50 protein-coding genes (2 of these 50 cut by a window edge) are annotated in these 57,671 nt (G+C 51.3%); 25 read left to right on the top strand and 25 right to left on the bottom strand.

Annotated features, from left to right (window positions below):
* The 6 genes from AB4876_RS12250 to AB4876_RS12275 form a co-directional block, all read right to left on the bottom strand.
* Nucleotides 1-633, bottom strand: partial view of a PhnE/PtxC family ABC transporter permease gene (locus AB4876_RS12250; protein WP_368381967.1) — the 5' portion only. The gene continues 858 nt to the left of window position 1, outside the view; only the first 633 of its 1,491 coding nucleotides appear in the window; the start codon lies at nt 631-633; the stop codon falls past the left edge of the window.
* Complete coding sequence (locus AB4876_RS12255) at nt 633-1,307, bottom strand: ATP-binding cassette domain-containing protein (protein WP_368381968.1); 675 nt, start codon at nt 1,305-1,307, stop codon at nt 633-635. The genes AB4876_RS12250 and AB4876_RS12255 overlap by 1 nt, the downstream gene beginning before the upstream one ends.
* On the bottom strand, nt 1,297-2,163 hold the full coding sequence (locus AB4876_RS12260) for a putative selenate ABC transporter substrate-binding protein (RefSeq protein WP_368381969.1): 867 nt from the start codon (nt 2,161-2,163) through the stop codon (nt 1,297-1,299). The genes AB4876_RS12255 and AB4876_RS12260 overlap by 11 nt, the downstream gene beginning before the upstream one ends.
* Before the next feature lie 33 nt (nt 2,164-2,196).
* Nucleotides 2,197-3,318: a tRNA 2-selenouridine(34) synthase MnmH gene (gene mnmH / locus AB4876_RS12265; RefSeq protein ID WP_368381970.1), complete on the bottom strand. Its 1,122-nt coding sequence runs from the start codon at nt 3,316-3,318 to the stop codon at nt 2,197-2,199.
* 124 nt (nt 3,319-3,442) lie between these two features.
* Nucleotides 3,443-3,634 (bottom strand): DUF3185 family protein, encoded by a 192-nt coding sequence (locus AB4876_RS12270; RefSeq protein WP_368381971.1) that lies wholly within the window; start codon nt 3,632-3,634, stop codon nt 3,443-3,445.
* A 177-nt stretch (nt 3,635-3,811) separates the two neighbouring features.
* Nucleotides 3,812-4,909 carry an NADH:flavin oxidoreductase gene (locus AB4876_RS12275; protein WP_368381972.1) on the bottom strand — a complete coding sequence of 366 codons (1,098 nt, stop codon included), beginning with the start codon at nt 4,907-4,909 and terminating at the stop codon, nt 3,812-3,814.
* 116 nt (nt 4,910-5,025) lie between these two features.
* Between AB4876_RS12275 and AB4876_RS12280 the strand changes: the two genes are divergently transcribed.
* The 3 genes from AB4876_RS12280 (at nt 5,026) to AB4876_RS12290 (ending at nt 8,769) form a co-directional block, all read left to right on the top strand.
* Nucleotides 5,026-5,922, top strand: a complete 897-nt coding sequence (locus tag AB4876_RS12280; protein WP_368381973.1) for a LysR family transcriptional regulator — start codon at nt 5,026-5,028, stop codon at nt 5,920-5,922.
* A gap of 261 nt (nt 5,923-6,183) precedes the next feature.
* On the top strand, nt 6,184-6,996 hold the full coding sequence (locus AB4876_RS12285) for a formate/nitrite transporter family protein (RefSeq protein WP_368381975.1): 813 nt from the start codon (nt 6,184-6,186) through the stop codon (nt 6,994-6,996).
* 54 nt (nt 6,997-7,050) lie between these two features.
* Nucleotides 7,051-8,769, top strand: coding sequence for a bifunctional protein-serine/threonine kinase/phosphatase (locus AB4876_RS12290; RefSeq protein ID WP_368381976.1), 1,719 nt, complete (start codon nt 7,051-7,053; stop codon nt 8,767-8,769).
* 71 nt (nt 8,770-8,840) lie between these two features.
* On the opposite strand, the gene cynS is transcribed toward AB4876_RS12290, so the two are convergent.
* From cynS to AB4876_RS12315, 5 genes are all read right to left on the bottom strand, one after another.
* Nucleotides 8,841-9,281: a cyanase gene (gene cynS, locus AB4876_RS12295; RefSeq protein WP_368381977.1), complete on the bottom strand. Its 441-nt coding sequence runs from the start codon at nt 9,279-9,281 to the stop codon at nt 8,841-8,843.
* 159 nt (nt 9,282-9,440) lie between these two features.
* Complete coding sequence (locus AB4876_RS12300; RefSeq protein ID WP_368381978.1) at nt 9,441-10,187, bottom strand: hypothetical protein; 747 nt, start codon at nt 10,185-10,187, stop codon at nt 9,441-9,443.
* Between the two features lie 39 nt (nt 10,188-10,226).
* Nucleotides 10,227-10,535: a hypothetical protein gene (locus AB4876_RS12305; RefSeq protein ID WP_368381979.1), complete on the bottom strand. Its 309-nt coding sequence runs from the start codon at nt 10,533-10,535 to the stop codon at nt 10,227-10,229.
* 353 nt (nt 10,536-10,888) lie between these two features.
* The gene (locus AB4876_RS12310) at nt 10,889-11,656 is read right to left on the bottom strand and encodes an amidohydrolase (protein ID WP_368381980.1); all 768 of its coding nucleotides are present in this window, start codon (nt 11,654-11,656) and stop codon (nt 10,889-10,891) included.
* Between the two features lie 28 nt (nt 11,657-11,684).
* Complete coding sequence (locus tag AB4876_RS12315; RefSeq protein WP_368381981.1) at nt 11,685-12,821, bottom strand: methionine aminotransferase; 1,137 nt, start codon at nt 12,819-12,821, stop codon at nt 11,685-11,687.
* A 361-nt stretch (nt 12,822-13,182) separates the two neighbouring features.
* Between AB4876_RS12315 and AB4876_RS12320 the strand changes: the two genes are divergently transcribed.
* The 3 genes from AB4876_RS12320 to AB4876_RS12330 all read left to right on the top strand — a co-directional run bounded on the left by AB4876_RS12320 (nt 13,183) and on the right by AB4876_RS12330 (nt 15,956).
* On the top strand, nt 13,183-15,528 hold the full coding sequence (locus tag AB4876_RS12320; RefSeq protein WP_368381982.1) for an alpha/beta hydrolase: 2,346 nt from the start codon (nt 13,183-13,185) through the stop codon (nt 15,526-15,528).
* 22 nt (nt 15,529-15,550) lie between these two features.
* On the top strand, nt 15,551-15,736 hold the full coding sequence (locus AB4876_RS12325; protein ID WP_368381984.1) for a hypothetical protein: 186 nt from the start codon (nt 15,551-15,553) through the stop codon (nt 15,734-15,736).
* 82 nt (nt 15,737-15,818) lie between these two features.
* Nucleotides 15,819-15,956, top strand: coding sequence for a DUF2986 domain-containing protein (locus AB4876_RS12330; protein WP_368381985.1), 138 nt, complete (start codon nt 15,819-15,821; stop codon nt 15,954-15,956).
* Nucleotides 15,957-16,059: 103 nt separating this feature from the next.
* Here the strand turns inward: AB4876_RS12330 and AB4876_RS12335 are convergent, their stop codons facing one another.
* From AB4876_RS12335 to doeB2, 4 genes are read right to left on the bottom strand one after another with little or no spacing between them, the layout of a single operon-like run.
* Nucleotides 16,060-17,421 (bottom strand): NAD-dependent succinate-semialdehyde dehydrogenase, encoded by a 1,362-nt coding sequence (locus tag AB4876_RS12335; RefSeq protein WP_368381986.1) that lies wholly within the window; start codon nt 17,419-17,421, stop codon nt 16,060-16,062.
* A gap of 10 nt (nt 17,422-17,431) precedes the next feature.
* Nucleotides 17,432-18,694 carry an ectoine hydrolase gene (gene doeA / locus AB4876_RS12340; RefSeq protein ID WP_368381987.1) on the bottom strand — a complete coding sequence of 421 codons (1,263 nt, stop codon included), beginning with the start codon at nt 18,692-18,694 and terminating at the stop codon, nt 17,432-17,434.
* Complete coding sequence (locus AB4876_RS12345) at nt 18,691-19,929, bottom strand: aspartate aminotransferase family protein (protein WP_368381988.1); 1,239 nt, start codon at nt 19,927-19,929, stop codon at nt 18,691-18,693. The genes doeA and AB4876_RS12345 overlap by 4 nt, the downstream gene beginning before the upstream one ends.
* Nucleotides 19,930-19,981: 52 nt before the next feature.
* On the bottom strand, nt 19,982-21,184 hold the full coding sequence (gene doeB2 / locus AB4876_RS12350) for a N(2)-acetyl-L-2,4-diaminobutanoate deacetylase DoeB2 (RefSeq protein WP_368381989.1): 1,203 nt from the start codon (nt 21,182-21,184) through the stop codon (nt 19,982-19,984).
* A gap of 439 nt (nt 21,185-21,623) precedes the next feature.
* Here doeB2 and ggpS point away from each other — a divergent pair, with 439 nt between their 5' ends.
* From ggpS to AB4876_RS12380, 6 genes are all read left to right on the top strand, one after another.
* The gene (ggpS, locus tag AB4876_RS12355) at nt 21,624-23,897 is read left to right on the top strand and encodes a glucosylglycerol-phosphate synthase (protein ID WP_368381991.1); all 2,274 of its coding nucleotides are present in this window, start codon (nt 21,624-21,626) and stop codon (nt 23,895-23,897) included.
* A gap of 46 nt (nt 23,898-23,943) precedes the next feature.
* The gene (gene gtfA / locus AB4876_RS12360; RefSeq protein ID WP_301027989.1) at nt 23,944-25,386 is read left to right on the top strand and encodes a sucrose phosphorylase; all 1,443 of its coding nucleotides are present in this window, start codon (nt 23,944-23,946) and stop codon (nt 25,384-25,386) included.
* Nucleotides 25,387-25,709: 323 nt separating this feature from the next.
* Nucleotides 25,710-25,916, top strand: coding sequence for a cold-shock protein (locus AB4876_RS12365; RefSeq protein ID WP_008251819.1), 207 nt, complete (start codon nt 25,710-25,712; stop codon nt 25,914-25,916).
* 173 nt (nt 25,917-26,089) lie between these two features.
* Nucleotides 26,090-27,481 carry an ATP-dependent RNA helicase DbpA gene (gene dbpA / locus AB4876_RS12370; protein WP_301028150.1) on the top strand — a complete coding sequence of 464 codons (1,392 nt, stop codon included), beginning with the start codon at nt 26,090-26,092 and terminating at the stop codon, nt 27,479-27,481.
* A 90-nt stretch (nt 27,482-27,571) separates the two neighbouring features.
* Nucleotides 27,572-28,678 carry a PepSY-associated TM helix domain-containing protein gene (locus AB4876_RS12375; RefSeq protein WP_368381993.1) on the top strand — a complete coding sequence of 369 codons (1,107 nt, stop codon included), beginning with the start codon at nt 27,572-27,574 and terminating at the stop codon, nt 28,676-28,678.
* Nucleotides 28,679-28,851: 173 nt separating this feature from the next.
* Complete coding sequence (locus tag AB4876_RS12380; RefSeq protein WP_368381994.1) at nt 28,852-29,196, top strand: hypothetical protein; 345 nt, start codon at nt 28,852-28,854, stop codon at nt 29,194-29,196.
* Nucleotides 29,197-29,263: 67 nt separating this feature from the next.
* Here the strand turns inward: AB4876_RS12380 and AB4876_RS12385 are convergent, their stop codons facing one another.
* Nucleotides 29,264-29,761, bottom strand: coding sequence for a TIGR00645 family protein (locus AB4876_RS12385; protein WP_368381995.1), 498 nt, complete (start codon nt 29,759-29,761; stop codon nt 29,264-29,266).
* 271 nt (nt 29,762-30,032) lie between these two features.
* On the opposite strand from AB4876_RS12385, the gene AB4876_RS12390 reads away from it, so the two are divergent.
* On the top strand, nt 30,033-30,962 hold the full coding sequence (locus tag AB4876_RS12390) for a putative metalloprotease CJM1_0395 family protein (protein WP_368381996.1): 930 nt from the start codon (nt 30,033-30,035) through the stop codon (nt 30,960-30,962).
* Between the two features lie 155 nt (nt 30,963-31,117).
* On the opposite strand, the gene AB4876_RS12395 is transcribed toward AB4876_RS12390, so the two are convergent.
* Nucleotides 31,118-32,416, bottom strand: a complete 1,299-nt coding sequence (locus AB4876_RS12395) for a DEAD/DEAH box helicase (RefSeq protein WP_368381997.1) — start codon at nt 32,414-32,416, stop codon at nt 31,118-31,120.
* 309 nt (nt 32,417-32,725) lie between these two features.
* Between AB4876_RS12395 and AB4876_RS12400 the strand changes: the two genes are divergently transcribed.
* Entirely contained in the window at nt 32,726-34,312 is a 1,587-nt protein-coding gene (locus AB4876_RS12400) for a peptide chain release factor 3 (RefSeq protein ID WP_368381999.1), read from the top strand.
* Between the two features lie 164 nt (nt 34,313-34,476).
* Nucleotides 34,477-34,974, top strand: coding sequence for a hypothetical protein (locus tag AB4876_RS12405; protein ID WP_368382001.1), 498 nt, complete (start codon nt 34,477-34,479; stop codon nt 34,972-34,974).
* A 199-nt stretch (nt 34,975-35,173) separates the two neighbouring features.
* On the opposite strand, the gene AB4876_RS12410 is transcribed toward AB4876_RS12405, so the two are convergent.
* Both AB4876_RS12410 and AB4876_RS12415 read right to left on the bottom strand, forming a co-directional pair.
* On the bottom strand, nt 35,174-35,656 hold the full coding sequence (locus tag AB4876_RS12410; RefSeq protein WP_368382002.1) for a hypothetical protein: 483 nt from the start codon (nt 35,654-35,656) through the stop codon (nt 35,174-35,176).
* A gap of 302 nt (nt 35,657-35,958) precedes the next feature.
* Entirely contained in the window at nt 35,959-36,474 is a 516-nt protein-coding gene (locus tag AB4876_RS12415; RefSeq protein WP_368382004.1) for a DUF3369 domain-containing protein, read from the bottom strand.
* 400 nt (nt 36,475-36,874) lie between these two features.
* Between AB4876_RS12415 and AB4876_RS12420 the strand changes: the two genes are divergently transcribed.
* Both AB4876_RS12420 and AB4876_RS12425 read left to right on the top strand, forming a co-directional pair.
* Nucleotides 36,875-37,594: a pseudouridine synthase gene (locus tag AB4876_RS12420; RefSeq protein WP_368382005.1), complete on the top strand. Its 720-nt coding sequence runs from the start codon at nt 36,875-36,877 to the stop codon at nt 37,592-37,594.
* A 47-nt stretch (nt 37,595-37,641) separates the two neighbouring features.
* Entirely contained in the window at nt 37,642-38,703 is a 1,062-nt protein-coding gene (locus AB4876_RS12425; RefSeq protein WP_368382007.1) for a class I SAM-dependent methyltransferase, read from the top strand.
* 20 nt (nt 38,704-38,723) lie between these two features.
* Here AB4876_RS12425 and AB4876_RS12430 read toward each other — a convergent pair whose 3' ends face one another.
* Nucleotides 38,724-41,396 (bottom strand): AsmA family protein, encoded by a 2,673-nt coding sequence (locus AB4876_RS12430; protein ID WP_368382008.1) that lies wholly within the window; start codon nt 41,394-41,396, stop codon nt 38,724-38,726.
* 134 nt (nt 41,397-41,530) lie between these two features.
* On the opposite strand from AB4876_RS12430, the gene sfsA reads away from it, so the two are divergent.
* On the top strand, nt 41,531-42,238 hold the full coding sequence (sfsA, locus tag AB4876_RS12435; protein WP_368382010.1) for a DNA/RNA nuclease SfsA: 708 nt from the start codon (nt 41,531-41,533) through the stop codon (nt 42,236-42,238).
* A gap of 5 nt (nt 42,239-42,243) precedes the next feature.
* Here sfsA and AB4876_RS12440 read toward each other — a convergent pair whose 3' ends face one another.
* Both AB4876_RS12440 and AB4876_RS12445 read right to left on the bottom strand, forming a co-directional pair.
* Nucleotides 42,244-42,573 carry a Rieske (2Fe-2S) protein gene (locus AB4876_RS12440; protein WP_368382012.1) on the bottom strand — a complete coding sequence of 110 codons (330 nt, stop codon included), beginning with the start codon at nt 42,571-42,573 and terminating at the stop codon, nt 42,244-42,246.
* A gap of 77 nt (nt 42,574-42,650) precedes the next feature.
* Nucleotides 42,651-43,694, bottom strand: a complete 1,044-nt coding sequence (locus tag AB4876_RS12445; RefSeq protein ID WP_368382013.1) for a patatin-like phospholipase family protein — start codon at nt 43,692-43,694, stop codon at nt 42,651-42,653.
* 94 nt (nt 43,695-43,788) lie between these two features.
* Between AB4876_RS12445 and AB4876_RS12450 the strand changes: the two genes are divergently transcribed.
* From AB4876_RS12450 to AB4876_RS12460, 3 genes are all read left to right on the top strand, one after another.
* Nucleotides 43,789-44,529, top strand: coding sequence for a M15 family metallopeptidase (locus tag AB4876_RS12450; RefSeq protein WP_368382015.1), 741 nt, complete (start codon nt 43,789-43,791; stop codon nt 44,527-44,529).
* Complete coding sequence (gene cysE, locus AB4876_RS12455) at nt 44,526-45,317, top strand: serine O-acetyltransferase (protein WP_368382016.1); 792 nt, start codon at nt 44,526-44,528, stop codon at nt 45,315-45,317. The genes AB4876_RS12450 and cysE overlap by 4 nt, the downstream gene beginning before the upstream one ends.
* An 89-nt stretch (nt 45,318-45,406) precedes the next feature.
* Entirely contained in the window at nt 45,407-45,883 is a 477-nt protein-coding gene (locus AB4876_RS12460; protein WP_368382017.1) for a hypothetical protein, read from the top strand.
* A 233-nt stretch (nt 45,884-46,116) separates the two neighbouring features.
* On the opposite strand, the gene ppa is transcribed toward AB4876_RS12460, so the two are convergent.
* From ppa to nirB, 3 genes are all read right to left on the bottom strand, one after another.
* Complete coding sequence (ppa, locus tag AB4876_RS12465; protein ID WP_008251782.1) at nt 46,117-46,644, bottom strand: inorganic diphosphatase; 528 nt, start codon at nt 46,642-46,644, stop codon at nt 46,117-46,119.
* Nucleotides 46,645-46,803: 159 nt separating this feature from the next.
* Nucleotides 46,804-47,127 (bottom strand): nitrite reductase small subunit NirD, encoded by a 324-nt coding sequence (gene nirD, locus AB4876_RS12470; RefSeq protein ID WP_368382018.1) that lies wholly within the window; start codon nt 47,125-47,127, stop codon nt 46,804-46,806.
* Between the two features lie 66 nt (nt 47,128-47,193).
* Nucleotides 47,194-49,743, bottom strand: coding sequence for a nitrite reductase large subunit NirB (nirB, locus tag AB4876_RS12475; protein ID WP_368382019.1), 2,550 nt, complete (start codon nt 49,741-49,743; stop codon nt 47,194-47,196).
* Between the two features lie 418 nt (nt 49,744-50,161).
* Here nirB and AB4876_RS12480 point away from each other — a divergent pair, with 418 nt between their 5' ends.
* The 4 genes from AB4876_RS12480 to AB4876_RS12495 form a co-directional block, all read left to right on the top strand.
* Nucleotides 50,162-51,634 carry a NarK family nitrate/nitrite MFS transporter gene (locus AB4876_RS12480; protein ID WP_368382021.1) on the top strand — a complete coding sequence of 491 codons (1,473 nt, stop codon included), beginning with the start codon at nt 50,162-50,164 and terminating at the stop codon, nt 51,632-51,634.
* A 52-nt stretch (nt 51,635-51,686) separates the two neighbouring features.
* Nucleotides 51,687-53,411, top strand: a complete 1,725-nt coding sequence (locus AB4876_RS12485) for a bifunctional protein-serine/threonine kinase/phosphatase (RefSeq protein WP_368382022.1) — start codon at nt 51,687-51,689, stop codon at nt 53,409-53,411.
* A 341-nt stretch (nt 53,412-53,752) separates the two neighbouring features.
* Entirely contained in the window at nt 53,753-55,624 is a 1,872-nt protein-coding gene (locus tag AB4876_RS12490; RefSeq protein ID WP_368382024.1) for a hypothetical protein, read from the top strand.
* Nucleotides 55,621-57,671, top strand: partial view of a tetratricopeptide repeat protein gene (locus tag AB4876_RS12495; RefSeq protein WP_368382025.1) — the 5' portion only. 841 nt of this gene lie beyond the right edge of the window; the window shows 2,051 of its 2,892 coding nt (coding positions 1-2,051); it begins with the start codon at nt 55,621-55,623; its stop codon lies off the right edge, out of view. Before AB4876_RS12490 ends, AB4876_RS12495 begins: the two co-directional genes overlap by 4 nt.

A 57,671-nucleotide genomic window follows, 5' to 3' on the forward strand; every position in this document is an offset into this window, starting at 1 on the left:
CAGTGCAGTTTCTAAATGGTAGCCGAGGGTGGGCAGGCCAACAAAACCTAAAACAATACTCGAGCGAATGGCGCACTCAAAGCGGTAGCTGGTGTATTGCAGCAGTGGCCGCCACGCTAGTGGCAAGGTGGTGTAGAAAAAGGCGCTGAGCCCTGCGCTCTGTAATAGGTTGTTGCGCGGTGCGGCCTCAGTCTCTTCAAATAATTCACCGTAAATTTTTGCTAGGGTGCCGGCATAGGGAATGGCAATGGCGAGCAAACCCGTGAGCGGCGATAGCCCAAATAATTGAATAAAAATCAGCGCCCAAAACAATTCATGAATCGCGCGTATAAAAGCGCAAAAGCCGCGCACCAAGGGATGGCGATACAGCAGCGCCAGTACAAACCCCGCGGCGCTGGCCAGCGCCATACCCTGCAGGGCAAAGGCGAGGGTGTTAAAGGCGCTGCTGGCAATTTCGCGAAAAGACCAAAAATTGGGCGCCATTAGGCCCTGGCCCATGCGCAGTAATTCTTGGCCGGGGCTGGCGCGGTGAATGTCGATGTCGGCAAACAGCAGGGCGATAAAGCCGGTCAGGGCCAGCCATAAACTTAATTTAAGTCGGGTATTGTTGTGGGGGCGAGTCTTAACGTTCATTACGCTTGATACAGCGCAGCTAGTTGCTCGGATGTTACCTGCGCACTCGGCAAGTCAAAGGCAATGGCGCCGTCTTTTAAGCCGATAATCCGCTGGCAAACGCGCAGTGCTTGTTGAGTATCGTGTAGGGCGAGCACAATTGTTTGATGGCGCTGGCTGATCAGGCTGAGCATTTTGTCTGCCTGTATGGCGTCGACTGCCGATACTGGTTCGTCGCCAATAAAAATGGTCTGCTGCTGATACAGGGCGCGGCCAATGGCCACGCGTTGCTGCTGGCCGCCAGAGAGTTCGTCTACTCGGCTGTACAGTTCGGCGTCCAGCGCTAGGCTTTGCGCCAAAGCCTGCAATTCGGCCTTTGGCCCAGCGAGGGGGCGCAGCAAATTAGCGAGATTATAGAGCGCGGAGTGGCGGCCGAGACCGCCCATATACATATTGTGATAGGCGCTGAGCATGGGCACCAGCCCCGCATGTTGCGGGCACCAAGCGACCTTGGCCGCTTGCAGGCTGCGCAAATGTTTAAGCAGAGTAGACTTGCCCGCCCCGGAGGGGCCGACCAATGCCACGCTTTCGCCTTGGCGAATAGTCAGCGAGGCGTCTTTGAGTACCGTCTGCTCCCGGTACTTTAAGCTTATTTTGTGAAGTTCGAACATGGCTGGTTTGGCCTTATTCGGCATCCATCAAACCAATAGCAATGGCGGTGTCTTTGATCGGCTGATAGTCGTCGTTAGTGGCTTCTACAAAAGATTGGCGGGGGAACGCAGCCAGAATCTCGGCGTCGCTAATATTCAATAAGGTCTGTTTAACTTTGGCCTTAAAGCCCGCGCCCCAGCGCGCGTCCACGTCACCGCGAATACTCCACTGATAATCTGGGTAGCTGGGGGTTTGCCAAATAACGCTTACCTGACTGGGGTCGATAATGCCCGCGGTGAGTTCGTCTTCCCACACTTTGTAATTGACCGCGCCAAGTTCATAGGCGCCAGACTGTACTAGCGCAATGGTGCGGCTGTGGTCGTCTGAAAAACCCACCCGTGTAAATACTTGCTCTGGGGATTTTTTGAAATGCTCGCGAATATAAAACTCTGGCATTAGGCGGCCGGAGGTAGAACCCTTGGCGCCGAAGGTGAATGTCTTGTTAGCGATGCCCGCAGGAAATTTGTCTGACTTGCTCAGGCCGCTGCGCTTATTGGCAATAAGATAAGTAACAAAAAATTGATCTTCATAGCCTTGAGCAATCGCTTCACTGCCCGCCACGAGTTCCCGCGCCTGTACCCCAGACAAGCCGCCAAACCAAGCGAGCTGTACTTGGTTGTTGCGAAACGCGGTTACCGCTGCGGCGTAGCTTTTGACCGGCACGTATTTTACTTTTACGCCCAGTTCTTTCTCTAAATACGCCGCAACCTTGCCAAAGCGTTCCTGCAGACGCGACTCGTCTTGATCTGGAATAGCCGTAAAACTAAAGGTCTCAGCAAGGGCGCTAAGACTAATCGAACTTGAGACGAGCAGCGCTGTTAAAACAGTCAATAACCGCACGGGATTCTCCTGTAGAGAGTGAGTAACGGGGAATTATGTCGGTGTGTAACTCCGCGTCCAGGCCACGATCTCATCTTTGTTGCCGCGAAAAATCTCGCGGCCATCGCGACGGCTTTGTTGGTAGTCGTACATGGGGTCGTAGTAATTGCTTAGTAATACTTCTATGCCGGGGCGAAAGCTATCGGCATTGCCGGTGTTTTCAAACTCGCTGAGCGCGGCGCTGAATATAGCCGTTAGCGATTTGTGGCGGTCACCGCCGAGACGTTTGCGAATACGGTTGAGGTTGCCAAGAATTTGCTCGCGGAATTTCTCGCTGCCCAGCTCTTCGCCATAGGCTTGGATGTATTCAGGCCGCGCGCTAAGCACGTATTCCTCAAGAGCGATGTCGATTCGCTCCTCTAGCGGGGTTTCCAATACGGCCAGCGGCGCCTGTTGCATGGTGGCCTGCAGCTCAAGTGGCAGGGTCACCGAGCCAATCATATGGCCCTCGTCTTCGGTGAACAGTGGCGACTGGGGGTGGGCGTCGCGCAGCTTTAAAACCGCAATACTCAAGGTGTTTTCAAAATCGATCTGGGCGGGCTGAGGTTTAAGCTGACGGCCAAAGGCTGAGCCGCGATGATTGGCGAAGCCCTCTAAATCAAAACTGCGGGCAATGCGCTGAATAAGCCGCGTTTTGCCGCTGCCGGTGCGGCCTGCAATCAACACCAGCGGTGACTCGGGCTGACGCAGCGCCAGGCTGTTTGCGTCTAGCTCATCAATTAAAAAGCGGCGCATGGCTTTGTAGCCACCGGTGATTAAGGGGTAATCAATACCCGCTTCGGCAATGAGCTTTTTACTGAGATTGGAGCGTAAACCACCGCGAAAACAATATAAGTAGCCCTCGGGGTATTGCTGAACATAGTGGGTCCAGTCGGCAATACGCTGGGCTTGAATGGCGGGGGTGGCAAGCTGCCAACCCAGCGCAATGGCGGCATCTTGGCCCTGCTCTTTATAGCGGGTGCCAATAACATGCCGCTGCTCATCGTCGAGCAGTGGAATATTAGTGGCGCAGGGAAAGGCACCTTTATTGAATTCCACCGGCGCACGTACATCTAACAAGGGGATGTCCTTGAGAAAGAGGGTGCGGAAATCCTCGCTATTATCGCGCTTGGTCATAGGCTTGGGTTTTATTGCCACAAGTTCGTGTTTTATTAGGAGGCCAGCAGTCTACGCTGAATAGCCGGCAGAGAGAAGTTGTGAAACTTTGCGCTGGAGAACAGTTAGGCGTCTAGGCTATGGCTTATTTCAGTTTGGTGATACCCACTAACACACTGATCACGCCGCCAACCATACCGGCCCAAGCCTCTATAGGCGTGTCGCCATTTAATGCGCGGCCTATTTGCGCGCTCGCAGAATCATAGATGTTATAACCCCACAACGCCAAAGCAACACCGCCAACCACGAGCACAATACCAATAATTTTATTATTCATGTTCACACCACTTTGGGTAGGGTCTAGCTGAATTAAGCTGTTGCTTACCTAAACACATAATAAACATTAAAAATACATATAAAGGGGCGGGTTTGAACAGTGATGAGTTTGCTAGCGAGATCGCCGAGTGGCTTATAGGATCAGCCCCGCCCGCTAGCGTGCGGGGCTTGGTACTGGCTAGCTTAGCTGGCCGACGTTTTGGATGGTGAAGGGCTTGATCTGATCGATTTGCGCATTTTGGATCTTGTTTACCCAGTCGGCGTTGGCGAGTAAAGCGCGGCCAATCGCAATTAGGTCAAATTCATTGCGGTCCATTTTTTCGAGCAAATTATCGATATTGGCAACACCTGCGCCTTCGCCGCGAAAGGCCGACGTAAACTCTTGGTCTAGGCCCACACTGCCAACACTAATGGTGGGTTTGCCGGTAATTTTTTTAGTCCAGCCTGCTAAATTCAACTCAGAGCCTTCAAACTCTGGCTCCCAGAATCGGCGTTGGCTGCAGTGAAAAATATCCACGCCAGCATCGCTTAAAGGTTTTAAAAACTCGGCGAGCTGTTCTGGGGTATTTGTTAAACGGGCCGTGTAGTCTTGCTGTTTCCACTGCGACCAGCGGAACAAAATCGGAAAGCCTTCCCCTACTTTTTCACGTATGGCTTTGACGATCTCAACGGCAAATTGGCCGCGTGCCGCTAAGCTGCCACCGTATTTGTCGGTGCGCACATTGGTGTCTGCCCAGAAAAACTGATCAATCAAATAGCCGTGGGCAGCGTGGATTTCAACACCATCAAAACCGATTTGCTTGGCGTCAAATGCCGCTTGTGCATACGCCGCTACCAAATCTTCAATTTCTGCAACTGTGAGCGCTTCAAACACTTTTTTGCCTTTAGCGACCAAACCAGAGGGTGACGCACTTGGCGCGCTGGGTACTGGGCCGGTGCCCGCGCCGCGCGTAGAGCCTACATGCCATATTTGCGGCACAATTTTACCGCCAACGGAGTGAACGGCATCAACCACTTTTTTCCAGCCGGCCAGCGCCTCTTCGCCAAAAAAGGACGGATGGCTGGTATTGTCGGTGGCGGCGGGATGATTAATTAGCGTGCCTTCGGTGATGATTAAGCCCACACCGCCTTCGGCACGTTTGCGGTAGTACTCCGCGACGTCATCGGTGGGTACGCCATTGGGCGAAAAACCGCGGGTCATTGGCGCCATCACTGTGCGGTTGGCGAGTTTAAGCTGGCCGAGTTCGAATGGCGTGAATAAAGCTCTGGTGTCCATATGGCTACCTCAAAGAAGTCGATTAACACGTTGTATCACAAGGTGCCTAGTATACTTTCCCAAAAACTGAAGATAATCAGCTAATATTACGAAATACTTTTGCTGGAATCACAATAATGGACAAGCTAAAAGCCATGCACCACCTCTGCTGTATAGCCGAAGTGGGCAGTTTTAGTGCTGCGGCCAAACTTGCCAATGTGCCGGTCTCCACGGTGTCGCGCAGCATACAAGCGTTGGAGTCTGAGCTGGGTGCAGCGCTGCTCAAGCGCAGTACCCGCCATGTTGGACTTACTGAAATTGGCAAAATTTATCTCAATGAGTCCAAAGACATACTGGCGGCTATCGACCGCGCAGAGGGCCGGGTAGGCAATTATCAAAACGCGCCGTCTGGGGTACTGCGTATCAGCGCGCTCCCCTATTATGGCGAAGTTCGACTGCTGCCCTTACTGGAAGCGTTTCAATCGCGTTACCCGCAAATAGTAATTGATCTCGAGCTGTCTAATCACACCGCCGATCTTCAGCGCGACGGCATCGATATTGCCATTCGCGGCGGCAGCGAACCCGATGGTCGGATCATTGCCCATCGCCTAGTGGATAATACTCACCGCCTGTGCGCCTCGCGGTCTTATGTGAATAAATACGGTATGCCGCAAACCATTGCCGAGTTGAGTCATCACCGCGCGCTGCTGTATCGCAGCCCCGCGCAAATTTGGCACTGGCATGTGGAGCAGCGGGGCGCATGGCAGCGGCTAGATATTACTACCGCGCAAGTCAGCAATAGCATTCGTGTTATTCGCCAAGCGCTGTTAAGCGACCAGGGCTTGGCGATGTTGCCGAGCTGGAGTGTTGAAGAAGAAATCGCCAGTGGTCGATTAGTGTGGGTGCCGCTGCTAGAAACAGTGTCGACCAACGCCCAACACCCAGCCGGTAGCATTTATATGCTCTATCAACAGCCCCAATACACGGTTCCTAAGATTAAGGTCGCGGTGGACTATTTTAAGGAGCAGCTCTAATTGCTAGCGGTGAATATTGGCAGCGACGTGCTGCCCTCTAAGGCTTCACTGGGCATTGTTGGTGCACTTAAATTGTGCGCGCTATTGTGGTTCATGTTTTTTTGGCGAGAGTAGTGGCGCGCTATTTTGGTGCTTATAACTTTGGGCGCGTATTTTGTTTCAAATTTCCCGTTTTAAAACAATCTATTAGTGATTTGTGTAGGAGTTGGTTTGTTATTTGCTAGGTCACCTTTAACAAAAACTTGCGCGAGGAAGTACTCAGTGGCTTATATCGAACCTAATGAATTTGCGACAAAGATGGTTGACGCTGGCGAATCTAAAATTTTCATGTCCGCTAGAGATACTTTGGTAAGGGCCTATATGGCGGGCGCTATTTTGGCACTTGCGGCCTTTTTTGCGATAACGGTCACCGTCAAAACGGGCAATCCGCTGGTAGGGGCGCTGCTGTTTCCCGTTGGTTTTATCATGCTGTACCTGATGAAATTCGACCTACTCACCGGAGTATTTACCCTTGTGCCTTTAGCTATTATTGATAAGCGCGCGGGCTGTACCGTAAAGCAAATGTTGCGTAATTGGGGTCTGGTGTTTATTGGCAATTTCGCTGGGGCCTTGTCGGTTGCCTTCTTTGCTTCCTTTATTCTGACCTATGGTTATAACACTGACGGCGGCGCTTTGGCCGCTAAGGTTGGCAGTATTGGTGAGTCGCGGACCCTTGGTTACAAGGCCCATGGCGAGGGTGGCTGGTTTACGATCTTTATTCGCGGCATGCTCTGTAACTGGATGGTGTCTATGGGCGTCGTTGGCGCAATGATCTCCACCTCTGCCTCTAGCAAAATGGCGGCGATGTGGATGCCAATTATGTTGTTCTTTTATATGGGCTTTGAGCACTCAATTGTGAATATGTTCCTGTTCCCCTTTTCGATGATTATGGGTGGCGAATTTACTATTGCTGACTATTTGTTCTGGAATGAAATTCCTACGGTATTAGGGAATCTTGCTGGTGGTTTCTTGCTGGTTGGTTTACCGCTTTACCTGACTCATGTTAGAACTAGTCCAGAGCGTAAACTGGGTTAACCACCACCATTTATTAACTGGAGCTCCCCGCGTCTAACAACGCGGGGCTTTTGTATGAAAGCTAAGTTGCTAAAAGTTTCTGTGGGCCAGTGTTCTGACGCTGGGCGAAAGCCAGTGAATCAGGATTTTCATGGCCTGCTGATCCCTACTGACGCGCAACTTAGTGCCAAGGGTATTGCGGTCGCGATTGCCGATGGCATTAGCAGTAGTCAAGTAAGCCAAGTGGCGAGTGAGACCGCGGTAAAAACCTTTTTAAGTGACTATTACTGCACCAGCGACGCCTGGTCAGTTAAAACCTCGGCCTTAAAAGTCTTGGCGGCGAGCAACGCCTGGCTTTATGCACAAACTCAAAACAGTCCCTATCGTCTTGATAAAGACAAAGGCTATATCTGCACCTTTAGTGCCGTGGTTTTTAAGTCGAATACCGCCTATGTTTTTCACTGCGGTGATACTCGGGTGTACCGAGTGCTTGGCGGCAGCTTAGAACTATTAAGCCAAGATCACCGGCGGGTGGTGTCGGCGGACGTGAGTTATTTGTCCCGCGCACTGGGAATGCAGTCGCGACTGGAAGTGGATCACCTCGAACTCCCAATAGAGCCAGGCGACACCTATGTATTGGCGACCGATGGCGTCTATGAATACGTGTCCGACAAGGCAATTGCCCAAGCGATAAATACCAATGAGGGAGGTTTAGATGCCCTTGCTGCCCAACTGGTGGACGAGGCATTAAAAGCCGACAGCCCAGATAACTTAACGCTGCAAATTGTGCGTATAGAGGAGGTGCCAGATAAGCAGCGCGATGAGGTTCGCCAATTATTAGAAAATTTGAGTTCGCCGCCAATATTGGCGCCGCGGCAGAGCTTTGAGGGTTACACCATAATCCGTGAGCTGCATATTAGCAGTCGAAGTCATGTGTTTTTGGCTGCAGATACCCTGAGCGGCGAGAACGTGGTTATTAAAACTCCAGCAGCCGAAACCCGGGACAATCGCGAACATCTAGAAACCATGTTATTGGAAGATTGGATAGGGCGGCGTATCGACAGCGTTAATGTGTTACGCTCCATAGCTCCCCATTCCAGTCAGCGCTATATTTATACGGTAACGGAATTTGTCGACGGTAAAAGCCTTTTCCAATGGATGCTAGACAATCCTACGCCCACCATAAATGAGGTGCGCGGTATTGTTGAACAAATCGCTAACGGCCTTCGGGCTTTGCACCGCCTTGAAATAGTACACCAAGATTTGCGCCCCCAGAACATTATGATCGACAGTGCGGGCACCGTAAAAATCATCGATTTTGGCGCGGCTAAAGTCGCGGGACTTGCCGAAACCTGCCGTCGTAATCTCGGGGTGGTCGGCACTATGCAGTATTCCGCGCCAGAGTATTTTTTAGATTTTGACGGCAGTAGCCGCTCAGACATATTTTCACTGGGGGTAATTGTCTACCAAATGCTATGCGGCGAATTGCCCTACGGTAACGAAGTCTGCCGTGCGACTACTCGGCAGGCGCAGGCAAGATTGGCATATAAGCCCTTGGCCTTAGTGCGCGCCGATTTACCTGGCTGGGTAGACTACGCAATTTCCCAAGCGCTTCAGATCCAGCCCGAAAAGCGTTACCAAGAAGTCTCGGAATTTGTTTACGATTTACAAAACCCCAATAGTCGCTATTTAAATAGGGCTAAACCGCCAATTATCGAGCGCAACCCCGTATTGTTTTGGCAAGTTATATCGGCGGCCTTACTGGCCTTGATTGTGATTCAAAATATACGCTAGTAATACTAGGAGATTGATTGAGGGTGTGAGAGCGTAAAGTGGCTGACGCCACTTTACGCAGTGCAGCAGCTTTACCAGCTTTTGTAGGGCAAAAATTTTCCGTTCATTGTGATTACAACCCTGTCGCCTTTGGGGTTCTCTTCTTTATCGACATCCATCGAAAAATCAATGGCGCTCATAATTCCGTCACCGAACTGCTCTTGAATAACCTCTTTCAAAGTATCGCCATAAACGCCAACGATTTCATAAAGGCGATAAATAAGCGGATCTTGCGGAACATCCCAGCCCCAAGTTTTAGTCGGATAGCTCATCAAAGTCGCCTTGGCCTCGGGCGGTAATTCGAGTAATGCGCACAACTTATCTGCGGGCGCCTCGGGCATGCTGTTCATGCCTAGGCATGCGGATGTTAGCCATACTTTACCTACGCCAAGCTCATCGGCAATCGCTTCCCATGTAAGGCTTTTTGCTTGCTTCGCCAGCACGATGGTTTCGCTTAATTCCTCACGGTTCATGTACATACCCCTGTTGGTTTATTGTAGGTATATAAACCATTCAAGATGTGTGCCAGTGGGTTGGGTGTTGTTGGGTCGCGGAGCTTATTTATTCTCGATTTCAACAGGAATTGGCTGAGTTGCCGATGCACGCGGGGCATTCTTGTATTAAAAGGCTGCCTATTTCGTATGGTTTATGCTGTTCTCTTCAGCAATGCTTGGAGCTCTTGTAATACGTCGAGCGATTTTTTGTTCTACTTTTCCTGGTACGCAGTATTTGACTTTCAATTGCTCTGCGTTGAGGCGCGAGTCGAAAATATACTCTTTCAATTTGTATTGCAGAAGTGGGTCAATGTCTAAATTTTCAATTTTACGTTTCCTAAAATTAATCGCATTTATTAATTCATTGGGAATTTCTGAAATTTCATTTACCGGGTTAAGTATGGCGCTAAATGCTTTTAGCGCTGCGTAATAAGGGATTGCAGTTGCGACAACGTCGGCAACGGCTTTTGGTGCAGCTGTAGTGTCACTGCCTACAGCGACACTCTGTAGGTTCCCATTTTCATCAAATACAATTGCGCCGGAGCCGGTCCCCATATAGGGCATTTTCATGCGAATATATCTTGCCTCGCTTGCCGGTAGCATTGCGTGTGAAACTTGCTCTTCAGGGACGCAAACACGTTTTTCATATTCTAAAGTAGTGCCGATTTTTAGAAACGTAATATCTAGGTATATAGGGGATCTTGCTAGCGTAAAGTAATGACGAGTAGTTATTCTATGGGGTTCAAGAGGGTAGTACTTATAGCCTTGATCTCTGTCGAAAAAGCTTTTGAAGTCACCTCCAGGGTTTATGCCCACGGCTACTTGGGCGGGCGAGCATGCGGATATTGTTATGACTGCTGCGGCCGATATCAGTATCCTTTTCACATAACACCCTAAGTTATTCAAGTGGCTGAGAATGTTGCGCTAGCTATCTTCTTTTTTGACCGCATCAGCTTTAAGCGGCATATAAATACAAGATACGCCACCGTTGGTTAATGCGATGCTAAATCGATGGTCGCAATTAACTGCTGCAAAAATAACGGGAAGTTGTTCGTTTCCAAAGGAATTTGGTAGGAATACGATTTTTTGTCCTTCTTTACAGGAGCTGGCGGTAACATCCTTTTGCCAGCCGCTAACTTCACAAAGGTCATTCTGGTCAACGGAAATAAATTTCTGATTGCAAGCAGATAAAAGTACTAAAAACGCGCATAACGTCAGTCCTTTGAGCGGCATATAATTATCCTAAATAGATTGATGGTTGCTTCTACATCCATCAGAAGCTGTTAGGTTTGTCTACGAGTAATTAAGCTGTTGTCAGTAGCTACCGAGAAGCTTATTTAGTAGTGAGCGAACTCTCATGCCTACTCACTTCCCATTAACAATAATTAGATTTAAATAGATGTGCAATAGTGAGTGAGGAATATTTTTGTGATTCTTATATTTTTCTTTAATTAATTTTTTGAGTTGGTATATCTGGCGGTTTTACTTATGAGGAGAGTAAGCGACTTTGTTATTTTATTAGGTCTGTGACCGCAAGCTTTGCTTGAGCGCAGCGAATGCCTTTATGTCAGATATTCGTCGTTCTACTATCCCTTGCGTAACTCAAACTCATCCGCATCTAAGTGCGCCGGAAACTTTTCCCTAAAGCTCTGCAATTCTGGCAGGGACAATTCCGCTGTAAGTATAGCGGGTGTATGGGCGGTGGTTTGCGCCAGCGGCTGGCCTAGGTAGTCGAGTATGACGCTGTCGCCGCTGTAGTTTATGCCGTTGCCGTCTTCACCGACACGGTTCACGCCAATAACGTAGCTTTGGTTTTCGATAGCGCGTGCAGTGAGTAAGGACGACCACGCGTGGCGGCGGGGTTCTGGCCAGTTGGCGACAAAGATCAGTACGTCGTAGTCATTGCGATTGCGGCAGAACACAGGAAAGCGCAGGTCGTAGCAGACTTGCAGACACAGACGGAAGCCTCGGTATTCGATTATTTTGCGCTCGTTGCCCGCGGTGTAGTGCTTGTGCTCGCCGGCCATGCGAAATAGGTGGTGTTTGTCGTAGTGGTTTTCGCCCTCTGGGCTTACCCAGTAGAGGCGGTTGTAGTAGTTGCCATTTTCTTCAACGGCAACGGAGCCTGTAATGGCGATATTGTGTTGCTGGCTCATGTCGCGCAGCCAGCGCAGGCTTGGGCCGTCTGCTGGTTCGGCAATCTGTTCTGGCGCCATAGAGAAGCCGGTGGTGAACATTTCAGGTAAGACAAGTAGGTCAACTTCTCCAAGACTGTCAATAAGGTCGCTGAAGTAGGCGAGGTTGGCTTCGCGGTCTTGCCAGTACAGGGGCGATTGTAGCGCTGCTATTTTCATCTTAGTGCTTCTTTCTATAGTCGTTTAATTACAGGGCGCAGAGTTTGGTGGCGGCGTCTAATAGCGTTTCTTCGCGCTTGGCAAAACAGAAGCGGATGATGCGGCTATTCGGTGGGGCTTTATAAAATACCGACAGCGGAATGGCGGCTACGCCGTGTTCGCGGGTGAGCTCTTCGCAAAAGTCTACGTCGCTCTTGTCGCTAATGGCGCTGTAGTCGGCAAGGGCAAAATAAGTGCCGGCGCTGGGCAACATGCTAAAGCGCGATGCCTGCATGGCGTTAATAAAACAGTCGCGTTTGCTGCGGTAAAAATCTCCAAGGCCGTGAACCTCGTCGCTGTATTTATTGAGCATATCGGCCACTGCGTACTGGGCCGGTGTAAAGCTGGTGAAAGTGACGAACTGGTGTATTTTTCGAAATTCTACGCTCAAGGCTGGCGGGGCAATGCAGTAACCAAGTTTCCAGCCGGTGGCGTGAAAGGTTTTGCCAAAAGATGAGATTACAAAGGTGCGGTCGAAAAGAGCTGGGTAGCGGTGGGCGCTATTGCGGGCTTGGTCGAAGACAATGTGCTCGTAAACCTCGTCGCTAATCACGAATAGCTCGTGTTTTTCGGCTAAGTTGGCGAGGGCCAGCCAGTCATCGTCACTAAATACGGTGGCGGTGGGGTTGTGAGGGCTATTAACGATAATCAGCCGCGTTTTGGCTGACACTGCCGCCTCAATTTGCTGCCAATCTGGCTGGTAGCTCGGTGGCATTAGGCTGATGTGCGTGCATATACCCCCAGCCAAGGTCACGGCTGGCGCGTAGCTGTCGTAGGCGGGGTCGAGGAGAATTACTTCATCGCCGGGATTAACCACGGCTTGAATGGCAACAAACAAAGCTTCGGTGGCGCCGGAGGCGAGGGTTATTTCGGTGTCTGGGTTTATGGCGCGGCCGTAGCATTCTTGGGTGAGTGTGGCGATGGCTTGGCGCAACTCGGGAATGCCGTTCATGGGCGCGTATTGGTTTTTGCCGCTGTGGGCGTGGTGGCTAAGCCGGTCTAGCAGGTACTTGTTGGGTGTGAAATCGGGAAAGCCTTGCGACAGGTTGATGGCGCCACATTCGTTAGCCATGGTCGACATCACTGAAAATATGGTGGTGCCAACCTCGGGAAGTTTACTTTTCAATTTGGAGTCCTTAGCGCTGTCGGCATTAGTCTGTGGGCTGAGTTTACTACAAATGCGTGGCTAACGAGATAAGCGCCGCTACCCGCTTTTTGGGGCCTGAGTTTGACTAGGTGGTGATTAAAGCGACTAATTTCTTGCGCTTGTTTTCAGTGATCACATTTGGGTCGCAGGCTTGAATTTTGCTTCTTTGTTGTGCGCTAAACTTGGTCGTTAGATGCTTGCTTGCCAACTCGGTCACGTAATTGTGTGATTTAGTGTCGCTTTCGACGCCGTGGCATCGATTCTGCAATACCCCCGCAGTGATATGTATTGTTTAGCCAAAACCAGTGGCTAATTCCTTTTAAGCTGTAGGGAAATTTTTATGACACCACTTCGACCGAGCAGTAAATCTAGCCTGATTTTTAAAATCATTTTTGCCACGTGTTTAGTGACAAGTATTTCGGCCTGCGGAGGGGGCAGCTCCGCGTCAACATCGGCGCCTAATCAGAATATTGATAATGGCGGCGATACAGGTGGTGATACCGGTGGAGACACGGGCGGTGATACCAGTGGCGACACAGGTGGAGACACAGGTGGAGACACAGGTGGAGATACAGGTGGAGATACAGGTGGAGATACAGGTGGAGATACAGGTGGAGATACAGGTGGAGATACAGGTGGAGACACGGGCGGTGATACCAGTGGCGACACAGGCGGTGATACGGGCGGTGATACCAGTGGCGACACAGGTGGAGATACAGGTGGAGATACGGGCGGTGATACCAGTGGCGACACAGGTGGAGACACAGGCGGTGATACCGGTGGCGACACAGGTGGAGATACAGGCGGTGATACCGGTGGAGACACAGGCGGTGATACCGGTGGAGACACAGGCGGTGATACCGGTGGAGACTCAGGTGGGGATACTGGCGATGATGAGCCTAAAGGTGCCCCCGAGCGGTTTAATGCAACTGCGGCAGATGCCGATACGATTGGCGCCTATACCATTTCCGGCGCTATCGATTTTAAATATTTACCGGTGCTAGCCACGAAAGATATTAACGATGCCGATGGCAGTAGCGTGTCGGCGTTTGCTGATCCCATTGATGTGTTGGGCGTAATTCATTATCCCTTGGTGACTGTCGATATGCCGGCGCCAGTTGGTGGCTTTCCTATTATTTTGTTTCAGCATGGGCGGCATTCCACGTGTTCCACCACTGGCGATGCTAGCGGTGACGAAAGTTCAGGTACCGATTGCGAGGCTAATGGCTTGGTGCCAATCCGCTCCGATAAGGGGTATGACTATATAGCCGAGACTATGGCGTCTAACGGTTACGTGGTGATTTCTATTGATGTGAACGACATTAATGCCCAGGACTCGGGCTCGAACGATCAGGGTATTACCGCGCGGGCCGAACTGATATTGCATCACTTGGATATACTCCGCGACATTAACGACAACGCGACGTCTATTTACGCTCAAGACAGTGCCGGCACTGATTTAAGCTCGCTTTACGGTAATTTAGATTTGTCGCGCATTGGTTTAATGGGCCATTCTCGTGGTGGTAATGGTGTTGCTAAGGCGATTACTTATAACCAAGATCCTCAGTTCCGCAGCACTTCACAGTTTGATTTGCCCCACGAAATCAAGGCGGTGTTCTCTTTGGCGCCTACCGATTTTGATTCTGAATTGCCCTTAAACACCGCGTGGGTCACTTTGTCGCCCTATTGCGACGGCGATGTATCGACCCTGCATGGCGTGTATATGTACGACAATATTCGTTACAACGCCGAGGATGTATCGCAGCCCCAGTTTATGGTGACGTCGATGGGCGCCAACCATAATTACTACAACGATTTTTGGTTTAGCGATGACGCAATCTTAAATGGCTTTGATCCATACTGCACCGAAGCGTCGCCAGTCTCTGGTCGGTATTCTAGGAACGATCAGAAGCGTCATGGCGAGTTTTTGATTGCCAGCTTTCTGCGGCTGTTTGTTGGTGGCGAAGGTCAATACGCTGGCTATTGGGGTGGTGTTGAGCGAGCACCGGTCAGCGCTTGTCCAGAAGGGTTCGACACCTGCGACGAGCGTTTGCATATGTCTTTCCACCAGTCTAAGGAAAACTTGATTGTGGTGGACACAACCTTGACGGATGCTTCGTTAAGCACCAATGAATTTGGTTTGGCTAATACGCTTTCGGGCTTTAATTTCACAGGCTGGTGTGCGCCAAACGGTGGTAGTTTGGAAGATATCTTGGGCTTTAATGAAGATAGCTGCCCATCGCCGTCAACCATTTCGAAAGCACCGCAGATATTCGGTAATTACCTTGGCTCAGATGCGACTATAAATTACGCCCTGCCTGCTGGAGGGATAGACGCTACCGGTTCCGACTTTCTTACCCTGCGCATGGGGGTGAGCGTGACGCCAGAGAATGCGCTAGGTCAGGATTTTACTTTGACCCTAACGGATATTAACGGTGTTTCGGTGAGCTTGCTGGCCAGTGACTTTACCGACGCGCTGTATTTTCCGCCAGGCTTAACTGTGGCCGCGCGGGATACCGGAGCTAAGACGGTGATTAATATGGTGCCCTTCCGCTTAGATGCACAGGCAATATATGATGCGCAAATTGATATGAGCAAACTCAGAAATATCCATCTGGCCTTTGATCAGCGCAGTGCTGGTACCGTTCAGATAACCGATGTCTTGTTCCAGAAGGTGCCTTATTAAATTTAGCCTTAACGTGCAGTAAATGCGGGGCGACAAGGCTCCGCAGCGTGCCAACAAACCCCAGTCATGTGCTGGGGTTTGTTGGTTTTTCGGCGCGATGGATTTTGATGTGGGTGTGGCCTTAAATTCCTTGGTTGGTGTGCGTTGTAACTTTGGCTTTGCCGCAATTCAACGTATGATGGCGGCGCCTAGGTTATTGCCGATTTAGCTCAATGACTGGCGCGTCGCGAGGTTGCACTGACGCCGTGAAGTCGAGTTATTATTTGCGCTGTATATGTTTAGGGGTTGCTATGAACCGCAAAAAGAAAATGAACAAGGTCTTAAACGCCAAGATCAAAAAAGCCAATGCCAAAAATCAGCCTAGCAATAAGCCGCGCTATATTTCTAAAGCGGAGAGAGCGGCAGCCGCTGAGCGCGACGCCGAGTAATTTGCTGTTGAGTTTAAATAGGCCATTCTAACTGGCTAGGGGTTTGCGCAAGGATAGATGACAGCGTTTGCCGCCATCATCTATCAAATCGACGAGCTTGCTTTTACTTTACCCAAACCTGCTTGGTATTCACAAACTCCTTAATACCGTGGGGGCCGAGTTCGCGGCCGTAGCCCGACCCTTTTATGCCACCGCTGGGCAGTCGCGAGTCGGTTTTAACAATGCCGTTTATCGCCACTTGGCCGGCCTCTAGACGCTCGGCAGTTTTGGCGGCTAGCTCAGCATTACCACTCCAAATTGCAGCGCCGAGACCGTAGGGGGTTTCATTGGCGAGCTGTATGGCTTCTTCAATGTCTGCCGCGCGAATAACGGCCATTACCGGACCGAAGGTTTCTTCGCGAAAGGCGCACATGTTCTCGGTAACATCGATGAGCAGGGTGGGCGGATAGAAAAAGCCAGGGCTGTTAGGCATTTCACCGCCGAGCAGGCACTTGGCGCCAGCTTCAATACTCTCTGTTACCTGGCGGTGTAGGTTCTGACGTAGATCGTCTCTGGCGATGGGGCCAATGTCGGTGTCGTCGTGCATGGGGTCGCCCATTTTAAGTTTGGCCATGCGGGTTTTGAGCATGGTGACAAACTCGTCGTAAATACTGTTTTCAACAATAATACGTTTGGCGGCAATGCAGGATTGTCCGGCGTTTATCATGCGCGACAGCACGGCAGTGTCGGCGGCGGCGTTTAAGTCGGCGTCGGCAAGCACAATGCAAGGGTCTGAGCCGCCCAATTCTAATACTGTGGGTTTAATCTCTGAGCCGGCAATGGCGGCCACTTTGCGACCTGCGGTGCCGGAGCCGGTAAACGACACGGCGGCAATGCGGGGGTCGCGAATTGCAGTTTCAATGGCGTCATTATCGATGGGCAGGTTAACCATGATATTGGCGGGAGCGCCGGCGTCTTTAAACACTTTGGCGATGGCTTCGGCGCAGGCGGGCACATTGGGGTCGTGTTTCATTACGCAGGTATTGCCCGCCATGAGCGCTGGTGCCATATAGCGAAAGGCCAGCCACAGCGGCGCATTCCACGGCAATATACCCAATAAGGTGCCGAGCGGTGGATGGCAAATATAGCTTATGGACGCATCGGAGGGCAGGGTTTGTGGCGCTAAATACTCAGCTGCGTGTTCGGCATAGTAGTCGGCGCAGCCCGCCGATTTTTCAACCTCGGCAAGGCCTTCTTTCATCGGCTTGCCCATCTCTGCACACATCAATTTAGCGAGATGGTTTTTTTGCGCGCGCAATTCAGTGGCAACGGCGCGCAGTACTTCTGCGCGCTCGGCAATGGCGGTGGCTTGCCAGCTGTCGGCGGCGCGAAAGGCATCGCCGATACGCTCGTGAAGTTGCACGCTGTTGAGGCCCGGCGTTTCTGCAATGATTTTGCCGGTGCAGGGATTTGTCGCTATTAGCATACTCAGCTCCTTAGGGACGTTCGCCAGATTCGATATTTTGAACCTTTTGGGATTTTTGCGTTTTGGCTTTCCGCGCCTCGTCAAACTCCAGCAGGGCGGGTTCGGGGGCGTCCTTTTTTACGGTGAAGTCTTGGTTCATAGTGAAAAAAGATTCGCAGCCCTTGTCGGTAATATAGATGGAATCTGAAATACCGCAGGTTTTGTCGCCGTCGACACCCCACATCCACGGAATAATATGAAAGGTCATGCCCTCTTGCAGTACGGTGGATTCACCCTGTTTGAGGCTGACGATATAGCCCTCGTCCCAGCTGGGGGGAAAGGCAATGCCAATCGAATAACCCGAACGGGTAATAAGCCGCGCGCCACAGTTGTTTTCGGAAATGATATTGCGCACTAGATTGTCGGCATCCGACACGGTCATGCCCGGTTGCACCTGTTTGTGAACCATGTGCAGGGCGTGTTTCATGCGCTCTTGGGCGTGGTGCATAGACTCGCTTAACTCGCCGAGCACCACGGTGCGCATCATGGCGGTGTGGTAGCGGCGATAGCAGCCACCGACTTCTAAAAATACGTGCTCGCCGGGCAATACCGTGCGTCCCTCCCAGGTGGCGTGGCCAATCATGGTTCGCGGCCCCGAGGTAACATAGGGCATTACCGCTGGGGGTTCGCCGCCGGCGCGGAACATCGCGGCGCTAATGGCGGCGCCAATTTCGTTTTCGGTCACCCCAGGCATACAGGCGTCGATACCCGCTTGCATACCGGCTTCAGTAGCCGCAGCCGCCTTGCGCATTAGCTGAATTTCTACCGGTGATTTGCAGATTCGGCCCTGCTCAACAATACCAAAGCAGTCGAGTAATTTGGCTTCGGTCAGTGTGGTGTGGATGCGGTCTTGCTGGTAGGCGGGGAAAAAATAACTATTGCGCTCGTAGCCGATACGCTTGTTGGCCAAGCCAAATTCGCGCAGGGCGTCGACCAACATTTGAATGGCATCGCCGGTGTCGGGGTAGGGGCGCGTGCGCTCTACCCAAGTGCGGGCGAAGATATTGGACTCTTCCATTGCCCGGGTAATCATAAAAGGCTCATCGTCTAGGGGTACCACCAGTGCCTGAAAAAAGGAGTAGCCGGTGGTTTGATAGTCGGTGAGGTACATTATGTTTTCTGGGTCAGAGATCACCACCGCATCCAGGTGGCGCAGGGCAATACGCTCGCGTAAATCTGCCAGTCGCCGCTGGTACTCCTCTATGGGGAAGGTCATGTCGTCGCGCTGTTTCATGCGGTGGCCTCCATTACTGAGCTGGTAACTTGAATCAGGGTGTCGAGGCCGATGCGCAGATCGTCGTTGGGAATGGTCAGCGGTGGAATCAGTTTTACGACGCGCCCGCCGGTGCCGCAGCTGGCAATGAGCAAGCCTGCTTTGAAGCAGGCGTCGACAATGGCTTTGGCGTTTTCGCCACTGCCCACATCCAAGCCGTAGATCATGCCCTTGCCGCGTATTTCAATTGGCGTAAAACGCTTCGCTAAACCTTGCAGGGCATTGGCGATAATCTCGCCCTTGGCCTGAACCTCCAGCATTAATTCTGGGCTTTCGAAGTAAGCCAGTGCCTCGGCGCCAGCGACAAAGCTCAGTGACTGGCCGCGAAAGGTGCCGGTGTGCTCGCCGGGTGACCAGTGTTTGTCTATTTCGGGTTTAACTAGGTTCAGCGCCATGGGTGTGCCCATGCCGCCCACACCCTTGGCAAGACAGATTACGTCGGGGTCGATTCCCATATCGTCAAAGCTAAAGTAGGAGCCGGTGCGCCCGCAGCCCACTTGAATGTCGTCGATAATAAGTAGCGAGCCGACATCTTTGGCGAGCTTGGCTAGGCCTTGTAACCACTCTTTACTAGCAACATTTACCCCGCCCTCTGCTTGTATGGTTTCCACCATAAAGGCCGCTGGTGGCGCAATGCCGCTGGACGTGTCGGCGTAGTAGTCGCGCAATTGCTGCAGTACTGCCATATTGCCAAAGGCGTGGTGACTAACGTGATTTAAAGGCACACCTGCGGCGCCGCGAAAATAGCTATTGGCGGTGCAGGCCAGTGAACCGAGGGTCATGCCGTGAAAACCGTGAGTAAAGGCAACAATCTCTTGCCGACCCGTGGCGCGACGGGCAATTTTTAAGGCAGCCTCAACGGCGTTAGTGCCAGTGGGGCCCATAAATTGCATTTTGTGATCCATCTTGCGGGGTTCAAGAATGGTCTTAACAAAGCGCTCCATAAAGCTGCGTTTAGCCGTGGTGTGCATGTCTAGGCTGTGGGTGACGCCATCTGATTCCAGATAGGCAATCATGGCCTTTTTCATGTGGGGGTTGTTGTGACCAAAGTTTAAAACCCCAGCGCCAGCGAAGAAGTCGATATATTGTTTACCGTCTTCGTCGGTTTGGCGGGCGTTGCTGGCCTTGTCGAAAACCACGGGATAAACCCTGCAATAGGCGCGGATATCCGATTCACGTTGCTCAAAAATACTCATGCGTACTCCTTCTTTTGAATATTTCCACCCGTGTTGCGGTGGCGTTCTATCTTTAGATGGTTGGTGCAGGTTTTTCGGGCGTTGTCACGCCACACAGGCGTGAGAAAAGAGTTGTAACCAATGGAATGAGCTTGTCATTAAAATCGTAATGCGGGCTGTGACAGGGTGAGTCGTGATCTTCGCCGTCGTCGGCGCCGATCAATGCAAAGGCGCCGGGTATTTCCCGCAAGTAATAACTAAAGTCTTCAGAGGCCATTATTGGCGTGGCGACATGGGCTTCGATGGCGGTAAAGCCATATTGTTCCGCCCACAGGCTACGCACATGCTGAGCTTGCACCGCGTGATTGATGGTTGCGTTGTAGCGCGGAGTAATTTCTACACTGCATTCAACGCCATAGCTGTGTGCGGTGTGTTGGCTTATTTCAGTAATAAGCTGACATATGTGATCGCGGGTTTGCTGGTCTGGCACGCGGATGCTGCCACTGAGTTTGGCAGTTTGCGGAGTAATGGTGGGGCCGCTGTCGGCCATAATTGAGGTGACGCTCAGCACGGCGGCTTGCTGGGGTGCCAAACGGCGGCTCGTGATTTGTTGCAGTGCTAAGGTGATCGCGCTGGCGGCGAGCACGGGGTCGCGACACAGCTCAGGTTGGCTGGCGTGGCCACCTTTACCCATTACGGTAATGGTAAATGTGCCGTTGCCGCACATCACAATGCCGTCGGGGCAGAGCAATTTTCCAAAGCCTATCGCCGGCCAGTTATGCCAACCGTAAATTTCGTCAATGCCGTCGAGGGCACCTTCGTTAATCATTTCGCGGGCGCCGTGGCCGCCTTCTTCTGCCGGTTGAAATAATAAGCTTACTGGCCCAGCTAATTGTTGCTCGTGGTGTTTAAGCCACTGTGCGGTAGCCAATAAAGTCGCGGTGTGACCGTCGTGACCGCAGGCGTGCATGCAGGCGGGGTGTTGGGATGTCCACGGCTTAGATGTTTGCTCGGTAATTGGCAGTGCGTCGATATCGCCGCGCAAAGCAATATGTTTGGGCGCTAGATTTAAATTTTTAAAATTGCTGTTTGGTGGCGCGAGTCTGGCGATGGTGCCGGTGCCAGCGCAGGCCTGCCAAGAAATGCCGAGTTGGTTTAGGGTATTGCGTACGGTTTCAGCGGTGCGAACCTCGTGCCAGCTAAGCTCGGGGTGGGCGTGTAAGTCGCGGCGCAGCTGCTGCGCGGTGGCGATTGTATCAGTCCAGTAATTTGCCATTATGCTTTTACTGTCGCACAGCTGTTACAGGCTGGCAAATACTGTTTTTGCAAATTTATATTTTTGTTGCTTTACGGCGCGCAGAGGGATTCTATGTTGGTGCGCACGGCATTTAATGGTGCAAAAAATTATGTCGTTTCTTTCTTTTATCTTATTTTTCAATATGCTGGAAATTAGCTGAAAGGCCCTGCTAAAGAGCGTCTGCGCTCTTTTCGGTGGCCTAGGTGATTTCGGTAAGGCACGGATCATGCATCGACTTAGTTGAAAGGAAAAACACGGCGGCCACAGTCGCAGCAAAATACGTGCATTTTTGGTGTTCCCCTTTTTTGTGTTGACGCAGCGTTGCGGCTGTCGTCGTGTTGGCTTGGTTATGTTTTTTGTAACAGCACCCGGGGTCTGGTGGGAGCTGGACCCTGCGTCACGACGCAGGAATTTGAACATGCTTTTAGCAACAGATTTAGACGGTACTTTTCTTGCCGGCGACAGTGAGAGTCGCCTAAAACTCTATCAGCTAATTACGGCACATCCGGAAATTAAGCTGGCCTTTGTCACCGGTCGCGGTTTGGAATCGGTGCTGCCCTTATTGGCTGATCCAACCATTCCCCAGCCAGATTATATTATTTGCGATGTGGGCTGCACGGTAGTAGACGGTCGCACCCAGCAGGCTATTCAACCTTTACAGTCCGATATAGATCAATATTGGCCTGGTGAACATGTGGTTGAACAAGCGGTTGCACATATTCCCAACCTGCAGCGCCAAGATGTTCCGCAGGAGCGGCGGGTGTCGTTTTTTTGTGCGGCGGGCGCAGTAAACGCTGAACTTGAGGTGGCAGTTGCGGGCTTGGATTGCGACCTGTTGTACTCGGCAGATTTGTATTTAGATATTTTGCCAAAGGGCGTAAACAAGGGTTCGACTTTGCGAGCACTGGTTGGGCATCTAGGCCTCAGCGACGAGATGGTGTTAGTGGCGGGGGATACCCTTAACGACCTGTCGATGTATGAACATGACTTTATCGGCGTGTGCGTGGGTGAGTCTGAACTTGCGCTATTGGAAAACACCGAGAATCGGGCCAGAGTTTTGCATGCCTCGGCGCCTGGCTGCGGCGGAATTTTGCAGGCCATAGAGCATTTTGGCTTTCTTGGTTTGGCGGGGATGGAGGCTGAACAGCGCGAGGTATTGGTGCCGGGAAAGTCTGAATTGGTGATGGTCTATCACCGCCTTCCCTATGAAGAGTTGATTGAAAACGGCGAGCTGATTCGGCGCCGGCCAACCTCACCCAATGGCATATTGCCGACCTTGCTAAGCTTTTTTGGCGACGGTCGCGCGGGGTCGTGGATCGCGTGGTCGATACACGATCCGCGTCACGGCACATTTCAAATTCACACCGAAGTCGATACCGATTTGTATCCGCGCCTGCTTGCGGCGCGGGTGCCCTTAAGTAAAAAAGATGTTGATATTTTTTATAAGAAATTTTCCAAGGAAGCCTTCTGGCCAACCTTGCACACCTTCTGGGAGCGCGCGGTTTTTCGCGACGATCACTGGCAGGTGTTTTTAAAAGTAAATAAGCAATTTGCCGAGCGCGCCGCCGCAGAAGCAGCAGAAAACGCGGTGGTGTGGATTCACGATTACAATTTGTGGATGGTGCCGGCGTTTCTGCGTGAGATACGCCCCGACCTTGTTATTGCCTTTTTTCATCACACTTATTTCCCGTCGGCAGATGTGTTTAATGTACTGCCTTGGCGCCGCGAAATTATTGGCAGTTTATTACAGTGCGACTATATCGGCTTTCATATTCCTCGCCAGGCCGAAAATTTTGTTGATGTTGCCCGCGGCGTAATGCCGCTCGAAGTCACCCAGAAAATGAATTGCGCACCGCGCTTTTTAACCTATGGCTGCGCCATGGGCCTAGATGAAATGACCACCGAAATACAAGTTAACGAGCGCCGTATTGGTCTTGGCGCCCATCCGGTGGGTTTGGATTTGGATAGGGTGCGGGCGGCATTGGCGAAAAAGTCGGTGCAACAGCGCATGAATGAATTGCGCGAGGAGTTGAGCGGCACTCGTATGGTTTTGTCGGTGGGGCGCTTGGATTACACCAAGGGCGTTATTGAACAGCTTACTGCCTATGAAACTTTGCTCGAGCAGCACCCCGACTTACACGGCAAAGTAACCTTGATCATGGTCTGTGTGCCAGCCGACAAAGAGATGACCATCTATCGCAAGCTGCAAGTGCAAATTGAGCAGGCGGTGGGGCGTATAAACGGGCGTTTTGCTCAAGTGGGCTGGAGCCCCTTGCAATTTTTCTTCCGCAGTCTGCCCTTTGAAGAGTTGGTGGCCTACTACAGCATGGCAGATGTGATGTGGATTACCCCACTGCGCGATGGTTTAAATTTGGTGGCCAAGGAATACATTGCCACCCAAGGCATGACCGAGGGCTCTGGGGTGTTGGTGCTGTCGGAGTTTGCCGGTGCCGCGGCGGAGCTGCGCGGGCCCATACTGGCCAACCCCCACGATCCCAAAGAGCTGGTGCAAACCTGTTATTTGGCGCTGACCTTAAAACGCGATGAGGCTCGCAGTCGCATGCGCGAAGCCTTTGATGTGGTGTGCTACAACGACATCAAATTATGGGGGGCGGAGTTTATGGCCGCGGTGGAAGCCTGTCGCAGCGATGACGCCGAGGCGCAGTGCAGTGATGAGAGCTGCGTAGTTTAAGATCGCGCAGTAATAGCAAAGCAAAGTAGCACGCAAAGGAGTAATGATGGCCTTACGCAATGCGGTACAAATGATCTGTTACCCCAATCGCATGGGCGACAATCTAAAAGACTTACACGCGGTTATTGAAAAGCACTTGTCGGAGGCCATTGGCGGCGTGCATATATTGCCGTTTTTTCCCTCGAATGCCGACGCGGGCTTTTCGCCGCTAACCCACAAAGAAGTCGATCCCGATTACGGCGACTGGGACGATATTGAGCGTATTTCTTCTAAATACGATTTGTGTTGCGACGTTACGGTAAACCATATTTCCGATGAGTCTGAAGAGTTTAAAGACTTTGTTGCCAAGGGCTACGATTCCCAATACGCCGATATGTTTGTGCACGTGGAAAAGTTTGGTGATATTTCGCCAGACGACCTCGCTAAAATTCATATTCGCAAAGAGAAGGAGCCGTTTCGGCGTGTTGAGTTTGCCAGCGGCGGCACCGGTCGCGTGTGGTGTACGTTTACCGAGCATCAAATTGATCTGAATTACGAGTCTGAATTGACCTTTCAGCTGATGGAAAACTACATCGGCTTTTTGGCGCAGCGCGGGGTAAAACTATTTCGCTTAGACGCTTTTGGTTATACCACTAAGCGCATCGGCACCAGTTGCTTTTTGGTGGAGCCAGATGTGTACCGTAATCTGGATTGGATCAATGGCGTGGCTCAGCTCCACGGCGCCGAAGTGCTGCCCGAGGTTCACGACCACAGCAGCTATCAGTACGCGATTAGCCGTCGCAATATGCACCCCTATGGTTTTGCCCTGCCGCCACTCTTACTGTTCTCTTTATTAGATGCCAATAGCGTCTACCTTAAAAACTGGCTGCGGATGTGCCCGCGGAATATGGTGACGGTATTAGATACCCATGATGGCATATGTATTCCCGATGTGGAGGGCGTGCTGCCCGAGGATAAAATTCGGGCCTTAATCGACAATATCTCCGCCCGTAGCGCCGATCCAATTTTGCGGCGTTCGGCGGCGAATATTCACAGCGTTGGTGCTATCTACCAGCTAACCTGTACGTTCTACGACGCATTAATGCGTAACGACGACGCCTACTTGGCGGCGCGGGCGATTCAGTTTTTCTCGCCGGGTATTCCCCAAGTGTATTACGTGGGCCTGCTTGCCGGTTGCAATGATATTGAGCTGATGGAGGAGACTGGCGAGCTGCGCGACATCAATCGCCATTTTTACAGCTTGCCCGAAATTGACGAGGCAATAGCACAGCCGGTGGTGCAGCGATTACTGGCCTTGATGCGTTTTAGGAGCAATTACCCCGCCTTCGATGGTCATTTTGAGCTGAATTACTCCAATGATTCCAGCGTGGATATGGCTTGGCGCCACGGCGAGTATTACTGCCGCTTATTTGTAGACCTTAACTTTAATACTGCGTCTATAACCTATCTCGACGAGGACTCGCTGGCTGAGTGCCGCTTGCAGTGCTAGTGACTCTTAACTAAGTAAAATGGATGGGGCTGCGCGGCCTGGGCACGAAAATCCTTATTGTTAGCGTTGTGGCGTGTCGCGCACTAAATACGGCGCTTTATTGCGGCTGCGCGCTGTAAATTGGTAGTAATAGGGGGTAGACACGGCCTGAAATCTGTATATACTCAATCGCAGCTAGAAAGTTCGACCTATATTTATGTACACCATTTCGAAGTCCTGTCTGTAGTTTTCGTCCTGTACTTCATAAGTAATAGAATCACTTCCAGCCTAATCGATCTGATTTCAGATCAAAAATTACCTTTGAATATTTCAGGAATAAAATTATGTCTACTACTACTGGCACAGTAAAATGGTTCAACGAATCTAAAGGCTTTGGCTTCATCGAGCAAGAATCTGGCCCAGACGTTTTCGCTCACTTCAGCGCTATCTCTGGTTCAGGCTTCAAAACTTTGGTTGAAGGCCAGCGCGTTCAGTTCACTGTTACTCAGGGCCAGAAAGGTCCTCAGGCAGAGAACATCGTAGCACTGTAATTTGCTATGTGGCCGCGCCCTCGGGCAGCGGCCAGCTTCAAACCCTTGTGGATTGAATGCTAAAGGGGCAGGACCTACGGGTCTTGCCCTTTTTTCATTTCAGCAACGCTATTTAACATCCGGTTTCACCGCGCCACCGCCGCGCATTTTTCTGGCGGTATTACAGGATACACATTGTGAGTCAGCTAGAATTTTCTACCCTTCCGCTAAACCCCTCGCTATTGCAAAACCTGAGCTCGCTCGGTTATACCGAGATGACCCCCATTCAGGCCAAGGCTTTGCCGCACACACTCCATGGCAAAGACGTTATTGCACAGGGCAAAACCGGTTCGGGAAAAACCGCTGTCTTCGGTCTTACCCAGTTACAAAAATTAGATGTCAAAAAGTTTTATGTGCAGTCTTTGGTGTTGTGCCCGACTCGTGAATTGGCCGATCAGGTCGCTAAAGAGCTGCGTAAGTTAGCGCGTACTATTCATAATATTAAGGTGTTAACGCTGTGTGGAGGCATGCCCTTTGGTCCGCAGGTTGGCTCCCTAGAACATGGCGCCCATATTGTGGTTGGCACTCCTGGTCGTATAGAAGAGCATGTGCGCAAAGGCACCCTCAAATTAGATAATGTAAACACCTTGGTGTTGGACGAAGCCGACCGTATGTTGGAAATGGGTTTTCAAGACGCCCTCGATACCATCATTGGCTATATCCCTAAAGAGCGGCAGACCCTGCTGTTTAGCGCAACTTACCCTGACGAAATTCAGGACGTGGCCACCCGTATCATGCAGCGGCCGCTACTGGTTAAAGTGGAATCTACCCACGATAACGAAAGCATCGCTCAGCACTTTTTCAAAGTGGCCGACAATACCCAGCGTATTGTCGCCGTCAAATTACTGCTGCTGCGCTACCGCCCAGACTCCACCGTTATATTTTGTAATACCCGCCACGAAACCCAGCAGGTGTGCGACGATCTTCGCGAGGCGGGTTTTAGCGTGCAAGCCTTGCACGGCGACTTAGATCAAAAAATGCGGGATCAAACCTTGGTGCGCTTTGCCAATAAAAGCGTCTCGATTCTCGTGGCTACCGATGTTGCGGCGCGGGGCTTAGACATAGACGCCCTCGACGCGGTGATTAACTACCACATTGCCCGCGACGCCGAAGTGCATATTCACCGCATTGGCCGTACCGGCCGCGCTGGCGGCAAAGGTATTGCCTGTAGCCTGTATACCGAGCGTGAAAGTGCCAAAATTGCCCGTATAGAAGAAATGCGCGGTAATAAAATTGTGCCCGAGGCGCTGCCCCAGGTGAATTACTTGGATAAGCCCACTTTCAAGCCGCCAATGGCTTGCCTGCAGATCGATGGCGGAAAAAAGCAAAAGATTCGCCCCGGCGATATCGTTGGTGCGTTAACGGGTGCCGACGGCATAGCTGGCACCGACGTGGGTAAAATCCACGTATTCGACAATACCGCTTATGTGGCTGTACGTAATGATGTGGCCACTGACGCGCTGCGTAAATTAAGCGAAGGCCAGCTCAAGGGGCGTAACTTTAGAGTGCGCCGTATTCGCGGTTAATGGTTTGTTGGGTGGCAGGCGGCGCATAAGCTGCCTGATTTCCCCTTCGATTTAAAGCCGTGATCTAGCCCTCAGATTCCTTCCCCGTTGATGAATAAAGTCTTATTTAAGCTGCACCGGCTACTCGCCCTGTTGATCTGCGCGCCGCTATTACTCATTAGCTTGAGCGGCAGTGTGCTGGTATATAAGCATGAGATCGATGCGCTGCTAATGCCTGAACGCGTGCGTGTAGCTGCAGTGGGCGAGGCGCGTCAGTCCTTTGATGTATTGCTGCACGCATTTAACCAAGCTTACCCAGCGTATGAAGTCACCGGCTGGCAGTTATTTGCAGACCCAGGTCGAGCCGATCTTGTTTATGTGATGGCTCACGGCGGTAGCGAGTGGTCGTCGCTGTTTGTTGATCAATACCGCGCTAAAATTTTATCGGATCCCAGCCCTCCTAAATATTATGTCACTGACCTTGTGCGCGAGTTCCATTACACCTTTTTGGCGGGTGATATTGGTCTATTGTTGTGCGCGGTCGTCGCAGTGCTGCTCTGCATACAAGCCCTTATCGGCATGATCCTGCATCGTAAATTTTGGAAGGTGCTATTTACCTTCCGCTATCGCGCGCGGCCGATTATTTATTTTGGCGACCTCCATAAACTGCTCGGTGTTGTGGCCACGCCGGTATTGTTGGTGCTGGGATTTACCGGCGCGTACTGGAATATAAACCAGCTCAGCTATAGTTTGGCTAAGCCAGTTATGCTGTCAGCCCCCTATATTGTTGGCGAGCGTTTATATAATCCAACGCTGTCGATAGATGCCCTGCTAAGGGAAAGTCAGGGGCGCCTTGTGGACTTCGCGCCGAGCTTTATCTCGCTGCCGAGCAAGCCGGGTTATGCTATTAATATTTTGGGCGGGGTGAGCGGGCAAAACCCACTCTATAGTGAATTCGCCAATTCTATTCGCTACGATGCTCAAACCGGAGATTTTTCCGGCTTGCGCGACATTCGTGAATCTAGCGTCACTGCTCAAATGAAAAACAGTTTTCGACGCCTGCACTTTGGCGATTTTGCTGGCAACTGGAGCCGGTTAATCTGGGCGGTGTTGGGTTTTAGTCCGGTGATGTTGATTGCCAGCGGCATAGCTATGTGGCGAATTCGCCGCCCACAGCGGCTGCGGCAAGCGGAAAAGCGTAGTAATTTAGCTAATTAAAATACCGCTAAGTGGGGGTGTTTTTTTGGCACTTTTGCGGAAATTGGTTTTTTCCGGATTGCTAAGTTGTTGGTTGAGCATAAGCTTGGTTGCTTGAAAATAGGTCTGCTAAAGTAATGCCGGATGGTGATTATTTGTCGGGACCCGAATAAGAATTAAGTGGAGGGAGTTAAATGGTAATAAAAACCGGTGAAAAGCTGCATGTTATGTATCGCTCTCTGCATGAAAAGTCTACGCGTCGCCATTTTGTCGGGATGGTTATGGCTGCGACAAACTCCCTATGCAGAATAGAAGGCTTTGTTTTTATTTACGATGAGAAGAAAACCGAATTTATTCGTAAGCCTGAGTGTCGCACTACTATTATCGATTTGGCTGAAAGCGGCTATATCGTCAATATTATTGGCGCAGATGTGGAGTTAGAAGCGGTACGTTATAAACATATACAGGGCGTTGGTTTGGTGGCAACGGACGGTAAAAGCTTCGCTTTGGATATTAACGAGTTTGGCGGAAAAGGCTGAGCTTGTTTGAGTAGGCAGTAAGTGAAAAGCCTAGACCTGGTGCTAGGCTTTTTGTTGTTCAATCCCTTTAATGGCCGTGTCGCGTTAATTTATCTAACATGCCCATTGCAAAAGCCGAAACCACAAAGGTTAAATGAATAACCACGTACCACAGTAGTTTGTCGTTGTCGATTTTGTCAGCATTCATAAAAATCTTAAGTAAGTGAATAGATGAAATAGCAACGATGGAGGCGGCGACTTTGTTCTTTAAACTGCCGGTATCGAGTTTGCCCAGCCAGTTTAGTTTGTGGTCGTTGTCTTCCAGATCAATTTGGGAGACAAAGTTCTCGTAGCCAGAGAACATGACCATCACTAGTAGGCCGCCGACTAGCGATATATCGATTAGGGATAGTACCAGCAGTACTAAGTCCATTTCAGAGGTTTCGAAGATATGGGGTATGACGTGAAATATTTCTTCGAAGAATTTGATGGCCAACGCCAATAGGGCAAAACTCAGGCCGAGGTAGATTGGCGCTAGTAACCAGCGGGCGGAGTAGAGTAAGCGCTCAAAAGCTTTTTCTAACATTGGGCTAAGACCTTGTTTGAGACCAGAAAATTTAGCGCGCTATTGTAGGTGAGGAGTATTGCCGTCTGAAAGTGGATTTTGCGTGCGAGTCGCTTAATATTAGATTCGAGTCCGTAAAGTGTCTGTTGTGGTAGCGGGCAGGCTGTTTTGCTGGCTTATTCTGTGAAATCGGCTAAAATTAGATCAAATTTTAATCAGCTCTCGGTGCGCTACAGTGGACCCTATTTCCACTTCCTCTATTGCTTCGATAAACCGTCCGTACGCAAATGCGGTGGATGGTGTTCGGTTGCGCTCGTCGCCTGCAGCGGGCGCGCAAGCTCTCGCGCCGCTTAAAAGCCCCGAATCCCGTCCAGTTAATGCCCCTGCGGAGAGCGAAAGCCGTACTCGCGGGCTGATAAAATCCGATCCCAATCTGTCTATATTTGCTGAAAGCGGAGTTTCGCCCGCTCGCTTGGCGATACTGGCAGCGCCGCGTTTGTATATTGCCGAAGCTGAGCAAGGCGATGAGGGTGTGGTGTATCGGGTTAAAGATGCGATAGCCAATGGTTTGCTCGGTGGTTCGGATGTAGATGCGTCGGAAGCAGGCTTGGCTCTGAGCCAGTCTGCGGACGCCGAAGCGGCGCAAACCGAGACTGACACAAAGGCCGGGGTTGAGGCATCGCTTAGTAAAGCGGAGCAACAGCAGATTCAAGCTGAAGTTAGGGAGTTAGCTGCGCGGGATCGGGAGGTTCACAGTCATGAATTGGCGCACTCTGCTGCGGGTGGCCGTTATGCGGGTTCGCCAAGTTATGAGTTTAAGCGTGGGCCAGATGGCAATACCTATGCGGTGAATGGCGAGGTGAGTATTGATATTGCGCGCGCGGCAAGCCCGCAGGCCACCATCGATAAGATGCAGATTGTTAAGCAGGCGGCGCTCGCGCCGGCTAAACCGAGTAGCCAAGATCGCCAAGTAGCTGCTGAGGCGTCGCGTATTGAGGCGGAGGCGCGTCGGGAATTAGCGACAGGGTCGTCAGAAGAGGGTGCTGAACAGACTAAAGGCCAGAAGTTAGCGTCGGCAATAGATCGCAGTTTGGCCTCGAGCAGCGATATTGACACGGCTGTGCCGGTAGATATTAAGGCTCAGCGCTTGAGTAGCCTGTACTCGGCGCATAGCAGCTCGGTTGAGCGCCAGCCGCTTACATTGTTAGATAGTCGCGCTTAAGTTCTCTCTAGCGACCCGACCTACCGCAGTTGTTTTCCATGTTTCAGTGAAAAGTCGTTTGAGGCGCAGTCTTGAATGCAAAAAGCCCACTGAATGTAGTGGGCTTTTTGCATTATTTGCGAAGCGCTATTGAGGGGCTTCTATCTGGCGAAAGTTTATACCTTGGGCGCCGAAGGGCGTCCGCGATTGCTGTTGCCGCTGGGGCGGCCGCCGCGACGGGCCGCAGGTTTTGCTGATGGCCGTTGGCCATCGCGGTGTTCTACTCTTGGGCGGTGGCTACGGGCGGGTGCGCTATTGCCTAGGCGCGACTCCTGGAGCGGATGAGTGGGTTCAAAATCAGCGAGAATTTCCCGTGGCAGAACCTCCTTTATCAGTCGCTCAATGTCAGACAATAATTTAAATTCATCCGAGCTAACCAGCGATACTGCGTGGCCAGTCGCGCCGGCGCGGCCAGTACGGCCAATGCGGTGAACATAGTCTTCGGGCACATTGGGTAGGTCGAAGTTGACGACCTGTGGCAGCTGGTCGATGTCTAGGCCTCGCGCGGCTATGTCGGTGGCGACCAGTGCTCGCACGTCACCATTTTTAAACTCGGCAAGTGCGCGGGTACGTGCGCCCTGACTTTTATTGCCGTGAATGGCGGCAGCTTTGATGCCAGCGCTTTCCAGGTGAGCCGCAAGACGGTTGGCTCCGTGCTTGGTCTTGGAGAAAATTAGCACCTGCTGCCAGTCATTGGTGTTAATCAAGTGAGTTAGCAGGGCGGGCTTTTGCTTTTTGTCTACTGGATAAATGCTCTGGGTAACCGATTTGGCGGTGGTGACCTCTGGGCTTACCGAAATTTCGACGGGGTTATTCACTAAGCCTTTGGCTAAAGTGCGAATTTCACCGGAGAAGGTAGCAGAAAACATCAGGTTCTGCCGGCGCTTGGGCAATACCGCGAGAATTTTACGGATGTCGTGAATAAAGCCCATGTCGAGCATGCGGTCGGCTTCGTCTAGCACCAGTATTTCGAGCTGATCAAATTTCACGGCATTCTGATTGTATAGGTCGAGCAGGCGGCCAGGGGTGGCTACCAGAATGTCGACGCCACGGCGCAGCTTAATCATTTGTGGGTTGATTTTAACGCCACCAAATACCACGGTGGAGCGCAGTGGCAGGTTCTTGCCGTAGGTGGCCACACTTTCGCCAATCTGGGCAGCGAGCTCACGGGTTGGTGTGAGAATAAGGGCGCGGGCTTGGTTGGCATTGGCGCGCTGACCACGAGACAGTAATTCCAGTATCGGAAGGGTAAACCCAGCGGTTTTGCCTGTGCCGGTTTGTGCTGCAGCCATTACATCTCGGCCTTCCAATACGGCGGGAATGGCTTGGGCTTGAATGGCTGAAGGGGTGTCGTAACCTTTTTCGGTTACCGCGGAAAGTATCGGGGCGGATAAGCCCAGGGAGGTAAAGCTCATAAAATCTATCATCTCATAATGTCGCGCGTCGCGGCGTGATGGCCGGTGTCGTGATGACAGCGGGCGTGCAGCTTACGGGAAAAGCCTGTTTTGCGCTATAGCGGTATACCCTAGCTGCGACGGAATGCCACTACTGGCGGGGTTTTGGCGCCAATTTGTGGTATTTCTTGGCTTGCCTAATTAGAGCTTGTTGATACGCAGAATAGTGCAAGCCCTGCCCAAGTCCTTTAAACTCTCGCCTCTTATATACGCGGCCGAATTTTTGTCTGTGTATTGTCCCAAACCTGTTCAGCCAGAAGACCGAATTCCATGTCAGATATCACCTTTCAGCAGGAAGTGGCCAAGCGTCGCACCTTTGCCATCATCTCGCACCCCGATGCCGGTAAAACGACCATTACCGAGAAGCTGATCCTATTGGGGCAGTTGATTCAGGTGGCGGGCACCGTGAAGGGCAAGAAGAATGACCGAGCGGCAACCTCGGACTGGATGAGTCTGGAAAAGGAGCGGGGTATATCGGTTACGTCCTCGGTGATGCAGTTTCCCTATAAAGGTCGCATCGTCAATTTGCTTGATACCCCCGGGCACGAAGATTTCTCTGAAGATACTTACCGCACCTTGACGGCGGTGGATTCGGCGCTAATGATTATTGACGGCGCCAAGGGTGTCGAAGACCGAACCATAAAATTGATGAATGTTTGCCGCCTGCGCGACACGCCTATTTTGGGCTTCGTCAACAAGATGGATCGCGATATTCGCGACCCCATCGAATTGTTAGATGAAGTTGAAAGCGTGCTTGGTATTGCCGCGGCGCCGATCAACTGGCCAATTGGCATGGGGCGGGATTTTAAGGGGGTATACAATATGTATACCGACACTATTCATGTGTTTCAGCCAGGCAAAGGCTCGGTGGTCGCCGAGGATATTCGTATTGATGGCTTGGATACAGACGCTGCACGCACCTTGCTCGACGATGAGTATGAAAATTTCCTTGAGGAAATCGAACTGGTGCGGGGTGCTAGTCACTTCTTTGATCGCGAGGCCTACTTGGCGGGCAAGCAGACGCCAGTGTTTTTTGGAACGGCGCTGTCTAATTTCGGTGTGCGGGAGATGCTCGACGGTTTTGTGGAGTGGTCACCGGAACCCCTAGATCGGCCTACCGATACCCGCGAGGTTAGCGCAAAAGAAGATGTTTTCTCGGGCTTTGTGTTTAAGATTCAAGCCAATATGGATCCCAAACACCGTGACCGTATAGCCTTTATGCGTATTTGCTCGGGCACTTATACCAAGGGTATGAAAATGCGCCATGTGCGTCTTGGTAAAGACGTAAAAATTGTCGATGCAGTGAGTTTTCTCGCTGGTGATCGCGAGCTGGTTGAAGAGGCGGTGTCGGGCGATATTATCGGCCTGCACAATCACGGCACCATCCAGATCGGCGACACCTTCTCATCGGGTGAGTCCTTTAAATTTACCGGTATTCCGCATTTTGCGCCGGAGCTGTTTCGCCGTATTCGTCTGAAAGACCCCATGAAGGCCAAGCAATTACAGAAAGGTTTGCAGCAATTGTCGGAAGAGGGCTCGACCCAGGTGTTTATGCCCCAGCGCAATAGTGATCTGATCGTGGGGGCGGTGGGTAATTTGCAGTTTGAGGTGGTGAGTTACCGTCTTAAAGATGAGTATAAAGTTGAGGCGATGTACGAGCCGGTTAATGTTTATACCGCCCGCTGGGTGGAGTGTGACGACCCGAAAAAGTTTGAGGAATTTAAGCGCAAGTGTGCTGAAAATCTCGCTATTGACGGTGGTGGCCATTTAACGTATCTGGCGCCAACGCGGGTGAACCTGGCTTTAACTGAGGAGCGGCACCCCGAGGTTCGCTTCCGTTCTACTCGTGAGCATTAATGTCATAAGCTTGCTCTAAGCTGAACGGTGACCTGGGTAGCTGCAAAAAGTTGCGGTGAAAATTACGCTATCCAAGGCTTGTTTGAATGCTGTGCTGCCCTACAATGGGTCCACTCATCGAGTATGACATTAGCACGACTACGTGAATTTGGAGATTAACAACAATGAAAATCAAAGCATTAGTTTTGGCTGTTAGCATGATTGGCTTGAGCGGCAGCGTGTTGGCTGAGGGTGGTTTTTTTAGCAAGCTAGGTTTAGGCGGAAGCGCTAAAGCCGAAGAGAAGGCAGACGCAAAAGCGGATGCGAAAGTAGAAGCCAATGTTAATGTTGATACCAATATTGACGAAAAAGCGGCAAAAATGAAGGCTGACGGCTCTGCTAAAAGCGAAGCGATGATGGCGGCTGCGGAAGAGAAAAAAGCAGCTGCAGCAGCTAAGCGCGAAGAAGCGAAAGCCAAGCGTGAAGAAGAAAAAGCCGCTGCAAAAGCGCGTAAAGCAGAGCGCGAAGCGCAAGCTGAAGCTGACGCAGAGGCTCGGGCCGAGGCTCGCGCTGAAGCCAAGGCGAATATGAAAGCAAATGTTGAAGAGAAGAAAAGCGCTTTGCGCAGCCTGACCAATGTTAAGGTTGATGCCAGCGTGAAAGCGGGTGCAGAGGCAGAGTAATACTGCTTTTCACTAGCACGAATAAAAAAGGGGCCTGCGTGGCTCCTTTTTTGTGGGCGTCTAAAAAGGCGCTTGGCCAATCTAATCTTGTCTAGTAAATCCTACTTTGAATGCGCGTGTGTTTTGTGTCTTATGCCCTGCTGATGTGCGCTCTTTGAGTGATGGGCGAAGGCCTCCGCGGTGCGGAGGCCGGTGGGCATTAGTCCGAAGTTTTCGCTAGGCAGACTTCTAGCGGAAACAGTGGGTAGCCGTCTTCTGAAACGCTGCGGCTTGCGTGCAGGGTTTTCTCGCCAAGTATGGTTTTAACGCTAACAGTGGTTACGCAAGAACCTTCTCCGCTACCAGACACGGAATAGCCGAGGTCGCAGTCGCTAAATGACGGTGCCATGGGAGTCATTTCCACGCCACCAGAGACGTCGCAGCTGGTAACTGCACACACGGTAACAGCGCCGGTGCTAGGCAGGTCAATGCCAATTGGGCCTGTTAGTGGGGTGGCGACGCCGGCGAAATAGCTGTCTGACGCTGGTAATTCAACGCATTTCTCTACGCTAATGGTGCGATCTACTGATTGGTTGCTAAGGGTTTCGGCTACCGTGCTCAGTAATCCAGCGCTGGCCATGCCAGACATTAATGTCGCGCTGCCAATAAGCATCTTAGCGATCGTAGATATATTTTTTTTCATTTCTTGTTCTCTCCATAGTTTTAGAAATTACCCTCGCGGCGGCTAGGAAGCGATCCTTGCTGCCACAGCTAATTTGTACCCTAAAAATGCTACATAAATCTACATTTATGTGCATTAGTTTTTAATAGTGTGCACTAGAATTTAAAAAAATTATATAAATCATAATGTTATGTATGTTAAATATTTTTATATTGTGACTGAAGGTTTTTGATAGTGTATTAGTGGGTTGGGTTTTAGGTGGTGTAATGCGTGTTGTAGCCTTGTTTTAGGGGGTGGAGTGAAAACTGTAGTCAATCTATGTGCTAGCTTGTTATTCGTTTTGAGTGGACGCGGGGTTTAAAAGGGTAGTTGCTGTTTGTTACGGGAAAATAAAAAGAGGCTGGGTTCGCCTCTTTTCTTCGATATAGCTCAAGTGAGTGTGCTTTCAATGCCGCGCTGTTTACGGAAATATTCAATAACAGCTTCCATTGGTCAGGGGTCTTTGTAAACTCGTCGCGTACTGAGGGTGTCGAAGGCGATTGCGACATTGGACAAAATAAGTCGATTAATTTTTGGTCGGCGACGTTAAAGTTGCGATTGCAGCTTAAATTGACAAGGTGTCGGAGTCCGTGGCGAGAGCTAAAACTCGCCGAGAAATAGCCGTCGCCAAACGGCGCGTCATCTTGTTGGAGCGCCTCCCGAATGCGGGATACCACGAATGGAGGTAAGCAGGCACCGGTCTCTTGGCCTTCTATGTTTTGATTTTTCCCTATAGCTGCGGCTATCAGCAGTTGGTGTTCATTGCGCTCTGGCTCAAGTAATACGGCGATGGCGTCCACTAACTTCCTGCCGCTATACGCATGGATAAGGTGCAATGGTCGGCCTAGTACGTTTAATTTTTCTAAGCTGAGGTTGGTGACTGCGTGAACAGCTTTCTCATCACCAACGATGAGTATCTTCCACGGTTCGGCCTGCCCCGCTATAGGCGTACCGTCATGGTTTGCTACAACTTTAAAGCGTCATCTATGGCCATGTGAATTGTCCTTCCCTAGCGGTCGTAAATAGAGTGCTGCGACTCAGAGCCAGTCCCTAATTTACGGTCAGCTAGAATGTTCAAAAATAGTGATAAACCGAGGGTAAATTGAGTTTTGTCGCAGGTCGCCGGTCTATTGTTACGACTTGCTTGATGCCTAAGTGCACTTGCCCGACAATACGGTCCTTGTTAAGGGGGCGGTATTTGTGAGTAAAATCAGTAATAAACCTGTGCGGCTAGACCGCTATTTGGCCAGCGTTACGGATTACTCCCGCAGCGATGCTAAGAAACTGATTAAATCTGGCGAGATTACGGTCGGTGGCATTGTGGTACGTGATCCCGCACAGAGTATTGCGGTGGATGCCGAAGTGAATTTAAACGGTCATCCGCTGCGGGCCGTTGGACCTCGCTACATTATGTTGAATAAGCCCCGAGGGTTTATATGCGCCGCGCGGGATCGCCGCCATCAGACCGTGTTGGATTTAATGGATGAGGATAACCCTGAGCGCTTGCACGTGGCTGGCCGCCTCGATATTGATACCACGGGTTTAGTCTTACTCACTGACGATGGCGCTTGGTCGCATGCGGTAACATCGCCCCAGCGGCAGTGTTGGAAAAGCTATTACGTGGAAACCGCTGAGGTGATTACCGAGCAGACGCAGGTGCATTTTAGTCGCGGCGTCTTCTTGAAAGACGACAAAGCTCGCACATTGCCCGCAGAGTTAGATATTTTGGGCGAGTGTGTGGCGCGGCTAAAAATCTGTGAAGGTCGCTATCATCAGGTTAAGCGGATGTTTGGTGCTGAGGGTAATGCAGTGACGAGTTTGCACCGTGAGGCGATAGGTGAAATTAGCCTAGACGCCGATTTAGCCGAAGGTGAGTACCGTTATTTAACTGCAGACGAAGTAGCGAGTGTGCAAACCTAGCGTGCGCGTGATTAGCCTGCGCCCCTCACCAAGAGATACCAAGACGAATGAACACTGACCAAACAAATACTGCGGCGCAAGACACTGCATTGATGGCCTTGTATCAGCAGTTTCCCGCTGTGCAAACTCCCTTGTGGTGGTTTGCCGACGAGCATGTGGCAGCGATGCCCTTGCCTGCAGTGCGCGCCGATTGGTGCAGTTTTAGCAATCGCTGTGATATTGCCGAGCAGCTAAGTGCAGCGGGATATCCCGTGGAGCTTGGCGATTTTGTGATGCCGTCAGCTGCGCCGTCGCCGAGTACGGTGTGCTATCGGGTGTCTAAGGAAAAGGCCCTTGTTCACTATTTAATTAATCAGGCCCTATCAGTGCTGAGTGTGGGCGGCAGTTTGTTATTGGCTGGGCATAAGAATGATGGCCTGCACAATTACGCTAAAAAGGCCGCGGCGTTGGTTGGCGCCACCGCCGAGATTAAGAAGCACGGTGGGGCGGCGTATATTGCTAGTATCAGCAAGTGTCATGAACCTAGCGGAGTACTGCCCGATAGCGACTATACCCAAATACAAGAAATTGCCCAGTCGCCTAGTTTGTATAGCAAGCCGGGGGTGTTTGGCTGGCAGAAAATTGATCGCGGTAGCGCGCTGCTCGTTGAGCAGTTACCGGTGTTTTTGGCTGGATTTAAGTCGCCGCCAGCGAGTTTGGTCGATCTCGGTTGCGGCTATGGTTACATTGCGGTGATGGCTGCAGCGCAGTTACCGGAAAGCCGTTGGCTACTCACCGACAATAATGCCACGGCGTTATTGGCGGCCCGTAAAAATTGTGAGGTAAACACTATTAGCGCGCAAATTGAATTAGCTGATTGCGCGGCGGGGCTGACAGGCCCCTTTGATGCAGTGCTGTGTAACCCGCCATTTCATAAAGGGTTTGCGGTTGCGGGATCGCTAACCGATCAATTTATTGGCGCGGCGCATGCTTTGCTGGGGTGTCATGGTCGGGCGCTGTTTGTGGTGAATCAGTTTATTCCTTTAGAGCGCAAGGCTGCGGCCTTGTTTGCCAAGGCCGAGGTGTTAATTGAGGTCGACGGATTTAAGGTGGTGTGCCTTAGCAAATAGTGTGACCAATCTGGCTGTGCTCAGTTTTGGGGGGCGACGGATTGGTTTGCTGGCTCGCTCTCTGTATTAACTGCCGTCGCTGGCAGTGGTGGCTTAAGCAACTCCTCGGGCAATTCATCTACGGTTGGTATTTCGTCAATCGCGCCGTCGCAGGAGCTGCCAGCGTAAATGGCGCGCTTGAGTAAGCCTTGGGCTAAGAGCGATAAACCGCCAGTGTAAATTGCGGCGCCGGTAGAGAGTCCAGAGGTGAACATGCCGGATGGGTCGGCGACAATTTTGGGTTTACTAAATGTGCCGCCAAGTCTAATCAAGCCTGCTGCGGCTCCAACATTTATACCTACGCCAGTGCGGGCAATGGGAGAAACACCAAACAGCAGTTGTTCCTTACCGAGATCAACATTCCCTGTGCCGATGATTTTGGTTTGCGCCGTTTCTAGGGCGATGCCGTCGTCGCTGATAAATTTACCGTTTTTGCCTTCAAAGTGAACCGCAATACATTCGATGTCGGTGCTGGTTTTGCGTTCGGAAAAGGGGTTGATCTTATCTATGGTTTCGCTGAGCACGTCGGAGCCGATCAGATTAAGGGCATTGCCTTGGGCGACCAAGTCAGTAATTTTAACGTCGAGCTTACCGTTCATGTTGGCGGCGAGGAGGTGTGGGCTGGCGCCCTGACTATTAATATTTAAGCGAATGCCGCCCTTGCCGTTGGTAATGCCGGCTGCTTTGTCGAGGCCGAGCTTACCGTAGTCCTCTGCATCGACGCTGAGCCTGAGTGCTAGGCTGGGAATGGTCTTACTACTGTCGAGCTTGAGGCGTATTTTGGCATCGCCGCCAGCAAAATTAATGGTGGTATTTTTTAAGTTTAAAACACCGCCCTGCAAGCTAGGCTTGAGGTTGGCCTTGCGAATAAATGCATAGCCGGTGTCGATATCGTCCAGTGCAAGGCTGATATCGGCATTCAGGGTTTGCAGCGCATTAAGATCGATGGGGTCTTTACTGATGAGTTTTTTGCCCTTTGTAATCGGTTTTACGGCGGGGGTGGTCGCATTGGCTTGGCTGGGCGGATTGAGAAAGGCGAGGTCGATTCGTTTGAGCCCAAGGCTGCCCTTTAGTTCGGCTAGCTGGGTGTCGGCGGCAGGGCTAAAGTGTAGGTCAAACTCGGCATTCTGCTTGCCCATGCTGGCCTCGCCTTTGGCGGCGTAGCTAGTAGCTTGGGCATGTAGCTTGGCATTAATTGTTACCGCGCCGGCCTCCTGCCAGGGTAGTTGTGCCAATAACCATAGCGCCTTGCTGTTCTCGGCTTCGGCTTGAATGTCGAGTTCGGTGCCGGCGATGCCATTTACATTGATTTTGCCCTCGGCCTTGACCGTAAGATTTTGCTGACTGAGGTTTAGCTGCAGGGCCAAATCTGCCGCCTCGGTAGTTTTAGCCAAGGCTTGTAGTGCAATGTCGGCGTTGAATTGGTTGATCTCACGCTGGGTGGCCAGCTCGGTGATTTTGTCGGCTTTGAGGCTGATTTTGATATTTTCTTTGATCGCAATATTGCTCTTTAAGGCGTCTAGCTGCCATCCAGTGGCCTTTAAGGTAGCAATATTTAAATCGAGTTTAAGATCGGTATCGGCTAGCCACTGCCAGTCGATGGGGGATTCTTCCTCCGCTTGTGCTGGTGTAGCGGGGGTGGCTGGCAGTGATGTAGCCTCGTCGGGCTTGCTGGGCAGCAGCTGATCTACGTCGAGCTGTTTGGCCGATAGGCTAGCGACAAGCGCTGAAGTGTTGGCGTTAATAGTGGCTGCGCCGCGAATTTCGTCTTTGTTCAGTTTGAGAACAATATTGCTGAATTCGTAGTTCGGGGTGATGGCGAGCTTGCTGGCGAGGTGAATTTTGGGAATGGCCGGTACTTCGCTGCCGGCGAGGCTGGCCAGATTGGCGGCCTCGCGTAAATCTATGGCGAATTTCAGCTCGCTACCGGCCAAATTGGGGCTGAGGACCAGCTTGCCTTCGCTGCTGAGGTCTACGTCTTTATGCTTGAGGGCGAGGGTGTAGGCGAGCACGCCGCTTTTTGGGTCGAAGAGGGTGATACCGCTGCTGAGTTCAAAGTGCTGTTTTTGGTAGTCTAGGCCAATATAGAAATCGCCATTACCAGCTTCGATGCGTTCACCGCTAATTTTTGGTAGATAAATACTGCGCTCTGCGCCAGTTTTGTCGCGCCAGAATAGATTGATATTTTTGATGCCAATGCGATTAAAGTTGAAGTCGCCGGGCAGCATTGGCAAGCCGGTGTCGACTTCTGGCTCGGGGTTTTGCGAGCTGGTGTTGGCGATCAGTTCGGGGCTGAGCCAGTTAAACTCACCAGCCTCGTTTTGTTCTACGCGAATGCTCAGTGCGTCGGCGTTAAGCGTCCAGAAGGGCTCCTTGCCAAAGGGGTTTTCGGTGAGGCTAATGGTGATGTTCGCTAGGCTGAGTAGGGCTGGGCGGGGCCACTGGGGATTGCGGATATTGATGCCGTCAATCTCGAAGCGCAATGGCGCGAGCTGGGAGCGGATATCGGTGATTTCCACTTCGAGTCCGGCAAAGCGCTGGGCGCTGCTATTGATCAGTCCGCGCAGCAATTGCGGTTGTATAAGCACCGTCGCAACGGTGGCGATGGCAAGAAAAATAAGTAAGCCTAGAGTGAGTAGCGATTTCTTAATCATGGTGACGGCGAATGATCCTGTGCTGGCGCGAATGTCAGTAAATCTACGATACCATGTTTAGGCTGGAAGCTGCGTCAAACGTGGGGTGAATGCCTTCGCGTAGCGCCAATTTACAGTAATTTGAGGAGGTGTAAGTGCAGTGGTCGGGTGAATTGCAAAGCGGATATTTACTTAGACGTTATAAGCGCTTTTTGGCAGATGTGGTGTTAGACGACGGTACGGAAGTGACGGTGCATTGCCCAAATACCGGTGCCATGACGGGGTGCGCGGAGCCGGATAGCCGAGTGTGGTTGTCGGTTAGTGATAATCCTAAGCGCAAATACAGTATGACCTGGGAGCTGCTAGAAACCGAAGCAGGGGATAAAGTGTGTATCCACTCGGCGCTGGCCAATACCTTGGCAGATGAAGCATTGGCTGATGACCGGATTAGGCCCTTGGTTGGCTACCCCAGTTGGCAGCGGGAGAAAAAGCTGCCGACGGGTAGCCGTATTGACCTTTACGCCGCCGCGACCGCAGATTTGCCAGAGTGCTATGTTGAGGTGAAGTCGGTGACCTTAGATTGCGGGGGTGGCTTGGGGGCGTTTCCTGACGCGGTGAGTAAGCGCGCCAGCCGCCATATTGAAGATTTACTTGCTCTGCGCGACTGCGGCGCCCGAGTGGTACTGCTCTTTGCAGTATTGCACGAGGGTATAGCGCGGGTGACGTCAGCGGCGGATATTGACCCCGATTACGCCCGCAATTTACGGGCGGCGGTGGCGGCGGGTTTGGATGTGTTCGCTTATAAAGCCGAGATCAGTAATGCGCATATGACCCTTGGTTCTGCGTTACCGGTATCTGTTTAGCGAATCTATTCGGGGGCGAGCTCGGTGAGGGTTAGTACGCCTTCATTTATTGTAAATGGGACCGCTTCCAGTGTTTTGCCCACGCAGGGACCCGCGACACAGCTGCCGTTTTCGATAATAAATAGTGCGCCATGAGTCGCGCATTGAATGAGCGAGTCGTCGTAATCGAGAAATTGATTTTCTTGCCAATTGAGTTCAATGCCTAGGTGAGGGCAGCGATTGCGGTAAACATAAACCTTGCCGTGCAGGCGCACGGCAAAAAAACTCTGGTCGGCAAATTTAAAGCCCTTGGAGCCTGGGTCGGCAATATCGTTTATGTGGCCAAGAATACGCATATAGTGTGGTGTTCATTTATTGCTTGTAAGAAACCCGAGTTACCGCAGTATGAGCCGGTTCGGGTAATTATCGCAGCTTAGTCGGCGGTGGGTGGCTCAATAAGGCGGTCATCACCTTCGCTTTTAAAGGCGTGGCGAATGGCGGGTAGCATTCGGTCAACGGAGTCGCGGCCTTCCTGAATGGCTTCAGCGGCGCAGCTAAATTCCATTAAGCCGATATGACCGAGTCGTGGCCACAGCATGATATCGGCCGGTTCGCCGGCAAGTCGGCTGCGGGTGATTCGGTCCTGCATGATATTGATGGCGCTCATCATTACCGCAATGGTACCTGGCGGCTCGGGCTTTTTCTCGCCCTCATTGGTGCGAAAATTACTGGCGGCCTCTTTTACTGATGCCGCAAAACGGCTAAAGGCCGCACCGAGAAAGGGGTCTTGTTCGTCTTCTTCGTCGCTCTCTTCAAAGATTGGCAGCTCTTCTTCGGCTTCCTCCTCTTCGGCGACCTCTTCTGAGCTGGGTGCTTTGGCGTTGCTTATGACTTTTTGGCGGCCGACCAGGTCGCTGTTGAGATCGACGCCAATAATAATATCGGCACCTAGTGCGCGGCATACCGATACCGGCACGGGATTCACCAAGCCGCCGTCAACCAGCCAAGAGTTACGAAAGGCTACAGGGGTTAAAATGCCGGGTATGGCCATTGAGGCGCGCACTGCGTCCCACAGCGGGCCGCGTTGTAACCATACCTCGCGGCCGCGCAGTAAGTCGGTCGCCACCGCGGCAAAGGGTTGGCTTAAATCTTCAATGTTGGGGTTGCCGTACTCGCGCTCGAAAAAATCGATCAAGCGGGTGGCGTGGGCCACGCCGCCGGTAGCGCCCAAGCTAACGCTCATATAGTGTAGCACTTGGGTGGTGCTAAGTGATTGAATCCAATGTTCGAAATGGTCGAGTTTCCCGGTGAGGTAGCATGCGGCAATAATAGAACCTACGGAGGTGCCGCAAAGAATGTCGGGCTTAATGCCGAGCTCGCTCAGGCGCTGAATCACACCAATATGGGCCATGCCGCGAGCGGAGCCACTGCCGAGGGCAAGGGCGATTTTTTTTTCGTGTGGTGAGGACTCGTCCACGTATTACTACTCCAGAATTTAAACTCAGACCAATAGGCGTTAGTATGATGCCACGAAGCTCTAACACCTTAAACAGCTTGAATAGTATGCGCCCATGAATAGCCCAACGGTAAGCGCCGATTTCGTTTTAGGTCGTGATAATTCCGCCATCACCTCGTTTGCCGGCGCTGCAGTGCATCGCGACATTGTTGCGCCGCTGTCGGCTCTGCAAGCCGATGCCGCGACGGCCGGTTTTGATTTGCGGGTGGTTAGCGGCTATCGCAGTTTCGATCGCCAGCGGGCTATTTGGAACGCCAAAGCCCGAGGCCAGCGTGCGGTGCTGGATAGCGCTGGTTGCGCGCTGGATATTAGCCTGCTGAGCCAGGAGGAGCTGGTCCATGCTATTTTGCGTTGGTCGGCCTTGCCAGGCGCGTCGCGGCATCATTGGGGTTGTGATATTGATGTTTACGATGCGGCGGCGGTTGCCGATGATTACGCGGTGCAGCTCAGCCCTCAAGAAGTAGCTGACGACGGCGTGTTTGGCGCCATGCATCAGTGGCTTGATCGGCAGTTTGTTAGCGGTGGTGGCCACGGTTTTTTCCGCCCCTATAATGCTGACCGCGGCGGTATTGCACCTGAGCGTTGGCATTTGAGTTACGCGCCGCTGTCCGTGAAATGCGAACTGACTCTCAGTGTTAAGTTATTGGCGGCGGCAGTGGCGGCGGAGCAGGATTTTGCCTTGCAAGAAACCGTACTGACAGTGTTAGATGCTATTTATTCGCGCTATGTGGCGGTGCCGAGTTCATGTTACCCGGCGAAGTATGTGGCGGAATTAACGACTAGGAAGTTGGTATGAGTGCAGCAGTGAACGATTTGTGGCTTGCCATGACTAAAGAAGCAAGGGATTACGGCCGCAATGAGCCGGTGCTGGCCAGCTTTTATCATGCCAGCATTTTAAATCACGCCAGTTTCGCTGATGCTTTGAGTTTTCATATTGCCTCTAAGCTAGGTTGTGATTCGGTTCCCGCGATGTTGATTCGCGATGTATTTAACGGCGCCTTTATTAGTGATCCGACTATTGTGGACTCGGCGGCTATGGATATTCGCGCGCACTTCGACCGCGATCCCGCTTGTGATCACTACGGTATGCCCTTTTTGTATTTTAAGGGTTTTCAGGCGATTCAGGCCTATCGCATTGCGCACTGGCTGTGGGTTCAGGGTCGGGAGTCGCTGGCATTATTTTTGCAAAATAGGATTGCCAGCGTCTTCGATGTGGATATTCATCCTGCGGCAGTGATTGGCTGCGGGGTAATGGTCGATCATGCCACCGGCCTTGTTATCGGTGAAACCGCGGTAGTTGGTGACAATGTGTCTATGTTGCACTCGGTCACCTTGGGTGGTTGTGGCAGTGGCCCAGGGCCTCGGCACCCGCATATTTGCGACGGCGTACTGATAAGCGCCGGTGCAAAAGTACTGGGTAATATTGTGGTGGGCGAGGGCGCTAAAATTGCCGCCGGCAGTGTGGTGTTGAATCACGTCGCGCCCCATTCGACAGTGGCAGGGGTGCCAGCAAAGCAGGTTGGTGCTTTATCTGCTGATTTGCCGGCATTAAATATGGATCAATATATCAATGACGAAGCCTAATATTGCAGCTTAATCGAATCAGTATTATTAGATTACATCTGTTATATTGTGAGCTATAGAGGTCGCGAAAATTTTTAAGCGAGGTGCTTGTGAGCGTTAAACTATTAGATAATAAAGCGTTTTACGGCTTTCGGGTTCGCCGTACAGTAGCGGGTAAGTTATACCAAGAGTATTTCTCGCTGAAAAATGAAGGCGCGCGACTGGAAGGCAAACAAAAGAGCGAAGTTGAAAAGCAGGCTATGGATCGCGATGCGGTATTGGCTGCGGAGCAGCGTCGCTATCTTGAAGAAACCAAAGAAGATCGCTGCTTTAAAAGTGATGGCACGGTGCGTGGTATCAGTTACTTATTGAAAACTGAAAAAAGCGGTAATTTAACGCCAATTTTTCAGGTTGGTGTGGCCTCAAAAGTTGAGAAGAAAACCGTGTGTACCAGTTTTTCGCTCAATGCCCACGGCAGTGATGACGCTTGGCATAAGGCAGTTGAGGCTTATTCTAAGCATAAATCTATACACAAGAATTCTAAACTTTATCATCGTTTGTTAAAGGCGATGCCAAAGGTAGGTTAATAATTCGCTAATTTGCGGGGCTTTTAAACGCCTCGTTATGCACTTAAACGGAGCCTTATGGCTCTGTTTTTGTTTCTGAGTATTGCGTTAGTATTTGCTGCTGCGAATAAGATTGATGCCGCGAAAGGATTTTTTCGCTGCGAATTTTACGCAGGCTTGTTTGGGGAAGCTGTGGTGAGTAAAGGAGTTTTTTAAGGTGGGAATAACGGGGCCGTCAGGCCCCGTTGCACAGCTTAGCCTTTGTAGGCAGCAGCGGCTTTCATAACTTCTGCGCGGGCTTCTTCACTGCCTGCCCAGCCATCAATTTTTACCCATTTGCCTTTCTCTAGGTCTTTGTAGTTTTCAAAGAAGTGTTCAATTTGCTGAATCAGTAGTGGTGGAAGATCTGAAGGCTCTTTCACATCTTTGTAGAGAACCGACAGCTTGTCGTGGGGTACGGCCAACAGCTTGGCGTCTTTACCAGCTTCATCGCTCATATTGAGGATGCCGATAGGGCGGGCGCGAATGACTGAGCCGGGCACTACTGGGTAAGGGGTTACAACCAGTACGTCTAGCGCGTCGCCGTCTTCAGACAGGGTGTTGGGGATATAGCCATAGTTGGCAGGGTAAAACATGGGGGTCGCCATAAAACGATCGACCATCAGCGCATCATAGTCTTTGTCGATTTCGTATTTAATTGGGCTGCTGTTAGCAGGAATTTCGATGGCAACGAAGATATCGTTAGGCAGGTCTTTGCCGGCCGGAATTTGCGTGTAGCTCATGAAGGGCTTCCATTTCTTAAGGTTGGGGTTGATAAATCTGTGCCGATTATAAACCCTGTAGAGGCTGATTACCAAAGAGGAAAAAGGTCGGCTACTACCAAGGTAGCAACCGACGAGGGGGGAGACTAACTGATGTCGCTAAGCACGCGGATACGGCGCTCAGCTATTTACTTGAACCTGAACCAAATCGCCTTCGGTGCGAGCTTGGTAGCAGGGGACTGATATGCTGTCGTCCTCTAGGCAGTTGCCGGCCTCAAGGCTAAAGTGTTGTTTGTAAATGGGCGAGGCGACGACCAATGTGCCTTGAATACTGCCGACAATTCCCCGCGACAACACATTGGCATTGCTGAAAGGGTCTTTGTTGGCCAGTGCATAAATTTTATCGTCGACTCGAAATATTGCCACTTGGGTTTCGTTAATTAGTGCCGCTACGCCTGCATTGGGTAGAATTTCGTCAAGACGGCAAACAGTAGTCCAAGACATTGGGTGTTCCTCGTATAAATCTATTGTGCTGAGTCGCACGTGCGGTGCGGCTCAGGTATTGTGTGTTTAGGCGACCGCGATTAAGTCTTTGTCGGCGGTTTTTTCGGCCTCAGTGGCGGGGCGAATTTGACCGCGCTCCTGAATAAAGACAATTTCTTTGTCGGTTTTGTCAGCATTGATAAAGCTGCGGAAGTGTTTCACCTTCTCGGGGTTCTCGATGGTGGTTTTCCACTCGCACTGATAGGTGTCAACGACGTTGGCCATGTCTGCCTCTAGCTCTGCGCAAATACCCAGTGAGTCGTCAATAATGACTTTGCGCAGGTAATCTAAGCCGCCTTCGAGGTTTTCCATCCACACCGAGGTGCGCTGCAAGCGATCGGCAGTGCGCACGTAGAACATCAGGAAACGGTCGATGTATTTTACCATGGTGTCGGTGTCGATATCCGAGGCAAATAAATCGGCGTGGCGGGGCTTCATGCCACCGTTACCGCAGAGGTAGAGGTTCCAGCCTTTCTCAGTAGCGATCACACCCACGTCTTTGCTCTGCGCCTCGGCACATTCGCGCGTACAGCCCGATACCGCCATTTTGAGTTTGTGTGGCGAGCGCAGGCCCTTGTAGCGGTTCTCTAAATCAATGGCTTTGCCAACGCTGTCTTGCACGCCGTAACGGCACCAAGTGGAACCTACGCAAGATTTTACGGTGCGCAAAGATTTACCGTAGGCGTGGCCAGATTCAAAACCGGCGTCGATCAATTCGCTCCAAATTTTGGGCAGCTGGTCGAGGGTGGCGCCGAACAAATCTACGCGCTGGCCGCCGGTAATCTTGGTATAGAGATTGTACTTTTTGGCTACTTGGCCAACCGCAATCAAGCCGTCTGGGGTGACTTCACCGCCGGCCATGCGCGGCACTACCGAGTAGGTGCCGTTTTTCTGCATATTAGCCAAGTAGCGGTCGTTGGTGTCTTGCAGGCCGGCGAGTTTGGGCTCAAGAATATAGTCATTCCAACACGATGCCATGACAGAGGCGGCGGTAGGCTTGCATATTTCACAGCCGTGGCCGCTGCCATGCTTCTCTAAAAGCTCGGCAAAGGATTTGATTTGGCCAACTTTGACGAGGTGGAAAATTTCTTGGCGAGTGTAAGGAAAATGCTCGCAGAGGTCGGTGTTCACCTCAACGCCCATTTTAGTCAATTCGGCGTTCAGCACTTGGCCGACGAGGGCAGTACAGCCGCCGCAGGTGGTTGCTGCTTTGGTACAGGCTTTAAGATCGCCAACCGTCATCGCGCCGCCCTGAACCGCCGCGCATAAATCGCCTTTACTTACATTGTTACAAGAACAAATTTGCGCAACATCGGGCAGGGCGTCTACACCCAAGCCCACGCCAGCACTGCCGTCTAGGCTTGGCAAAATCATGCTCTCGGGTTGTTCCGGCAGAGTGATTTTGTTTAAGGCAAATTGAAGTAGGGTGCCGTAGTCATTGGCCTCGCCAATCAGCACGCAGCCCAGCAGGTGTTGGCCGTCGCTGCTGACCACAATCTTTTTATAGACTTCGGCTTTCTCGTCGATAAAGGTGTAGCACTTGGCGTCGGGGGTGGTGGCGTGGGCGTCGCCAATCGAGGCAACGTCAACACCCATGAGCTTGAGCTTGGTGCTCATGTCTGCGCCAGTAAAAGCTTTTTCTTCGACGCCGCCCAGTACGTGGTCGGCGGCTACTCGTGCCATATCCCAGCCAGGTGCAATCAAGCCGTAAATGCGGCCGCCCCACAACGCGCACTCGCCAATGGCGTAAATGGCTGGGTCCGAGGTTAAACAGGCGTTATCAATAACAATTCCGCCGCGCTCGCCAACCTCGAGCTCACACTGTCGGGCTAGAGCGTCTTGGGGGCGAATACCTGCTGAGAAAACCAATATATCGGTTTCTAGTTCGGCGCCGTCAGCGAATTGGAGCTTGTGAACGCAGTCATCACCATCAATAATTTGCTGGGTGTTCTTTTGGGTGTGGACTGACACGCCCAAGTCTTCAATTTTGCGGCGCAATAGGGCGCCGCCGCCTTCATCGACCTGTACGGCCATGAGGCGGGGGGCAAATTCGATAACGTGGGTTTTTAGCCCTAAGTCCATTATTGCTTTAGCGGCCTCGAGGCCAAGTAAGCCGCCACCAACAACGGCGCCAACTTTGGCATTGGCCGCAGCGGCAGTAATCGCTTCTAAATCCTCAATGGTGCGGTAAACAAAGCAATTTTTGCGGTCGTGGCCGGGTACTGGCGGCACAAAGGGGAATGAGCCGGTCGCCAGAATCAATTTGTCGTAGGGGTATTGTTCGCCCTTGTCGGTGCTAACGATTTGCGCCGCGCGATCTATAGCAATGACTTTTTCGTGGGTGAGGGCGGTAATATTGTTGTCGCTGTAGAAGCCGTCTTTAACCATATTGAGCGAGGCGGCTTCGCGGGTTTCAAACCACGCGGTGAGGTGTACGCGGTCATAGGCTGGGCGAGGTTCTTCGCCAATAACCGTGATCGCAAATTGCTCGCCTCGACCGCTTTCAATAATAGACTCGATGAATTGGTGGCCAACCGGGCCGTTACCAATAATAAGTAGGCGTTGTTTGTCTGTCATGGTTACTTCCTTTGATACTTTGCGCGGTGGCTATCTATTTGGCGGCCGGTGCTGCGGATGGATATTGCTTAAATAGATAGCAAAAGCTGTGCCACTGTTTTTGGTGGAAATTAAGGTGTTGATTTATAAATGTTATTTCGGATTTATGCGTCCTTGTGGTGCAATTTTGGGGTTTATGGAATTACTCGAAGGGGGATTTGTTGGGGCGCAATGCTCGGTGTTGGTGCGGAATAGGAGGTCTTAATCCTGTCGTTAGGCGCACTAAAATGATGCAAAAATACAGCTTTGGGTGTAAAGAAATAAAAATAAATCTTTCTAAACAGTGCCTTAGGATGATGGCTAATTTTGACGTATATGTTTGGCACAGGCCTTGCTCTCATGAGAACAATACTTACAAATGGCCATTATGGAGCTATTAATGTCTTCCTCGACTTTAAATGTGCTTGATCTCAAGCAAGAGAAAATACGATTACTTCACTTAAGTTGGTTTGCCTTTTTCCTCAGCTTTGTGGTGTGGTTTAACTTTGCACCGATGCTGTCCTCTATAAAAGAAGCATTTGATCTGACTAATCAGCAGGTTAAGGCGCTGATGATCCTTAATGTGGCGCTCACCATTCCCGCCCGCGTTATTATTGGTATGTTGGTGGATCGTTTCGGGCCGCGCATCGTCTATAGCGCCCTTTTGGTGCTTGGCGGCATGGTATGTGTTGCCTTTGCCTTTGCTAACAGCTACGAAGCGATTGCCTTGTTGCGCTTCTTAATGGGCTTTATCGGTGCTGGTTTTGTTATCGGTATTCGCTTAGTGGGTGAGTGGTTTCCGGCGCGTCAAGTAGGCTTGGCTGAAGGGGTTTACGGCGGCTGGGGTAACTTTGGCTCGGCGGCAGCAGCAATGGCTCTGCCGACCTTGGCCTTGTACTTTGGTGGTCCAGATGGCTGGCGCTACGCGATTGCTTCTACCGGCGTAATTGCCTCTATCTACGGCGTGTTCTTTTATTGGCGCGCTCGCAATACCCCGAAGGGTTCTACTTACTTTAAACCCAAAAAATCTGGCGGTTTGGTTGTGAGTAGCAAGCGCGATCTGATCTTCTACATTGTTATGTGCGTGCCTATGTATTTGGCGCTGGCGACATTGACGTGGAAGTTGTCGCCAGTGAATTTGGGAATGCTGAATAGCACGGCATCAATGGCGTTATATGTGGTCTTGGCGGTTTTATTTGTAGTGCAAGTTAGTCAGATTCTGCGGGTAAATAGCGACTTGTTAAACAATGTCGCAATTCCAGAGATGCAGCAGTACAAGTTTAAACAGGTCGCGATCTTGAATGTGGCCTATTTTGTGACTTTTGGTTCTGAGTTGGCAGTGGTGTCCATGCTGCCTTTATTCTTTATGGAAACCTTTGAACTGAGTGCAGTGGCTGCCGGAATGTTGGCCTCGGGCTTTGCGTTTATGAACTTGGTGGCGCGTCCCGGCGGCGGTTATTTGTCGGATAAGTTTGGTCGCCGCAAATCGCTGTCTATTTTGGTCGCTGGCTTAGCGGCGGGCTATATGGTGCTGAGCAATATAGATTCGACTTGGACAATTTGGGTGGCGGTGGTTTCGACCATGTGCTGTTCTTTCTTTGTGCAGGCCGGCGAAGGCGCAGTATTTGCAATTGTGCCCTTGGTTAAACGCAGTATGACTGGACAAATTGCCGGAATGACGGGTGCTTACGGTAATGTTGGGGCGGTTATCTTTTTAACAGTATTGTCCTTTGTGAGCGCATCGGACTTCTTCCTTGTGATTGCCGCTTGTGCAGCGTTTGTGTTCGTTGCTGTGCAGTTTATGGAAGAGCCTCAGGGTCATACCGCGGAACTGAATGACGATGGCAGTGTTGCGCTGATCGAAGTTAGTTAAAGTACAGTGTATGTTAAGCGCATAACTGTGGTTCATACCTCGAGAACGTTACATGCACTTTGACGGTGGTTTAAAGTTGGCAATTGCCCAGCGCAGCAGTGCTGGGCAAAAACCGGTTAACGAAGATAGCTTGGGTATTTGTATACCTAAGGATGAGCAAATAACCACCAAAGGCGCGGTTGCAGTTATTGCCGATGGCGTGTCCGCGGCAGAGGCCGGAAAGGAGGCGGCAGAAACCTGCGTAACTGGTTTTCTAAGTGATTATTTCTCAACCCCAGATTCTTGGTCGGTAAAGCGATCTGCACAGCAGGTTTTAAATGCATTGAATCGCTGGCTGTACGGTCAAGGCCAGCATTATCTGCAGGCCGAAAAGGGCTATGTTTCCACGCTCAGCATTGCGATTTTTAAATCGCAAACAGCGCATTTATTTCATGTCGGCGACAGCCGAATTTACCGTTTGCGGGACGGTTGCCTTGAGCAGCTTACCCGTGATCACGCCATGCCTATCAGTCGCGGTAAGTCGTATTTAACTCGCGCAATGGGTTTGGATATTAATTTAGATGTCGACTATCGCGCGGCCGATGTGGCGGTAGGTGATGTATTTCTATTGAGCACCGATGGCATTCACGATGTATTGAGTAGTGGGCACTTACAGGAACTTATCGGCACAATAACTATAGCGGCAGATCTGGACGCTATATGTCAGCAGATGATTGATGAGGCGCTGGCGGCGGGTAGTGACGATAATCTCAGTTGCCAGTTATTGCGAGTTGATGCGCTACCGTTGGAGGATGCTGGTGATGTTTACCGCAAATTAACCGCGCTGCCGTTTCCGCCGCCGCTGGCTGTGGGCATGGTGTTAGACGGATTGGTTATTGAGGAAGAGATTCACGCCAGTCCGCGCAGTCAGCTTTACAAAGTTTTTGACGCGACCGCAAACCAACATTACGTAATGAAAACCCCGTCGGCAAACTTTAATGACGATCCGGCCTATATTGAGCGTTTTATTCTTGAGAGTTGGGTGGGGCGCCGAATTCAAAGTGAGCATGTCATTGCGGTGATCGCCCCGCCGTTGGCGCCGACGTGTCTTTATTACTTATCCGCATTTGCGCCGGGACGAACTTTGGGGCAGTGGATGCGGGATAACCCCAAGCCCTCTAGCAAGCAAATGCTAGATATTATATTGCCTGCTGCTAAGGGCTTACAGGCGATGCATCGACGCGACACGATTCATCAAGATATAAAACCTGATAATATTCTCGTGGGGGATGATGGTCAGGTTAAAATTATCGACTTCGGTTCTTGCTACGTGGCCGGCCTTGCTGAAATTGCAGTGCCAATAAGTCGTGATCGAGTATTGGGCACGGCCCAGTACTCAGCTCCTGAGCATGTTTTGGGGCGTAAACCAGGCGCCAAGGCCGACCAGTTCTCATTGGCGGTTATTGTTTTTGAGGTGCTGACGGGGCATCACCCATTTCAGGGGCGTTTAGAAAACTGCACCACCACCGCCGCATTTACGCGTTTAGAATATATACCTGCCTGTCATTATAATCCTCATGTGCCGCTGTGGTTAGATGCTGCATTGAGTCGAGCGCTGAGTATTAGTCCAGAATTGCGTTACAACGATATCGCTGAGTTTGTTCACGATCTTCAGCACCCTAACCCCGTGTACAGCAAAGATAATTTTCAGCCGCTGCTCACTCGCAATCCATTGCGGGTATGGCAGGGAATTTCCTTTATCTTATTGTTGTGTCTGCTCTGGAGCTTGAGGCGTTAAGCACCTTATTAGCGACTTTAGCCTAGCGTCTTTATAGTGCAATTCATTGCGAGCAATTGATCCTGTCGCGCTTGCTCATGGTGCATTCTGATTTATATGTGGGCAAATTTACTCTTATATTTTCGCTATGCTTCATCCCTTATTCTGGTTTTTGTGGCGCAGAGCACATTGCGGTTGTGATTTGCGTTTAAAAACTAAGTCAATTCCTCTTATCCGAAAATAGCGATTTCTTTGGCGCGGCTCTTGCAATACCTACATACGGAAGTTGATGGCAGTGTGATCTTTATCGGCTATAAGGCTTTGTCACTGCGCAGTTAACGCAAAACGAATTGGGGCTATTTGTGAAAATTTTAGCGTTAAGCCTTTCTAAAATTTGCTGGTGCGTGGCGATATTGCTGCTGCCGATGACCCTGTATGCAAGTGAGTCCGATTCGGTAAAGGTCGAGGCGCTAAATCTTTATAGCAGCGCGCGTTTGGCCTCTGAAGCTAGTAAACAGGAGGAGCTTCATCAAATTCGTTTTTATGTTTCCCGCCTTGCGGAAAATTTTGAAATTCAGGCCGTAAGTCTTAGCGTTGACGGTCGCGAAGTCGTTAAATACAAGTACAGCGAGCTGGAATCAAGGCTTTTATTTGATGGCGGCGTGCATCCACTACTCACTCTTAGCTTGCCCCCAGGAAGCCATCAAATTGCAGCCAAATTTGTAGTTATAAATCGCGATGCCGGTCCTAACGCTGATCGTTTATTTCCGCGTATAGAAAAGGATTTAACGCTTACCGGAAATACCCAGTTAGAGTTAGAGCTGCTTAGCGAAGGAATGGCAAAATGGCTGAAAAAGCCCAGTATATTGTTACATGACAGGGGCGAAGAAGATCCCGCATTAAATAGTGATAGCAATCCTTTTCTGCGTGCCGTTTATTTTAATGCGCGGCGTCACTACGCCTTCGAGGCCCTTGCCGAGGCTATGTATTATGTAAAAAAGGGTGGGCAAGTCGCGCAGTTTTCGCCACGCCTGCAGCAGACATTAAAGCAGAGCGCAGTCGAATTGGGTTTAGCTGCACTGCCCAGCGAGCTCGCGAATATTGGTGACCCAGCGAGCAGTGCACGCGCCAGTGACGATATTTATCAAAAATTTAATAGCGGTGTGGGGTTAATTAATCGTGGTAAGGCTGCCGAAGGTGTCGCAATTCTTGACGCTTTAAGTTACACCATTCGTGAGAGTAATGGCAGTGGCACAGCGCAGAACAGTAATGAAGCTCTGCTTGGCGATAAAATTAATTTGTCTCTCGGATTCTATTTTTTACAGCAGGGCGATAGCGAGCGCGCCGTGAATTATTTTAGCGAGGTGCGGCGTTTAAGTCCTTACGCCAATAAAGCACTGGTGGGGTTGGGGTGGGCGCTGCTGAGTCCGCGTCAGACGGCTGTGCAGGCTCTGGCCGACAGCGATATTAGCGCGCCCGGTCGTAAGGCTAAGAATATGGCGTATCTGTGGTCTGGTTCCGAGGACGACATTGCTTGGGCGCGTCGCCACACACCCTTTCGGCGAGCGTGGGCTATTGCGTCGGGCGCAAAAGAAGAGGATTTACAGGCGGCGATGGTGCCGTGGATGGAATTGATCAATCGCGACCCCCTAGATCCCGCTGTGCAAGAGGGGTTATTAATTTTACCTTACGCGATGTCGCACTGGGCAGGGCAGGGAGCGCGTGCGGAAAGCTATTATGTGTCTGCGGTTAATCGACTTCAGGAATCTTTGTTGATTCTAGAATCAGCGGCAGAAGATGTTCGCAGCGGTGGCTTACTGGAGGCGGTGATCGCAGCCGATAAAGACAAACTCAATGGGTGGGGTATTTGGTTGTGCGATTTATCTGCTGATCGACAGGGTGCGTATTTGGATTTGTTACTCGATAGTTCCAGTTTTCATTTTGCGCTGCGCGAGTTCCGTCAGCTTGGTCGCATAGTTGAAGTGTTAGGTGGCGTTGGGCAAGTTGGCTCAGCAAGTTCGGCGGCTGGAGGCAGCACCCTTCTCGGCGCGTTAGATAAATTAAAAGCACAGTGGGGGCTTAAGCTGGAGCGAGCCGCCATTGCCGAGCTTGATAAGCATCGCCAGCGCACTGAACGCTATTTGGCTGAGGCCAATTTTGCGATGGCGCGGAACCATGAAAACGCGCGTCGTCAGCTTACCGAAGTGGTGTGGGATGGGGAGGCTGGCAAATGAAACTCGTTGATTATAATAGAGTGAGCGCTTTGCAAGCTGCTTGTGCACTGCCAGTGCTGTTTGGAATGTGTGTGTTGCTTAGTGCTTGCCAGCCTGCGCTGCAGCCTCGTGGTGAGAGCCAAACCATCGGTAGCATGCTTGAGCGCAACGGGCAGAGTGCCGAGCGCTTATTTATGAGTAAAGTATCGGCTAAGAAAATTGACGACGCCGAGGTGGAATCCCTACGCGTTGAAGCAGCGGCTTTAAACCATTACCAAAAAATTCTTAACTTGGCTTCTGCATCTGGTGTGCGCGCCGAAGCCTTGCGTCGTTCTGCAGACCTGCGTATTGAAGGCGCGGAGCGAGATGGCAATATAAATATGCGGGAGGTTGCCGCGGCGACCGAGCTGTATCAACGACTAATCGCCGAGTTTCCCGATTATCCCAATAAAGATCATGTTATCTACCAGTTGGCCCGCGCCTATGAATTATCAGGCCGCAGCGAACTGGCAATCGACACCTTGCGGGATTTGGCGCACGAGTATCCGGCTTCGCAGCGCGCCAATGATGCCCTGTTTCGCGCTGCTGAAATGCTGTATTTGCGCAAGCGCTATCAAGAGGCGGCTGCGGAGTACGGGCGTTTAATCAAGCAAGACCCTACGATGCCATACTGGCAGATGGCTCAGTATAAATATGCGTGGAGTCAGTATCAATTGAGTAACCCAGAGCTTGCTGTCAGCAGTTTTACTGCCATTTTAAGCCAGCTCAAAATACGCAGTGAAGTGATGACCATGGAGCAGTTACTGGCTTTTGTGCCGAGCGCCAGCGCAGAGTTGCTACGGGATACCGTCCGAGGCCTAAGTTTAGCGCTAGCAGCTAAACCAAAAGGTCATAATATTAACGCTTACTTTGCCGGGTTGCCCAGCAATCATTTTTACCCACTGGTGTATAGCAGTCTCGGCGAGTTACTGATGAACAAGAAACGCTATACCGATGCGGCGAGTGTTTACGAGGCTTTTGTCGGCGCCTACCCTCGGCATGATTTGGCAATGCGTCACAGCGAAAATGCGATTGCGGCTTATCAGCGCGGTGGATTTACGGGGCTTAAAATCAGCGCCCAAGAGGTTTATATCGAACGCTACGCAACCGCCATACTTGCCTCTGCAGTGGAGGGCGAGGCAGATGCAGCGTTGACTAAACTTAGTAAGTTACTACGTGATTACACCATGGAAGTATTGGCATTTCGTCATGCCGAGGCGCAACGAGCAGAAGACAGTGACGCCGATATACTGCAGCAACGTTTTGCTGCAGTGGCAGAACGCTATCGCATGGCATTGGCAATGTTTCCTCTTGATGCCAATTTTGCAACAACTAGCATGCGTTACGGTGATGCCTTGTTTGATAGCGGTGAGCACAAGGCTGCGGCGGAACAATATCTTGCGGTGGCCTATGATCTCGCGAGCTATAACAAGCCAGCAGATGCTGCGTTGGCCGCAGTGAAATCCTACCGCGCTTGGTTAAACGACGCGCTGGATGCCGAGCGTGATGAAGCCCAGCAAGCGGTAATCGACGCTAGTATTCAAATGGCGGCGGCGTTTCCACAGCATCCAGAGCGTAGCCGAGTGCTGTTGGCCAGCGCCGAAGATTTATACGGTATGCAGCGTTACCAGGAGGCATTAGCGATAGCTGAGCCCTTGCTCGAAAATGCGCAGTGGGTCGATTTGAGTTTGCAAATTAAGGCTTTGAGTATCACCGCCGACGCCTATTATGCACAAAATAGATTTGATAAGGCTGAAATCTATTACGACCGTTTATTGCCAATGGTAGTAGCGGAGCCGGTGCTTCAAAATCTCGCCCGCGAGCGTTTGGCTATCTCTGTATATCGTCGCGCGGAGGGCTTGAGGAGCTCCGGCGAAAATGCACTTGCGGCAAATACATTTTTGCGCGCCGCCGAGCTAAGCCCTAGTACGGTATTACGCGCCAATGCAAGTTTTGATGCTGCCGGCCAGTTTTACGTGGTGAATAACTGGAAAAAAGCGGCGGATGTGTTGCAAGGTTTTCGCAGCAA

Origin of the sequence: Zhongshania guokunii, assembly GCF_040892635.1 — a bacterium.
In the GTDB taxonomy this organism is placed as follows: Bacteria; Pseudomonadota; Gammaproteobacteria; order Pseudomonadales; family Spongiibacteraceae; genus Spongiibacter; species Spongiibacter guokunii.

Coding starts and splice junctions, on each gene's coding strand:
- AB4876_RS12310 (WP_368381980.1), bottom strand. CDS start 11,656: ATGAAAATAGCAGCGCTACAATCGCCCCTGTACTGGCAAGACCGCGAA.
- AB4876_RS12485 (WP_368382022.1), top strand. CDS start 51,687: ATGCACTTTGACGGTGGTTTAAAGTTGGCAATTGCCCAGCGCAGCAGT.
- AB4876_RS12375 (WP_368381993.1), top strand. CDS start 27,572: ATGAATAAAGTCTTATTTAAGCTGCACCGGCTACTCGCCCTGTTGATC.
- AB4876_RS12405 (WP_368382001.1), top strand. CDS start 34,477: ATGAAAATCAAAGCATTAGTTTTGGCTGTTAGCATGATTGGCTTGAGC.
- cynS (WP_368381977.1), bottom strand. CDS start 9,281: ATGAACCGTGAGGAATTAAGCGAAACCATCGTGCTGGCGAAGCAAGCA.
- AB4876_RS12450 (WP_368382015.1), top strand. CDS start 43,789: ATGAATAGCCCAACGGTAAGCGCCGATTTCGTTTTAGGTCGTGATAAT.
- AB4876_RS12325 (WP_368381984.1), top strand. CDS start 15,551: ATGCGGGGCGACAAGGCTCCGCAGCGTGCCAACAAACCCCAGTCATGT.
- AB4876_RS12380 (WP_368381994.1), top strand. CDS start 28,852: ATGGTAATAAAAACCGGTGAAAAGCTGCATGTTATGTATCGCTCTCTG.
- AB4876_RS12365 (WP_008251819.1), top strand. CDS start 25,710: ATGTCTACTACTACTGGCACAGTAAAATGGTTCAACGAATCTAAAGGC.
- nirD (WP_368382018.1), bottom strand. CDS start 47,127: ATGTCTTGGACTACTGTTTGCCGTCTTGACGAAATTCTACCCAATGCA.
- AB4876_RS12410 (WP_368382002.1), bottom strand. CDS start 35,656: ATGAAAAAAAATATATCTACGATCGCTAAGATGCTTATTGGCAGCGCG.
- ppa (WP_008251782.1), bottom strand. CDS start 46,644: ATGAGCTACACGCAAATTCCGGCCGGCAAAGACCTGCCTAACGATATC.
- AB4876_RS12330 (WP_368381985.1), top strand. CDS start 15,819: ATGAACCGCAAAAAGAAAATGAACAAGGTCTTAAACGCCAAGATCAAA.
- nirB (WP_368382019.1), bottom strand. CDS start 49,743: ATGACAGACAAACAACGCCTACTTATTATTGGTAACGGCCCGGTTGGC.
- AB4876_RS12275 (WP_368381972.1), bottom strand. CDS start 4,909: ATGGACACCAGAGCTTTATTCACGCCATTCGAACTCGGCCAGCTTAAA.
- AB4876_RS12320 (WP_368381982.1), top strand. CDS start 13,183: ATGACACCACTTCGACCGAGCAGTAAATCTAGCCTGATTTTTAAAATC.
- AB4876_RS12255 (WP_368381968.1), bottom strand. CDS start 1,307: ATGCCGAATAAGGCCAAACCAGCCATGTTCGAACTTCACAAAATAAGC.
- cysE (WP_368382016.1), top strand. CDS start 44,526: ATGAGTGCAGCAGTGAACGATTTGTGGCTTGCCATGACTAAAGAAGCA.
- AB4876_RS12280 (WP_368381973.1), top strand. CDS start 5,026: ATGGACAAGCTAAAAGCCATGCACCACCTCTGCTGTATAGCCGAAGTG.
- AB4876_RS12430 (WP_368382008.1), bottom strand. CDS start 41,396: ATGATTAAGAAATCGCTACTCACTCTAGGCTTACTTATTTTTCTTGCC.
- gtfA (WP_301027989.1), top strand. CDS start 23,944: ATGGCCTTACGCAATGCGGTACAAATGATCTGTTACCCCAATCGCATG.
- AB4876_RS12345 (WP_368381988.1), bottom strand. CDS start 19,929: ATGAGTATTTTTGAGCAACGTGAATCGGATATCCGCGCCTATTGCAGG.
- mnmH (WP_368381970.1), bottom strand. CDS start 3,318: ATGACCAAGCGCGATAATAGCGAGGATTTCCGCACCCTCTTTCTCAAG.
- AB4876_RS12480 (WP_368382021.1), top strand. CDS start 50,162: ATGTCTTCCTCGACTTTAAATGTGCTTGATCTCAAGCAAGAGAAAATA.
- AB4876_RS12290 (WP_368381976.1), top strand. CDS start 7,051: ATGAAAGCTAAGTTGCTAAAAGTTTCTGTGGGCCAGTGTTCTGACGCT.
- AB4876_RS12335 (WP_368381986.1), bottom strand. CDS start 17,421: ATGCTAATAGCGACAAATCCCTGCACCGGCAAAATCATTGCAGAAACG.
- doeA (WP_368381987.1), bottom strand. CDS start 18,694: ATGAAACAGCGCGACGACATGACCTTCCCCATAGAGGAGTACCAGCGG.
- ggpS (WP_368381991.1), top strand. CDS start 21,624: ATGCTTTTAGCAACAGATTTAGACGGTACTTTTCTTGCCGGCGACAGT.
- AB4876_RS12400 (WP_368381999.1), top strand. CDS start 32,726: ATGTCAGATATCACCTTTCAGCAGGAAGTGGCCAAGCGTCGCACCTTT.
- AB4876_RS12425 (WP_368382007.1), top strand. CDS start 37,642: ATGAACACTGACCAAACAAATACTGCGGCGCAAGACACTGCATTGATG.
- AB4876_RS12440 (WP_368382012.1), bottom strand. CDS start 42,573: ATGCGTATTCTTGGCCACATAAACGATATTGCCGACCCAGGCTCCAAG.
- doeB2 (WP_368381989.1), bottom strand. CDS start 21,184: ATGGCAAATTACTGGACTGATACAATCGCCACCGCGCAGCAGCTGCGC.
- AB4876_RS12305 (WP_368381979.1), bottom strand. CDS start 10,535: ATGCCGCTCAAAGGACTGACGTTATGCGCGTTTTTAGTACTTTTATCT.
- AB4876_RS12395 (WP_368381997.1), bottom strand. CDS start 32,416: ATGAGCTTTACCTCCCTGGGCTTATCCGCCCCGATACTTTCCGCGGTA.
- AB4876_RS12385 (WP_368381995.1), bottom strand. CDS start 29,761: ATGTTAGAAAAAGCTTTTGAGCGCTTACTCTACTCCGCCCGCTGGTTA.
- AB4876_RS12270 (WP_368381971.1), bottom strand. CDS start 3,634: ATGAATAATAAAATTATTGGTATTGTGCTCGTGGTTGGCGGTGTTGCT.